This window comes from Ralstonia sp. TCR112, assembly GCF_007997035.1.
Lineage (GTDB): Bacteria > Pseudomonadota > Gammaproteobacteria > Burkholderiales > Burkholderiaceae > Ralstonia > Ralstonia edaphi.
Window position 1 is genome coordinate 1 of the sequence record NZ_VOSS01000034.1, and the last position, 57,150, is coordinate 57,150.

49 protein-coding genes and 3 pseudogenes (1 of these 52 only partly in view) are annotated in these 57,150 nt (G+C 65.7%); 19 read left to right on the plus strand and 33 right to left on the minus strand.

Annotated features, from left to right (window positions below; genetic code table 11):
* Positions 1-503, plus strand: a 503-nt coding sequence (locus FUT88_RS11800) for a DEAD/DEAH box helicase (protein WP_261797120.1), incomplete at its 5' end; no start/stop codon positions are given.
* 44 nt (positions 504-547) lie between these two features.
* Here FUT88_RS11800 and FUT88_RS11805 read toward each other — a convergent pair.
* The 4 genes from FUT88_RS11805 to FUT88_RS11815 form a co-directional block, all read right to left on the minus strand.
* On the minus strand, positions 548-1,717 hold the full coding sequence (locus FUT88_RS11805) for a zinc-dependent alcohol dehydrogenase (protein WP_147215282.1): 1,170 nt from the start codon (positions 1,715-1,717) through the stop codon (positions 548-550).
* 79 nt (positions 1,718-1,796) lie between these two features.
* Positions 1,797-2,039, minus strand: coding sequence for a DUF6566 family protein (locus FUT88_RS11810; protein ID WP_147215284.1), 243 nt, complete (start codon positions 2,037-2,039; stop codon positions 1,797-1,799).
* Positions 2,039-2,209 (minus strand): hypothetical protein, encoded by a 171-nt coding sequence (locus FUT88_RS26175; RefSeq protein ID WP_186829290.1) that lies wholly within the window; start codon positions 2,207-2,209, stop codon positions 2,039-2,041. Before FUT88_RS26175 ends, FUT88_RS11810 begins: the two co-directional genes overlap by 1 nt.
* A 99-nt stretch (positions 2,210-2,308) precedes the next feature.
* The gene (locus FUT88_RS11815) at positions 2,309-3,178 is read right to left on the minus strand and encodes a manganese catalase family protein (RefSeq protein WP_147215286.1); all 870 of its coding nucleotides are present in this window, start codon (positions 3,176-3,178) and stop codon (positions 2,309-2,311) included.
* A gap of 144 nt (positions 3,179-3,322) precedes the next feature.
* On the opposite strand from FUT88_RS11815, the pseudogene FUT88_RS11820 reads away from it, so the two are divergent.
* A pseudogene (locus tag FUT88_RS11820) lies at positions 3,323-4,617 on the plus strand (Nramp family divalent metal transporter).
* A 34-nt stretch (positions 4,618-4,651) separates the two neighbouring features.
* On the opposite strand, the gene FUT88_RS11825 reads toward FUT88_RS11820, so the two are convergent.
* Together FUT88_RS11825 and FUT88_RS11830 are read right to left on the minus strand one after the other, a co-directional pair.
* Positions 4,652-5,521, minus strand: a complete 870-nt coding sequence (locus tag FUT88_RS11825; protein ID WP_147215288.1) for an NmrA family NAD(P)-binding protein — start codon at positions 5,519-5,521, stop codon at positions 4,652-4,654.
* Positions 5,522-5,659: 138 nt separating this feature from the next.
* Positions 5,660-6,862, minus strand: a complete 1,203-nt coding sequence (locus tag FUT88_RS11830) for a DUF2252 family protein (RefSeq protein WP_147215290.1) — start codon at positions 6,860-6,862, stop codon at positions 5,660-5,662.
* 192 nt (positions 6,863-7,054) lie between these two features.
* Here FUT88_RS11830 and FUT88_RS11835 point away from each other — a divergent pair, with 192 nt between their 5' ends.
* A complete protein-coding gene (locus FUT88_RS11835; protein ID WP_027680018.1) occupies positions 7,055-7,480 on the plus strand; it encodes an HU family DNA-binding protein in 426 nt (141 codons plus the stop codon).
* Between the two features lie 114 nt (positions 7,481-7,594).
* Here FUT88_RS11835 and FUT88_RS11840 read toward each other — a convergent pair whose 3' ends face one another.
* From FUT88_RS11840 to FUT88_RS11855, 4 genes and pseudogenes are all read right to left on the minus strand, one after another.
* Positions 7,595-8,227 carry a DUF2894 domain-containing protein gene (locus FUT88_RS11840; RefSeq protein WP_186829291.1) on the minus strand — a complete coding sequence of 211 codons (633 nt, stop codon included), beginning with the start codon at positions 8,225-8,227 and terminating at the stop codon, positions 7,595-7,597.
* A complete protein-coding gene (locus FUT88_RS11845) occupies positions 8,214-8,867 on the minus strand; it encodes an OmpA family protein (protein WP_147215294.1) in 654 nt (217 codons plus the stop codon). Before FUT88_RS11845 ends, FUT88_RS11840 begins: the two co-directional genes overlap by 14 nt.
* Positions 8,864-11,169, minus strand: a pseudogene (locus FUT88_RS11850) (DUF802 domain-containing protein). Before FUT88_RS11850 ends, FUT88_RS11845 begins: the two are co-directional and overlap by 4 nt.
* Before the next feature lie 18 nt (positions 11,170-11,187).
* Positions 11,188-11,922, minus strand: a complete 735-nt coding sequence (locus FUT88_RS11855; protein ID WP_147215296.1) for a DUF3348 domain-containing protein — start codon at positions 11,920-11,922, stop codon at positions 11,188-11,190.
* Positions 11,923-12,221: 299 nt separating this feature from the next.
* On the opposite strand from FUT88_RS11855, the gene FUT88_RS11860 reads away from it, so the two are divergent.
* Positions 12,222-13,376: a methyltransferase gene (locus FUT88_RS11860; protein WP_147215298.1), complete on the plus strand. Its 1,155-nt coding sequence runs from the start codon at positions 12,222-12,224 to the stop codon at positions 13,374-13,376.
* A gap of 9 nt (positions 13,377-13,385) precedes the next feature.
* On the opposite strand, the gene FUT88_RS11865 is transcribed toward FUT88_RS11860, so the two are convergent.
* A complete protein-coding gene (locus FUT88_RS11865) occupies positions 13,386-14,648 on the minus strand; it encodes an NAD(P)/FAD-dependent oxidoreductase (RefSeq protein WP_147215300.1) in 1,263 nt (420 codons plus the stop codon).
* Between the two features lie 219 nt (positions 14,649-14,867).
* On the opposite strand from FUT88_RS11865, the gene FUT88_RS11870 reads away from it, so the two are divergent.
* Positions 14,868-15,710 carry a class I SAM-dependent methyltransferase gene (locus tag FUT88_RS11870; RefSeq protein ID WP_147215302.1) on the plus strand — a complete coding sequence of 281 codons (843 nt, stop codon included), beginning with the start codon at positions 14,868-14,870 and terminating at the stop codon, positions 15,708-15,710.
* 44 nt (positions 15,711-15,754) lie between these two features.
* Here FUT88_RS11870 and FUT88_RS11875 read toward each other — a convergent pair whose 3' ends face one another.
* The gene (locus FUT88_RS11875; RefSeq protein ID WP_147215304.1) at positions 15,755-17,227 is read right to left on the minus strand and encodes a sensor domain-containing diguanylate cyclase; all 1,473 of its coding nucleotides are present in this window, start codon (positions 17,225-17,227) and stop codon (positions 15,755-15,757) included.
* A 566-nt stretch (positions 17,228-17,793) separates the two neighbouring features.
* Between FUT88_RS11875 and FUT88_RS11880 the strand changes: the two genes are divergently transcribed.
* Entirely contained in the window at positions 17,794-20,034 is a 2,241-nt protein-coding gene (locus FUT88_RS11880) for a M1 family metallopeptidase (protein WP_147215306.1), read from the plus strand.
* Between the two features lie 106 nt (positions 20,035-20,140).
* On the opposite strand, the gene FUT88_RS11885 is transcribed toward FUT88_RS11880, so the two are convergent.
* From FUT88_RS11885 to FUT88_RS11955, 15 genes are all read right to left on the minus strand, one after another.
* On the minus strand, positions 20,141-20,464 hold the full coding sequence (locus tag FUT88_RS11885) for a P-II family nitrogen regulator (protein ID WP_147215307.1): 324 nt from the start codon (positions 20,462-20,464) through the stop codon (positions 20,141-20,143).
* Positions 20,461-23,610, minus strand: coding sequence for an efflux RND transporter permease subunit (locus FUT88_RS11890; protein WP_147215309.1), 3,150 nt, complete (start codon positions 23,608-23,610; stop codon positions 20,461-20,463). The genes FUT88_RS11885 and FUT88_RS11890 overlap by 4 nt, the downstream gene beginning before the upstream one ends.
* Positions 23,607-24,827, minus strand: a complete 1,221-nt coding sequence (locus FUT88_RS11895) for an efflux RND transporter periplasmic adaptor subunit (protein ID WP_147215311.1) — start codon at positions 24,825-24,827, stop codon at positions 23,607-23,609. The genes FUT88_RS11890 and FUT88_RS11895 overlap by 4 nt, the downstream gene beginning before the upstream one ends.
* Positions 24,824-26,170, minus strand: a complete 1,347-nt coding sequence (locus FUT88_RS11900; RefSeq protein ID WP_147215313.1) for a TolC family protein — start codon at positions 26,168-26,170, stop codon at positions 24,824-24,826. The genes FUT88_RS11895 and FUT88_RS11900 overlap by 4 nt, the downstream gene beginning before the upstream one ends.
* A 113-nt stretch (positions 26,171-26,283) precedes the next feature.
* Positions 26,284-26,811: a hypothetical protein gene (locus FUT88_RS11905; protein ID WP_147215315.1), complete on the minus strand. Its 528-nt coding sequence runs from the start codon at positions 26,809-26,811 to the stop codon at positions 26,284-26,286.
* 64 nt (positions 26,812-26,875) lie between these two features.
* Positions 26,876-27,277, minus strand: a complete 402-nt coding sequence (locus tag FUT88_RS11910; protein ID WP_147215317.1) for a winged helix-turn-helix transcriptional regulator — start codon at positions 27,275-27,277, stop codon at positions 26,876-26,878.
* Positions 27,278-27,347: 70 nt separating this feature from the next.
* Entirely contained in the window at positions 27,348-28,817 is a 1,470-nt protein-coding gene (locus tag FUT88_RS11915; protein WP_147215319.1) for an NAD-dependent succinate-semialdehyde dehydrogenase, read from the minus strand.
* A gap of 27 nt (positions 28,818-28,844) precedes the next feature.
* A complete protein-coding gene (locus tag FUT88_RS11920; RefSeq protein WP_147215321.1) occupies positions 28,845-29,933 on the minus strand; it encodes a tartrate dehydrogenase in 1,089 nt (362 codons plus the stop codon).
* Positions 29,934-29,953: 20 nt separating this feature from the next.
* Positions 29,954-31,591 carry an ABC transporter ATP-binding protein gene (locus tag FUT88_RS11925; protein WP_147215323.1) on the minus strand — a complete coding sequence of 546 codons (1,638 nt, stop codon included), beginning with the start codon at positions 31,589-31,591 and terminating at the stop codon, positions 29,954-29,956.
* Between the two features lie 2 nt (positions 31,592-31,593).
* A complete protein-coding gene (locus tag FUT88_RS11930) occupies positions 31,594-32,508 on the minus strand; it encodes an ABC transporter permease (protein WP_147215510.1) in 915 nt (304 codons plus the stop codon).
* 28 nt (positions 32,509-32,536) lie between these two features.
* Positions 32,537-33,493 carry an ABC transporter permease gene (locus FUT88_RS11935; protein ID WP_027679997.1) on the minus strand — a complete coding sequence of 319 codons (957 nt, stop codon included), beginning with the start codon at positions 33,491-33,493 and terminating at the stop codon, positions 32,537-32,539.
* 45 nt (positions 33,494-33,538) lie between these two features.
* Positions 33,539-35,158, minus strand: coding sequence for an ABC transporter substrate-binding protein (locus tag FUT88_RS11940; RefSeq protein ID WP_147215325.1), 1,620 nt, complete (start codon positions 35,156-35,158; stop codon positions 33,539-33,541).
* 81 nt (positions 35,159-35,239) lie between these two features.
* Positions 35,240-36,529, minus strand: coding sequence for an NAD(P)/FAD-dependent oxidoreductase (locus FUT88_RS11945; RefSeq protein ID WP_147215327.1), 1,290 nt, complete (start codon positions 36,527-36,529; stop codon positions 35,240-35,242).
* A gap of 33 nt (positions 36,530-36,562) precedes the next feature.
* Positions 36,563-37,228, minus strand: a complete 666-nt coding sequence (locus tag FUT88_RS11950) for a haloacid dehalogenase type II (protein ID WP_147215329.1) — start codon at positions 37,226-37,228, stop codon at positions 36,563-36,565.
* Between the two features lie 204 nt (positions 37,229-37,432).
* Positions 37,433-38,914, minus strand: a complete 1,482-nt coding sequence (locus tag FUT88_RS11955) for an aldehyde dehydrogenase family protein (RefSeq protein WP_147215331.1) — start codon at positions 38,912-38,914, stop codon at positions 37,433-37,435.
* A gap of 243 nt (positions 38,915-39,157) precedes the next feature.
* Here FUT88_RS11955 and FUT88_RS11960 point away from each other — a divergent pair, with 243 nt between their 5' ends.
* From FUT88_RS11960 to FUT88_RS11985, 6 genes are all read left to right on the plus strand, one after another.
* Entirely contained in the window at positions 39,158-40,045 is an 888-nt protein-coding gene (locus FUT88_RS11960) for a GNAT family N-acetyltransferase (protein ID WP_147215333.1), read from the plus strand.
* A gap of 28 nt (positions 40,046-40,073) precedes the next feature.
* Positions 40,074-41,006, plus strand: coding sequence for a 2-hydroxyacid dehydrogenase (locus FUT88_RS11965; protein WP_147215335.1), 933 nt, complete (start codon positions 40,074-40,076; stop codon positions 41,004-41,006).
* A 156-nt stretch (positions 41,007-41,162) separates the two neighbouring features.
* On the plus strand, positions 41,163-42,563 hold the full coding sequence (locus FUT88_RS11970) for an aspartate aminotransferase family protein (protein ID WP_147215336.1): 1,401 nt from the start codon (positions 41,163-41,165) through the stop codon (positions 42,561-42,563).
* A gap of 91 nt (positions 42,564-42,654) precedes the next feature.
* Positions 42,655-43,149 carry an Lrp/AsnC family transcriptional regulator gene (locus tag FUT88_RS11975; protein ID WP_147215338.1) on the plus strand — a complete coding sequence of 165 codons (495 nt, stop codon included), beginning with the start codon at positions 42,655-42,657 and terminating at the stop codon, positions 43,147-43,149.
* Positions 43,150-43,197: 48 nt separating this feature from the next.
* Positions 43,198-43,917 (plus strand): cupin domain-containing protein, encoded by a 720-nt coding sequence (locus FUT88_RS11980; RefSeq protein ID WP_147215340.1) that lies wholly within the window; start codon positions 43,198-43,200, stop codon positions 43,915-43,917.
* Positions 43,918-43,937: 20 nt separating this feature from the next.
* Entirely contained in the window at positions 43,938-45,263 is a 1,326-nt protein-coding gene (locus tag FUT88_RS11985) for an NAD(P)/FAD-dependent oxidoreductase (protein ID WP_102065311.1), read from the plus strand.
* Positions 45,264-45,301: 38 nt separating this feature from the next.
* On the opposite strand, the gene FUT88_RS11990 is transcribed toward FUT88_RS11985, so the two are convergent.
* The gene (locus FUT88_RS11990; RefSeq protein ID WP_147215342.1) at positions 45,302-46,495 is read right to left on the minus strand and encodes an amidohydrolase; all 1,194 of its coding nucleotides are present in this window, start codon (positions 46,493-46,495) and stop codon (positions 45,302-45,304) included.
* Complete coding sequence (locus tag FUT88_RS11995) at positions 46,492-47,190, minus strand: HAD-IA family hydrolase (RefSeq protein WP_147215344.1); 699 nt, start codon at positions 47,188-47,190, stop codon at positions 46,492-46,494. The genes FUT88_RS11990 and FUT88_RS11995 overlap by 4 nt, the downstream gene beginning before the upstream one ends.
* 332 nt (positions 47,191-47,522) lie before the next feature.
* Between FUT88_RS11995 and FUT88_RS12000 the strand changes: the two genes are divergently transcribed.
* From FUT88_RS12000 to FUT88_RS12015, 4 genes are all read left to right on the plus strand, one after another.
* Positions 47,523-47,852: a DMT family transporter gene (locus tag FUT88_RS12000; protein ID WP_024541774.1), complete on the plus strand. Its 330-nt coding sequence runs from the start codon at positions 47,523-47,525 to the stop codon at positions 47,850-47,852.
* Between the two features lie 19 nt (positions 47,853-47,871).
* The gene (locus FUT88_RS12005) at positions 47,872-48,516 is read left to right on the plus strand and encodes an FMN-dependent NADH-azoreductase (RefSeq protein ID WP_147215346.1); all 645 of its coding nucleotides are present in this window, start codon (positions 47,872-47,874) and stop codon (positions 48,514-48,516) included.
* A 74-nt stretch (positions 48,517-48,590) separates the two neighbouring features.
* On the plus strand, positions 48,591-49,028 hold the full coding sequence (locus FUT88_RS12010) for an Rrf2 family transcriptional regulator (RefSeq protein ID WP_102065315.1): 438 nt from the start codon (positions 48,591-48,593) through the stop codon (positions 49,026-49,028).
* 97 nt (positions 49,029-49,125) lie between these two features.
* Positions 49,126-49,737 (plus strand): NAD(P)-dependent oxidoreductase, encoded by a 612-nt coding sequence (locus FUT88_RS12015; RefSeq protein WP_147215348.1) that lies wholly within the window; start codon positions 49,126-49,128, stop codon positions 49,735-49,737.
* Positions 49,738-49,773: 36 nt separating this feature from the next.
* On the opposite strand, the pseudogene FUT88_RS12020 reads toward FUT88_RS12015, so the two are convergent.
* Both FUT88_RS12020 and FUT88_RS12025 read right to left on the minus strand, forming a co-directional pair.
* Positions 49,774-51,260: pseudogene (locus tag FUT88_RS12020) on the minus strand (ATP-binding protein).
* Positions 51,257-51,934 (minus strand): response regulator, encoded by a 678-nt coding sequence (locus FUT88_RS12025; protein ID WP_004631528.1) that lies wholly within the window; start codon positions 51,932-51,934, stop codon positions 51,257-51,259. Before FUT88_RS12025 ends, FUT88_RS12020 begins: the two are co-directional and overlap by 4 nt.
* 234 nt (positions 51,935-52,168) lie before the next feature.
* Between FUT88_RS12025 and FUT88_RS12030 the strand changes: the two genes are divergently transcribed.
* From FUT88_RS12030 to FUT88_RS12040, 3 genes are all read left to right on the plus strand, one after another.
* Positions 52,169-53,488 (plus strand): Nramp family divalent metal transporter, encoded by a 1,320-nt coding sequence (locus FUT88_RS12030; protein ID WP_147215350.1) that lies wholly within the window; start codon positions 52,169-52,171, stop codon positions 53,486-53,488.
* 141 nt (positions 53,489-53,629) lie between these two features.
* Entirely contained in the window at positions 53,630-54,730 is a 1,101-nt protein-coding gene (locus FUT88_RS12035; RefSeq protein WP_186829292.1) for a GGDEF domain-containing protein, read from the plus strand.
* A gap of 53 nt (positions 54,731-54,783) precedes the next feature.
* Entirely contained in the window at positions 54,784-55,917 is a 1,134-nt protein-coding gene (locus FUT88_RS12040; RefSeq protein WP_147215352.1) for a mechanosensitive ion channel family protein, read from the plus strand.
* On the opposite strand, the gene FUT88_RS12045 is transcribed toward FUT88_RS12040, so the two are convergent.
* Both FUT88_RS12045 and FUT88_RS12050 read right to left on the minus strand, forming a co-directional pair.
* Positions 55,907-56,794 (minus strand): hypothetical protein, encoded by an 888-nt coding sequence (locus FUT88_RS12045; RefSeq protein ID WP_147215354.1) that lies wholly within the window; start codon positions 56,792-56,794, stop codon positions 55,907-55,909. The two genes, FUT88_RS12040 and FUT88_RS12045, sit on opposite strands and share 11 nt — an antisense overlap.
* 2 nt (positions 56,795-56,796) lie before the next feature.
* A protein-coding gene (locus FUT88_RS12050; protein WP_147215356.1) for a DUF2334 domain-containing protein crosses the window boundary here: on the minus strand, positions 56,797-57,150 show its 3' portion. Its footprint extends 1,362 nt past the window's final position; only the last 354 of its 1,716 coding nucleotides appear in the window; its start codon lies off the right edge, out of view; it ends in the stop codon at positions 56,797-56,799.

Here is a 57,150-nt window from a genome sequence, read left to right on the forward strand (position 1 = left end):
GCCGGCCGCAGCACCAGCCAGGCGGTCGCGCGCCTGGACGCCATGCTCGCCCGATTGCCGTCGCGCATATCGCGTGGCTGGGCGACCTCCTGCACGGGCGCGAGGCGCACGCGGCCATCGATGCACTCGCCGCCTGGCGCGCACGCCACGCCGATGTCGCGTGCACGCTGGTCCGCGGCAACCACGACCGCCACGCGGGCGACCCATCTGCGGACCTGCGCTTCAACGTGGTCGAAGAGCCTTGGGGGATTGGCCCCTTCGCGCTATGCCATGAGCCGCAGGTGGTGCCCGGTCGCTACGTCATTGCCGGTCACGTGCACCCGGGCGTCGTCATCAGCGGACCGGCTCGGGACCGCCTCCGGCTGCCGTGTTTCCGGTTTGGAACAAGCGGCGCCCTCCTCCCCGCATTCGGTGAGTTCACCGGCTTGTGGACCGCGCCGGCTGCGCCGGGAGAAGCGCTCTTTGCTGTCGCCGATAACTGCGTCTGGCCGCTGCGCAGCTAGGGCGCATCCTTCCTGCAAATGTAAATGTGCCCGCCCCGCCTTCGTCAGGGTTTCAGCACCACCTTCACGCATCCGTCCTGCTTGTCGCGGAAGGTCTTGTACAGGTCGGGCCCATCCGCAAGCGTGCCGCGATGCGTCACCACGAACGACGGGTCGATCTCCCCGCGCTCGATCCGCTCGAGCAGCATCGGCAGATACCGCTGAACCGGTGTTTGCGCCATCCGGAACGTCAGCCCGCGATTGATGGCTGACCCAAACGGCACCTTGTCCAGCAACCCGCCATACACGCCGACGATCGAGACCGTTCCGAAGTTGCGGCAGCACTGAATGGCCTGCCGCAACACGTGCGGCCGATCCGTACCGAGCGCGGTGGCGACTTTGATGCGGTCGAGCACGGAGTCGAAGCTGGCGGTCGTCTCGGGCTCCGTGCCCACTGCATCGATGCAGGCATCGGGGCCGCGGCCCTGCGTCATTTCGTTGAGCGCCTCGTGCACATCGCTGGCTTTGAAATCGAGCGTCTGCGCGCCGGCCGCGCGGGCCATGGCCAAGCGCTCGGGCACCGTATCGATGGCAATCACGCGTTCCGCCCCGAGGAGGAAGGCGCTTCGGATCGCGAATTGCCCGACGGGCCCGCAGCCCCACACGGCGATGGTGTCGCCGGGCTGGATATTGCAGTTCTCGGCGGCCATGTAGCCGGTCGGAAAGATGTCGGACAGGAACAACAGGGTCTCGTCGTCCACACCCTCCGGCACGCGAATGGGCCCGACGTCTGCATACGGCACGCGCAGATATTCCGCCTGGCCGCCGGCATATCCGCCCAGCAGGTGCGAGTAGCCGAACAAACCCGCCGGCGAATGACCCCACAACTTGGCGGCCTTGGCGTGGTCAGGGTTGGTTCGCTCGCATCCGGAATAGAACCCGCGCTTGCAGAAAAAGCACTCGCCGCAGGAAATGGTGAACGGCACGACAACGCGGTCGCCCACCTTCAGCTTGGTGTTTTCGGGCCCCACTTCCACGACTTCGCCCATGGTTTCGTGGCCGACCACATCGCCGCTTTCCATGCCGGGCATGACACCGTCGAAGAGGTGCAAGTCCGAACCGCAGATGGCGCACGCCGTGACCTTGATGATGGCGTCACGGCCGTGTTGGATCGTCGGGTCCGGAACGGTATCGCAGCGGATGTCGTGTTTGCCGTGCCAGCAGAGCGCCTTCATCGCCATCTCCTTGTGGATTCAGTAGTGGCCCGACGCGCCGCCGAAGCCATGCCGAGCGCCGTCGCGCCGGTCTTCAGAATCAGGGCCGCTCACGCGTGAGCAGCAAGCGCGCCTGTTCCATCCCATCTCGAATGGCCTCGCCTTCGGTATGCCAGCCGCGCCACGTCTGGGATATTTCGCGAATTTCGAAGTGCCGCTCGCCGTTGGCCACAGAGATGCGCGGCACCCAGACGCCCTGCGCATCCTGTTCTGCGATCACCGTAACGGTATGGCCCGCGCACTCGAACCGCGCCGGGCCTTCGTGCGTTGTGTCGTCTGCCATCACCGCCTTCCGTTCAGGAAAGGATGCGGCGGTGTGACCCCTGAATACATCGGCGCAACTTGTTGTGCGCCCGCCCCGAACACGCCGGCAGGTACGCCGCGGGCGAGCGAATACATGGCAATCACGGCAAGGGTGAGCGCCGCGATTGCAAGCAGTTCTTGCATATGCATGAGCGTCTCCATCTTTGTTCGAGCTTGAAACGGCCGGTGCCTGGCGCAGACGCAATGTCCAGGCCCGAGCAGCGCAGCACCCGGGCCTGGAGGCGGTGGTCACGCCTTCGTTTCACCAAGCTCCGCGCCCGTGGTCGGATCGACAGCCGGATCCGAAGCCAGACGCGCCTTCATGGCCTCGAGCGTTTCCAGTTCGGCGTCGGTCAGGTTGACCGACGCGTTGCCGTCACCGCCGTCAACGGGCATCGGCGGGTCCGAGACAAGCTCAAGGCCGGTGCCGCTATTCCAGGGTGCCTGCACGATCGGACCACCGCGCGACATCTTGAAATACGCATCGCTGAACTCAGGCACCGGCGGCAGTTTGCCCGGGGGGAAGTTGCCGTTAATGGCATAAAGCGCCTTCTCGAACGACTTCTGGTGCGCGACTTCGCGCGTCATGAGAAATCCCAGCGCATCGCGCACACCGGGGTCGTCGCTCACGTTGATCAATCGTTCGTAGATGATCTTGGCGCGTGCTTCGGCCGCGATGTTCGAGCGCAGGTCCGCCGTCGGCTCGCCGATCGAATCGATGTAGGCCGCGGTCCACGGCACGCCCCCCGAGTTCGTCAATGACGGCCCACCGCCATAGAGCACCTGCGTCACATGGCTGTCGTTGCCGGCGCCATTGAGCTTGCGATACAGCTCCGCCTGCTCATCCACCGCTTCCGCCAATTCCCCCTTGGCACCGCGATTGAGCATGGCGACGATGGTGCCGATGATCTCCAGGTGGCTCAGCTCTTCGGTCGCGATGTCGTAGAGCATGTCCTTGCGGCCTGCATCTTCTTCTGCCACAGCCTGCGTGAAGTAACGCATGGCGGCAGCAAGCTCGCCCTGCGGGCCACCGAACTGCTCCAGCAGCAGGTTGGCCAGGCCAGGATCGGTTTCGCTGACCCGAACGGTGTACTGCAATCGCTTGTTGTGCATGAACATGGGTGTTCTCCGGGAATGAGTGTGTGCCGTCATGGCGCATCCCTCTCCGCAACACCCATTCCATCGCGCGCCGCACGCTTGTCCCGCAAGCCATCAGGTACGAGGGTTGCGGAGGGCCCCACCGCCACCTCTCCCGGAGATTTCATGGACGACAGTCTCGCGCTTGACCGCGACAGCTCCTCTGCTTCGAACGGCGTCGTTGCCCACGCGCGTGAAGCGCTGGAAGGCCGGCGACGTGGCTGGCGCACGTTCCTCCCGTTTGTCGGGCCGGCCGTGGTGGTTTCAGTGGCGTATACCGACCCGGGGAACATCGCCACCGGCATTGAAGCCGGCGCGCGGTACGGATATCAGCTGCTCTGGGTCGTGCTTGCATCGAGCCTGGTGGCGATGTTGTTCCAGATGCTCTCCGCACGGGTGGGCATTGTGACGGGCCAGAATCTCGCGCAACTCTGTCGCACGCAGTTGCCCGCACCGGCCGGCCTTGGCATGTGGCTGATCAGCGAGCTTGCCGCCATGGCTACCGACCTTGCGGAGTTCGTCGGTGCCGCCGTCGGCATCGCACTGCTGACCGGCATGCCCTTGCTGTACGCCATGGTCGTCGCGGGTGTACTGACCTATCTGCTGCTGATGCTGCAGGCGCGCGGGTTCCGCCATATCGAACTGATGATTGGCGCGCTGGTCGCCGTTATCGGTATCTCTTACATCATCCAAGTGTGGATCTTGCCCGTCTCGTGGGGGGCCGCGCTGCGGCAAACCTTCATTCCCACGGCGTTGCCGCCCGATGCGTTCATGCTGGCGGCCGGTATTGTCGGGGCCACGGTGATGCCTCATGCGCTCTTTCTGCACTCGGGGCTGGTCAATGGGCGTGTGCGCCCGCGCAGTGCGTCGGAGACGTCGCAACTGCTCCGGTATTCCAACCGAGAGGTGGTGGCTGCGCTGGCCGCCGCAGGCTGCATCAACCTCGCCATGGTGGTGGTATCTGCGGGCGCGTTTCACGGCACACATGCGGAGGTGGCCGGCATTGAGGATGCCTATGTCACGTTGCGCCGTTGTTCGGCGCATCTGCCGGGCTGGTGTTTCTGGTTGGGTTGATCGCGTCGGGGTTGTCCAGCTCCGTGGTCGGCACACTGGCGGGGCAGATGGTGCTCCAGGGCTTCCTGCGCGTGCGCTTGCCGGTGTGGGTGCGCCGGCTGATCACCATGGTGCCGGCGTTCGTCGTCATCGGGGCGGGCATGGATGTCACGCGCGCACTCGTGCTCAGCCAGGTGATTCTGAGCATGGTGGTGCCGTTTCCCATGGCGGCATTGATCTGGTTGGCACGCCGGCCCGACCTGATGGGACAGCATGCCGCCGGTCACCGCCTGGTTCTACTGGCGACGGTGAGCGCCGTGCTGGTGGCAGGATTGAACGGCGCGCTGCTCGTCCATCTCATTGCATAGCGCGGCGCGCCGGGCACGCATGCCGGCGCGTCAATCACGCGTAGGCCGCCTGTACCGCCGCCGCTGCAATGAAATCTGCCAGAGAGACATGGCCGCGCACAACGTCGCCCGGCTTGTCGAAATCCTCGTCCAGGGTCACGGCCGTCATCCGCACATAGGCGCGGGCCGCTTCGTCGGAGAAGCCGAGACCTTTGTAGACCGCCTCCCAGCGGTCTCGCGGCACAACGTCCACCGTCACGCCACGGCCAAGCGTGCGCGACATGGCCTGCGCAACATCCTGCGGCGTGTAGCGCTGCGGGCCCTCCACGTAGCGCACGCCCACATCGTCGAGCGGCGCGAGAAGCCGTGCGGCGGCCGCCTCGCCGAGGTCTGCGGGGGCCACCATCGGCATCGGCATGTCGGCGGGAAACATGCTCGGCAGCTTGCCGGTCTGCGCAACTGTTTCCAGCAGGCCTGCCCAGTTGGTCATGTAGTAGGCACCCCGGTTGATGGCTGCCGGGATGGGCTGGCGCCGCAACCCCTCCTCAAGCTCCCACAGCGTGGAAAGGTCGCCGATGCCCTGTCCCGGGCGCGCCCCATAGGTGGATGCGGCCACCACTTTCTCTAGGCCGGAGTCCTCCAGCGCAGCCAGAATGTTGGCGATCGTCCGGCGCTCCGTCGCGTCGGTGTCACCGGCAGTATCGGCAGGCGGGTTGAGGAGGAATGCACGTCGGCCGCGTCGGAACGCCGCCCTCAGCGAGTCGACGTCCTCCGCATCGGCCATCGCCACCGATGCGCCTTTGTCCCGCCAGCGACCTGCTCGCTCGGGCCGCCGCGTCAGGATCGTTACGTCCTCACCGGTCGCCAGCAGCGTCTGCGCAACGGCAGCCCCCACATGTCCGGTTGCACCCATCACCACGTACATCGCGCCTCCTGTTGATGTCTGGACCGCGGCTGGACTGCGCCCCTGGGCAGCCGGGCGCCGTCCGCCATCATCGCCTCACGATGGCCCGGAAGCCTCGCCAGCAGCGTTTGTGCCCGTCGATGCAAGCGACGCGGCGGATCAGCCGGCCCACGCGCGGCAGTGTTCGAGATACTGCCGCTCGTGCAGCCCAAGCAGATCGACGATCGACGACCAGAGCCAGAATGGCGCATCGATGGAACGTCCATGACGCGCCCTCAGCTCACGGTGCCATGCCCTGGCGACATCCCGCGGCATCTGGCTGCCATGGGCCAGGCCGACGATATTGCCGAGGTAGGCAGCCAGGACCGTGGCGTCTTTCTGCTCCAGCTTGTCGACCGACAGCTTCAGGTCTTGCGGTTGCAGCTCACGCATGAAAAAGCTGCTGCCCAGCATGCGGCCCCACGCCATTCGGTCTCCAAGGTCGGGAGACAGACGGCGCGCGCCAGTGACCACGCGCTCGGCGTTGATCCTCGGCATCTGGCCGGCAGACGCACTGGGCGCTGCGGCCTTTCCTGCCTCCTTGATGTCAATCAGACGATACCGCGGCCCGCGATCCTGCTCGACTGCCAGCAAGACGGCATAGCGCCGCTGCCCGAGCGAGCTGCAGCCTTTGACCCAGTACGCCGCATCCACGATGCTGACAGACGCTTCGCCGGGCATCTCGTAAAGGCGTGCGATCAGGTCCAGCACCTCATGCTCGCTCACCAGCAGTTTCAGTTCGCGCCGTTCCTCTCTTGAGAGCGGCCAGAAATGGCGCCCCAGCGGAATGGTGGGAGACGTGTCGTCAAGCCGCTCCCTGGCCAGTTGTTTCCACGTACGCGCGGTCGCCGCCTTCATGGCGGTGCGCACCGATGCGGGGCGCGGAGGTAAGTGCACGGCGGCATCCGGGTCGACGCCGTGGAGGTAGCCCGCCATCAGCGCTTCCACCATTCTTGCCGTCACGATGCCCGGCAGGTCGGACCCCCGCGCGGCCGTGGCCAGCGACACACCAAGCCGAATGAGGTCGAGCGCCGGATTGCCCAGCACCGTCTGGTCCAGATCCCGGATTTGTATGCGCGTGGCGCCAGAAGCATCGCCGATCGGGCCGAGGTTGCCGACATGGCAATCGCCGCAAATCCAGATGGTGGGCCCCTCGGGAAACGTGTGCGACTGCACCTCGCTCAGCCACTCGTAGAACTTCACGGTGCTGCCGCGAACGTACGCATGGGTGGAGCGCGTCATCTTGGATTGGCGCAGCCGGGCGAGCACGGGCGCGCGGTCTTTGGGGCGCACCGCGCTCTGCGACGATTTTTGTTGGGGCATGTCGGTGCTGAACCTGGGATGCTCAGCGGGGGGATACACGCCCCAAACCGCATGCAATAAGCGTTCCGCGGCCTCAAAACAGCGTAGATAACGCTTCCACGGCGCTCAACCTTTGCTATGCTTGCTCGAAGCGCGCTGCACAGGCGTCGCTTCCATTGAATGGTCAACTTTACCCAACCATCTATTTTCACTATGGCCACCAAAACCAAGACCGCTGCCAAGACCGCTGCAAAGAAGGCCTCGCCGGCAAAGAAGGCCGCGCCAGCAAAGAAGCCTGCTGCAACGACGCCGACTCTCAAGCCCTTGAAGGACACGTTCACCAAGGCGAGCCTGGTGAGCCATCTGGCTGAACAGGCTGCCGTCGACGCCAAGGCGGTGAAGGCGGTGCTGCTCCATCTGGAGAACACCATCGTGGCTTCGCTGCACAAGAAGGGCGTCGGCGAATTCACGCTGCCGGGCCTGTTCAAGGTGACGTCGGTCAAGGTGCCGGCAACGAAGCGCCGCTTCGGCAAGAACCCCTTCACCGGCCTGGAGCAGTGGTTCGAAGCCAAACCGGCAACCGTGCGCGTCAAGGTCCGCGCCCTGAAAAAGGTCAAGGACGCAGCCCTCAACGGCTGATCGCCAGCGCAAAGAAAAAGGGAGCCTCGGCTCCCTTTTTTGCGTGCTTGCCGGTCGGAAGACGCAGCAGGCGCAGACCAATCGGCGTGGCCGAATGGCGCTGTGTTGTGATGTTTAGCGCGCCTTGCGCGCCGTCTTTCCGCCGCCGCGTGCCGCTTCCTGGCCACCGGCGGCGCCGTCTCCGCTCATGCGTTCGAGCCACGAAAGCGCGTCCACATACGACAGAAACTGCCGCAGATAATCGGGCGACACCTCGCGCATCAACAGCAATGACCGATGCACGAGACTGCTCGAATTCAGCGGACCGGCATTTACGGGCACCTTGTCCAGGGCGTCCCGCAACTGTTTCTCGGCGCTGACGCGAGACCAGGTATCCCGCACGTCTTCAAGAATCTTCAGCTCCGGCAATGCCCGCGGATGAGGCGCAGACCCGCCATCCGCAGCCTTGCCGACATCCGTGCGTTGCCGGCCGGCAATGTCACGCAGCAGCGCCGCCAACGCGCTGTCGGCGGGCGCTTTTGCGTCGCTCGCGTCGGACGTTGCCGTCGTGCGATCGACGTCTTCCGCGTAGGCCGCGATCAGTTCGCCCAGCCGTGCGTCGAGAATGCGCCGCGTCTCGCCGGTCTGTCCGGCCGCACGCCGATGCAATGCCTCGATGAAGCAAAAGCGCACGCGGTCAAGCTGGTCCGCGCCGCTGGCGCGCCAGCTGTCGAGCGTGTCCTGCGTGGACGCCTCAATGCGGCTCACGACGTCCACCGTTGGAAGCGGCCTGCCTCGGCACGGGCGCGATCTCCACACGCCGGTTCTTGGCGCGGCCGACGTCGTCTGCGTTGGAACTCACGGGCTGCTGCGATCCAAACGCTGCCGCAAACACGCTCGACGCCGGAATGCCCTCGTCGATCAGCGCACGCGTCACCGTCAAGGCGCGTTTGGCGGACAGCTCCCAGTTATCGGCAAACAGCCGGTTACCGGCACGCACCTGCTGGTCGTCGGAAAACCCGCTCACCATCAGGATCTCTTCACGCGACGTGAGATACGCCGCCAGCGGCGCCGCCAGGCTCTTCATCAGCGCGCGGCCTTCCGGCTGCAACTGATCGGAGTTGATTGCGAACAGCACATTGCCGTTGATGCCGATGCGCCCGTTGACGAGCGTCACGCGCCCGGCCGCCAGCGGGCCGGCCAGCGCCTGCTCCAGCGTCTTGCGGCGCTGTGCTTCGGCCTCGCGCTGCTTAACCTCGTTCTCCAGCTTGGACGACAGCTCCAGCTGCACGCCGATCACACCGACCAGAATCAGCACAAACGCGCCCAGCAGCACCGACATCAGGTCGCCAAACGCGGCCCAGACAGGCGCTGTGGCGTCGATGCCACCGTCAATCTCCTCGTTCATGCCGCTTCGGCCCCGGCCAGCGCGCGCTGGTCACCCAGGCGCTGCAGGTCTTCCAGGATCTGCTTTTGGGACAGCATGCTCAGGTCGATCACCTCACGCGCCTGGGCCACGTAGTAGGCAAGCTGTTCGTCGCTGCGGGTGAGCGACTTGTCGAGCGCGGCTTCGATGCGCTGCAACTGGGCTGCAAGCTTGTCGTTCGACTCGCCAAACAGCTGCACGGCCGCGCCAAACGCCTCGCCCAGGCTCGCCACCTCCACCGCGCTGCCGGTCACCTGCGCGGCCACCGCACCCAGCTTGCCGGTCTCGGCTTCCACCCGATCGGTGAACCGCACGCCAACACGCTCCAGGAGATCCGCCGACGTCGCCACCAGCGCATCCACCGCCGTGCGCTGCTCGGTCGACGCATGGTTGACGGCGTCGAGCAGTGTTTCCAGCGTGCCCAGCAGGCGCGCACGCTCGTCCAGCATCGCGGTATCGCGGACCATGCTGTCGGACAATTTCTGGCGCAGCTCTGCCACCACTTCGGCCGCTGCCTTGGGCGCTTCCGAGGCGGCTTGGACGAGGCGCGAAATCTCGCCGATCGTGTCGTTGGCGTGCGCCTGCGTTTGCACGGAAATGTCGCGCGCGGTCTGCGCCAGTGCGTCGCAAATCTGCTGCTGGCGGCTCGCCGTATCGGCGCCGGCCTTTTCCCATGCCTGGGTCAGCTTCTCGCCCATGGCGCCGAGGGCATCGGTCCAGGCGGCCAGACGTTGTGCGTCTCGTGCTTCCAGTGCCGCTTGCAACGCGGCTTGCGACTGACGCGATGCGTCCTGCTGCGCGGCGATATCGCGCGCGGTCTGCGCCAACGCATCGCAGATGTCTTGTTGACGGTTCGCCGTATCGGAGCCGGCCTTCTCCCACGCCTGGCTCAGCTTTTCGCCCGTTGCGCTGAGCGCCCCGGTCCAGGCCGCCAGACGTTGCGCGTCTCGTGCTTCCAGTGCGGCTTGCAGCGCCGTATGCGACTGGCGCGACGCTTCTTGCAACGACACGGCGTGCTGCTCGAACGTGGCGGCAGCCGCTTCCAGCGCGCGCTGGTTCTGGGTGGCCAGCTCGGCGTGGGCGTGCTCCTGGCGGGCCAGCGCATCGCGCCAAGCGGTGGACAGGCCGCCTGCGGTGGCATCCAGGCGCTCGGCAACACCATCGAGCAATCGCGCCGAGCGTTGCTCGAATGTCTCGGCAAACCGGTCCAGCGACGTGCCGACCTGCCCCACCAGCGCCTCACTCGAGCGTTGATGCGCCGACAAGGCGTTGTTCCAGATGCCGGAGACCGCCTCCGCCGTCGCCTCAAAGCGTGACGACAAGCCATCCAATTGACGCTGCACGGCATGCGTGACCGTCTCCTGCAGCGCGGCCGATTCACGCGCGAGGCCGGCCATCGTCGTTTCCACCACAGGCTGCAGCGCCGCGCTGGCAACGCGCGCGCTTTCCGCTGCGCTGTCCTTCAACGACTGGCGACCGACGACGCGAGCTGGTCGTAGACCACTTCCGTCTTGTCGAGAAACGCTTGCTGCGCGGCCATCTGCCGCTCGCTGCTGGCTGCGCCCTGCTGCTCCAGCGACACCATCATCGCCTGCAGGCGGTCCACCAATGCGGGCATCACATCAGCTTGCCGCTGCAGAAGCTTGAACGTCTCTTCACGCTGATGCGCGTGCGAATAGATGCGCAGCGTGGTGGCGACCTTCGCGTCGAGCGCCTGGACTGCCTGCAAGCGCTCGCGCCGGCACAGCGCCGACAGCAGCCCGAGCATGGCCGACGTTGCCACACCGGCAATCGAGGTCCCGAACGAGAATCCCAAACCCTTGATCGGGGCGGCCAGCGAAGCGCGGATCGCCTGCAGATCCGTCGCGCTTTCCAGCGCCGCGCCCGTGCCTTTGAGCGTCACCACCATGCCGAGCAGCGTGCCGAGCATGCCAAGCAGCACCAGCAGGCCCACCAGATACGGTGTCAGTGCGGGCGCCGGCAGCGCAACGCGCTCGCCCTCCACACGCAGGCGCACGGCATTGCGCACGCTGGGGTGCAGTGGTTCCAGCCACGCCGCCAGATTGGGCGGTGGTTCGGTCAGCCCCGCCACGGCCTGCGTGACCGTGCCCGTGGCCTGACGATAGCGGCGCAACTCCAGCGCGCCTGCCACATAGGCGGCACCGATCACGAGCGTGACGGCCAGCGCCAGCAGGTTTCCGCCAACGACGTAGCCGACGGCAATCCACCCCAAGGCCGCCAGCCCGACAGAAAAAACGATGAGATTCAGGTGATGTCTGGACATGAATGGTGTCTGTCCCGCTTAGCGGGGGCGAAGGGCTGCGAGCAACCCGTCGATCGGTTGAAAACGAACATCAAGCTCGGCCAGGAGCACGCTCTGCATATCCTTGCGGAACGCGTCCAGCCAGGCGCGGGATGTGGATGGGGTGGCCTGGCCCTCTGCGGATACCTCGGCCTGCCGCTGCTGCTCGGCCGCGCGCAGGCGCTCGAAGTACGGCCCCAGCATCGACGGAATGGCCCCCAGCAACGAACGTTCGCGGCCGGCGAGCGCCTGCTCCATGCTGGCATCCAGCACCGCAAGCCGCGCGAGGTCGGGCGTCCTGGCAGCCAGCAGGCGTCGCAGGCGGCCACGCAGGTCGCCGATCTCCAGCTCCATCGTCTGCTGCATCAACACATAGCGCTGCCGGAAATCGGCATAGTCGACCACCACCGGCACCGCCGGGTTCTGGATCGGTGCGCGTGGCCCGGGCCTTGTCTCTGGCGCGCAGCTGGACGCGATGGATTTCGTCAACGCTGCGCGGACACGGCTACCAATTGTCTCGGCGTCCGGCCGGACGGGCCGCGTGCTGGAGGCACCGGCGGGCGGTGCCGCGCTCAATGCCGACGAAAGCGTGATGGCATCCGTCCAGCTGAGCCATTGGCTCAACCGGTCAGAAAGGGGCTGCGCAGATGCGGAAACGTCGACGTCCGTCAGGCGAGCAAGAATGCGGATCAGCGCGGGGCCGCTGAGCGCCCTGCGTTGCTGGGCGTGCGCCATGCTACGAGTGCCGAAAAAAGGCTGGAGTTTACACTGCCTGCCGGCTCGGGCTGGCGTCTTTGGGTGGCAAAGAAATCACTTGCCCAGAAGAATCGCAGCGGGCAATCGGCTCGCGGGCGATACGGCGCGACGTCCTTCAGCACATTGCCTGGCATTAGGCCTTTTCTGACACGGGGCCCCACCGAAACGGCGTCAGTGCCGCGCCGCTCGGTGGCCCGCCAGCATTTGTGCGATCAGGCCGACAGCGGTATCGTGTCGCCCACTACCGCACCCTCCCCGCTTTCCCGCCCATTTCCCCCGTGACCGATCACCCCACCCTCACCTGGACCGACGACCGCCCTGAAGCCAGCAGCGACGCCGTCCATACCGCTGTCTGGCGCTCCGAGGCCGGCAACCCGCCGCCCAAGCGCGTGGTCATCGCAGATGATCGGACCCCCGCCGATACCGCCTACCGCCTCGCCTGCGAAGGCACGGCATTGCTCTGGCAAGGCGACTTCCAGAACGCGCGCCAACTGCTGCAGGCCATGTCCCGCCGCACGGATCGCAAACCCGCCAAGGCGCGCAAGGAACCCGCCTCGCCCATCGATGCGTTCAACCTGCATCGACAGGCGCAATCGCAGCGCGCCCGCACGCTTGGCATGCTGCTGATTCCGCTGGATGCGGATTACACGATCCCGCTGCGCCGCGCCCCCGACATGCGCGAGGCCTGCACGGAAGCCTATGGCACGAGCAACGCCACTTCCGTCGTCTCGCTGCGTGAACTGCTTGGTTTGATCGGCGCGCATGAGTGGCGCAAGAAGGGGGTCGAGATTCCCGCGCTCGGTGGTGAGCGCATTCACCCGCACTACGGCGTGTTCTCGCCGGTGCGCGGCGAATACATCGATCTGGTGGCGAATGCACCGTTGCCTTCGAAAACCCTGGCGTTCGATATCGGCACGGGCACGGGTGTGCTGGCAGCGGTGCTGGCCAAACGCGGTGTGAAGCACGTCATCGGCACCGATCAGGACCCGCGCGCGCTGGCCTGTGCGCGTGACAATCTCGCGCGTCTCGGTCTGCAAGGGCAGGTCGATATCGTGGAAGCGGATCTGTTTCCCGAAGGCCGTGCGCCGCTGATCGTGTGCAACCCGCCGTGGCTGCCGGCGCGGCCCAGCTCGCCCATCGAGCGCGCCGTCTACGACCCGGATAGCCGCATGCTGCGCGGCTTCCTGGACGGCCTGGCCGCCCATCTGGAGCCGAATGGCGAAGGCTGGTTGATCCTGTCGGACTTTGCCGAGCATCTTGGCCTGCGCACGCGCGATGCCCTGCTGGCGATGATCGACGCTGCCGGCCTGCAGGTGGTGGGCCGGGAAGACATCAAGCCGAAGCACCCGAAGGCGTCCGATGAAAACGACCCGCTCTATCGTGCGCGGGTTGCCGAGATCACGTCGCTGTGGCGCCTGAAGGCGCGCCAGTAAAGCAGTGAATCAGCGCGCCATCGTCGCCAGATAGTCGAGTGCGCCCTGCCCTGCAGCGGCGCCGCTCGCAAAACACGCCGTCAGCAGATAGCCGCCCGTGGGCGCTTCCCAGTCGAGCATCTCGCCGGCGCAGAACACGCCCGGCAGACGCTCGATCATCAGCTTTGCATCCAGCGCTTCAAATGCCACGCCGCCTGCGGTGCTGATCGCCTCGTCGATGGGCCGCGTGCGTGTAAGTCGCAACGGCAACGCCTTGATGGCCTTCGCGAGTTGGGCCAGATCGGCAAACGCTTCCTTGCTCAGGCACTCGCGCAGCAAGCCGAGCTTCACGCCCGTGATATTCAGCTTGCTTTGCAGATGGCTCGACATCGAACGCGCGCCGCGCGGGCGCATCAGTTCATCCGTCACACGTTGCGCGCTCCAGCCTGGCGCAAGGTCGAGCCAAATCGTGGTGCCGCCCTCTGCGGCCAGCGCATCACGAATCGGGGCTGACAACGCATAGACGAGGCTGCCTTCAATGCCGGTCTGCGTGACGACGAACTCGCCCTGGCGGAATTGCAGCGCACCGCCATCGCCCGACGGCAAACCGATGGCGACCGACTTGACAGGCCGCCCCGCAAAACGCTCCTGGAAATACGCGCTCCAATCGGCGTCGAACCCGCAGTTGGCAGGCCGCAATGGCTGCACCTGCACGCCGCGCGCCTCAAGCAACGGCACCCAGGCGCCGTCGGAGCCCAGGCGCGGCCAACTGCCGCCGCCCATGGCCAGCACCACCGCATCGGCTTGCACCAGCCGCTCAACATCGGCGGTTTCAAAGCGCAGCACCTGCGCGTGGTCTGACGGTTCCGCCCACCCCACCCAGCGATGCCGCATGTGCAGCTGCACGCCCGCCTCGCGCAGCCGGTGCAGCCATGCGCGCAGCAAGGGCGCGGCCTTCATCTCGGTCGGAAAGACACGCCCCGAACTGCCGACAAACGTATCGATGCCCAGCCCATGGATCCACGCACGCAGGTCGTCGGGGCTGAAGCGGCCAATGAACGGCGCCAGCGCCTCGCGCCGCGTGCGATAGCGACCGAGAAACGCGTCGATCGGCTCTGAATGCGTGATGTTCATCCCGCCAATGCCCGCCAGCAGGAACTTGCGCCCGGCCGACGGCATGGCGTCGAACACCTCCACACGCACGCCGCTGCGCGACAGGACTTCAGCAGCCATGAGCCCGGCGGGGCCGGCGCCGATGACGGCAACGAGAGGGGCGTTGGATGTTTCGGACATGCGGGGAGGAACGGATCGAATCATGTGGGGCAGGCAAGCGGGGCGCTATTGTCACATCCTCATCGGGCCCGGGCAAACGAGGGTACGCATGACGTGGCTTGGGGTGCGCTTGCCGTCGCCCACCCCGCTTTTCGGTAAACTGGCGCCCTCTTTCCGTTTTTCTCCGCGCCGCCGCACCGATCCCATTCCGTGCGACATGTCGCCCAGGCTGTCCTGACGATGTCCAACAAGACCCACGAAATCCGCCCCAACCAGTCGATCGAGCTGCTCAAGGAACTGCACATCCTGACGCGCGACGGCAAAATGAACCAGGACAGCCGCCGCAAGCTCAAGCAGGTCTATCACCTGTTCCAGTTCATCGAACCGCTGATGGCCGACGTGCAGCAAGCCAAGGGGCATGTCACGCTGGTCGACCACGGCGCAGGCAAGTCGTACCTCGGCTTCATCCTGTACGACCTGTTCTGCAAGGAGCAGCCGGGCGATGGAACCTCGCACATTTACGGCATCGAAACGCGCGAAGAACTGGTCACCAAGTCGACCGAACTTGCCGCCCGGCTCGGCTTCAAGGGGATGTCGTTCCTGAACCTGTCGGTTGCGGAGTCGATTACCTCTGACCGACTGCCCGCCACGATCGACATCGTGACCGCACTGCATGCCTGTAATACCGCCACGGACGATGCGATCCGCTTCGCGCTGGAGAAAAAGGCGCAGTACATCGTGCTCGTTCCGTGCTGCCAGGCGGAGGTGGCCGGCGTGCTGCGCAAGAACAAGGGCAAGTCGCTCGGCAATGCGCTGACGGAAATCTGGCGCCACCCGCTGCACACGCGCGAATTCGGCAGTCAGGTCACCAACGTGCTGCGCTGCCTGCAGCTTGAAGCGCACGGCTATCAGGTCAGCGTGACGGAACTCGTCGGGTGGGAACACTCGATGAAGAACGAGCTGATCATCGCGCAGTACAAAGACCTGCCGCGCCGCCGCCCGACCGAGCGGTTGAACGAGGTGATCAGCACGCTCGGGCTGGAAGAACTGCACGAACGGTTCTTTGCACCGGCGGGCGCCTGAAGCGAGAAGAGGCAGCCGCGCACCGGATGCGCAGATGGCCGCCGTTATGCCGGGCGCCGGCCTTCGTGCTGCACCCGCTTGTCTTCGTACATCGCGACATCGGCTTCGCGCAACGCTTCTTCCAGACGCCCGCCTTCGTGGCAGGTGGCGCAGCCCATGGAAAACCCCAGCTCCGCGCCCGGATAGAACTGGTTGTTGAGTTCGACCAGCTTGCGCAGACTCTCCACCAGCGCCGCACCGGCCTGCGCGTCGGCGCCGGGCAGCAGCACGGCAAACTCGTCCCCGCCAATGCGGGCAGCGTGCGCAGGTTTGTCGATGGCCTTGCCGAGCACCTCGCCGGCGCGCCGCAGCAACGCATCGCCTGCGGCGTGGCCGAGCTGGTCATTCACGCTCTTCAGGTCGTTTAGGTCGATCATGATGACCGTCACGGGGAACGGGCCCTTGCGCTCCAGCCGGTTGATCTCGTCCACGTAGAACGAGCGGTTCTTGAGCTTGGTCAGCACGTCGTGCTTGCCGAGATATTCGAGGTACGACTCGGCCTTCTTGCGCGCGGTGATGTCGGTCAGCGCCAGCAGCACCATGTCCCAATCCTGCTCGCGCCCCGGGAAGACCGAGAACTGCAGGTGGATGTTCAGCGGGTTGCCATCGAGCCCATAGTTGACCACCTCGCGCTGCTGGAAGAGCCGGCCGTCCCACAGGTCGATCAGCTGCTCGCGAAAGTGCGAGCGCATGTCGTCGCGAAAGACTTCCGGCAAGCGGCCCAGCAAGTCGTTGCGGTTGCGCGCCTTGAACATCTCCAGCGTGAAGCCGTTGACATCGAGCACCTGGATCTCCTGCATGCAGCGTTCGACAAACTCCGGGTGCACGTCGGTAAAGGTGCGGAAGTCGGTAATGCCCTGCATGCGTACTTCGTCCAGCAGCATCTTGATGGTGCTGAAGTTCTCGACCCACAGCGACACCGGCGCGTGCTCGAACACGCCGCGCGCATAAAGCTGGCTGGCCGCTGCACGGCGGCGGGCGTCTTCGAGTTCGGTGATGTCGTCCACGGCCACCAGCACGCGGTCCCACGGCTGCTCGTGGTCGGGCAGAACAACGCCCTTGAGCAGGATGTCCAGACGGCGGCCGTTGAGCGTGTAATTGACGCTCCGGCTCTCGAACGACGGCTCGCCAGACCACAGCTGCACGAGTTCGCCCACGTGGGCTTCGAGCATGTCGTCGCGCAATACGTCAGCCAGGCGCGCGGTGAGCGTTTCGGCATTCGGTGCCGCGTACATCGACAACGTACGCCGGTTCACGCGCAGCACCTTGATGCAGGCCGAACACGCCGCCACGCGTGATACGTCCTCTTCCAAAAAGCGCTGCAGGTCGGTCACGCCGGCGGCGCGCCATTGAGCAAAGAGACGGTGCAGATCGCTGTAGTCCTCCAGCCACAATGACGTGGGGGTGACATCAAAAAAGTCGATCAGGTTGACACCCACAGCCGCTGGGCTGCTGACGCTATCGGACGCGGATTGCATGAATCGCTCTACGGAAGACAGAAAACACTTTGCAACCTTGCGAGCGTACCGGTTTTGTGTAAAACCGCGCGCAGCACAAGCCTCATCCGGAAGGATTACCCCCAGGCAGGTGATAACGGCTCTGCTGCTGCGGCGCAATACCCAGTTGAATACCCGGAAAGTTCCCGAGCGCGATTTTTGAATCCCGCGCCGTATTCAGTTTTGTTTTATCGGACGTTGTAAAAATATCCGCCGCGATTTTTAAGAGAGTTTCACGAAGCGCCCAACGAATTTCATTTTTTCAACGCGCTTTGCAGAAGTCACCCAGCATCCGCGGAGGCGCCCGCAGTCTAGCCACTGCGCATACCAAAAACTGCAAATTCGGCCGCCGATTCTCTCGCACGTGATTTAAAAAACTTCGTCTCGATTCGCGGGCCGTTTCCTCCAGAATCCGTGCATCCCGTGCGCGGGCTGTGATTTGCACCGCGCAAGAAGCGGGTAATTCCTTGTCCCGATTCTGCGGCCTACCCCCCACTTTTCTTTTGAGCCCTGGGCCGCCGATTCGTTTCCACCTCAGGAGAAATGCAATGCGGGATTCGACAACCTTCCGTCGTACGGCCACGACACGCACCGGACGCGCGCACAGCGCCCGGACACGTCGCTCGTTCAAGCTGGCACTCGTGGCGCAGGCCGCGGCAGCGCTGATTCTGGCCGCGTGCGGCGGCGGCGGAGATGACGCGCTCACCCCGTCCGGCGGCAAGCTGGACGCCAACGGCTCGCAGCAGCAGGGCAATACCAATACCGGCAACACCAATGCGCCGGCACCGGCGGTCGACGCATCTGTGCCCCCGGTTGAACTGCCGGACTACATCAAGCCCGTCAACTACAAGCTGTGGTTCCGCCCGAGCGCAGACCTGAACAGCTTCTCGGGCCGCGCCGACGTGGAGATCAAGGTCACCAAGCAGACCGGCGCCGTGACGCTGGCCGTGCGCGACCTGAAGCTCGACGCCTCGCGCCTGACGCTCACGCCCACCTCGGGCAACGGCGCATCGCGCGTGCTCGTGCCGATTCCGCAATCGCAAGGGGCCTTCTATGACCTGCGCGACCCGACCGGAGACATCAAGCCCGGCAACTACGTGCTCCACATGGAATGGACGGGTACGATCAACTTCACGAAGGCCGAGGGCATCTTCAAGCTGGGCCTGCAGGCCGCAACGGGTGAGAGCTCCGACGCCATCGTCACGCAGGGCGAATCGAACTTCGCGCGCGAGTGGTTCCCAAGCTGGGATGAGCCGGCCTTCCGCAACACCTTCGAAGTGACGGCGGAAATTCCGGGCGACTGGAAGGCCGTGGCCAACGGCAGGCAGACGAGCGCCACCAAGCTGCCGGACGGCTATCAGCAGGTGTCGTTTGCCAAGACACCGTCGATGCCGGCGTACCTGCTGTTCTTCGGCGGCGGCAAGTTCGACATCCTGGAAGACCAGTTCACCAACCCGCTCGATGGCAGCAGCATGCGCCTGCGCTGGTGGGTGCCGCCTGGCGAGGCGCACTCTGCGGTGGCCGGCATGCAGTTCACGAAGGAAGCGCTGAACCACTACTACAACTACTTCCAGATCCCGCTGCCGTTCGACAAGATGGACACCATCGTCGCCAACGACAGCTACGACAACAAGAATGCCGGCTTTGGCGGCATGGAGAACTGGGGCGCCATCTTCGAATTTGCCGACCAGGTGCTGGTGCCGCCCGATGGCGCACCGACCACCGTCCACTCGATGGGCAAGGCGCGCTCGTTCGTCGTGGTGTCGCACGAACTGGCACACCAATGGTTTGGCGATCTGGTCACGCTGGATTGGTGGGACGACATCTGGCTGAACGAATCTTTCGCCAACTGGTTCGAGAACGTCACCAAGATCGCGCTGCACCCCGAGTTCCAGGGCAACACGTGGGCCGACTATGCGGCCGTCAAGCAGCGCGTCTACACCTTGGACCTGCAGCCGACCGCCGTACCGGTGCAGCACAACCTGAGCGATGCCGGCTCGATGGACTTCCTCGACCGCTTTGCCTACAACAAGGGCGGCCATGTCCTGCAGATGCTCGAGAACTACGTCGGCAAGGACGCCATGCGCAAGGGGCTGCAGAGCTACCTGAACAAGTATAAGTTCGGCAATGGCACGCCACCGCGCCTGTGGGCAGAGCTGGAAGCCGCCAGCGGCAAGCCTGTCGGCAAGGTCGGCGACAGCTTTGTGCGCCAGACCGGCGTGCCGCTCGTCAGCATCGACGCGCAGTGCAACCCCGCCACCAACCAGAACGTGCTGACGATCACGCAGAAGGCGTTCCCGAACAAGAACGTCTATTCCGGCTATCAATGGAATATTCCGCTCACGATCGCCTACGGCGATGGGCTGGCGCAGACGCAGACGGTGGTGCTTGACCAGCAGACCGCGCAGGTCACGCTGCCCACCTGCTCGGCCGTGCTGGCGAACCCGACGGGCCTGGACTACTACGTGACCAACTACAGCCCGACGCTGTGGAGCGCACTGCTGGCGCAGGCCGGTTCCATCAGCAACAAGGCGACGACGACCAACATCGCCGGCGATGCGACGCAGCTGTACAACGCACAGATCATCGACAAGGCGCTGTATGACCAGATTGTCGGCATCCAGAACATGCAGCCGGCCGTCGCAACGCTGCGTGCCCAGGCTGTGACGCCGACGGGCTCGTTGCGTCCGCAAGCGGTGCAGCTGCAGCAGATGCAGAACATGGATCGCCCGATCCACAAGTTCCGCTACGAAGGCCTCATGAAGCATCTGACCGACATCAAGCGGTAAGCACCAAAGCAAGCGGCCGCGTCTCACGATGCGGCCCGCTGCAAGGGTGGCTCCTGATTTCCGGCGGACATGGTCCGCCGTTTTTCATGTGCGCATCACACGATGCTCAACCGGTGCGATGCAGGAACGTCGCCTGAACCACCTCGGTCATCCAGATGGCGCTGTCTCCGGTCTGGCCATGCTCCAGCACCTTGACGGCGCTTTCGAACAGCACGCCGGCCAGCGCATCGGAAGCGACGATCTCGATGCGCACGCGCGGCACAAACTCCGTCAGGTCTTCCTTGATGGAATGCGCGCCACTCTGTGAGGCCGTTGGCGGATAGGCATTCACCTCGCCCACCGTCATGCCGGGAAAACCTGGGCAACTGCGCAGCGCTTCATGCATGCGTTCCAGCAGTTGCGGGCGCACTACGATGCGGATTTCCTTCATGCCTTCGACTCCTCATCAAACCATTTGTACAGCGTGGGCAGCATCACCAGCGTCAGCAGCGTGCAGGTCAGCAGACCGCCGATCACAACGATGGCCAGCGGCCGTTGCACTTCCGACCCCGGGCCCGTGGCAAACAGGAACGGAATCAACCCCAGCATGGCCACTGTGGCCGTCATCATCACGGGGCGGAAGCGCATGCGCGCACCCAGCCGCACGGATTCTTCCACCGACATGCCTTGCTCGCGCAGACTGCGGATCGTGCTGACCAGCACCACGCCGTTGAGCACGGCGATGCCCCATAGCGCCACGAAGCCGACCGATGCCGGCACGGAAAGGTACTCACCCGTGACGAACAGGCCGATGATCCCGCCCACCGAGGCAAACGGCAGCACCAGGATGATCAGCGTGGCATAGCGCACAGAGTTGAACAGCAGGAAGAGCAGGAAGAAGATGGCCGCCACCGTGATGGGCACGATCACCTTCAGGTGGCCCATGGCGCGTTCCATGTTCTGGAACTGGCCGCCCCACTCCAGGTAGTAGCCCTCGGGCAGCTTGACCTTCTGCGCGACGGCCGCCTGCAGCTCAGCCACGAAGCCGCCCAAGTCGCGGTCGCGCACGTTCACGCCCACCACTACGCGTCGCTTGCCCAGCTCGCGGCTGATCTGCGCGGGGCCGTCCGTCACATCGATGCGGGCGATGCTTTCCATCGGCACCTGTGCGCCATTGGGGGCAGCCACGATGAGGTTGCGGATGGCCTCCACGCTGCCGCGATATGCGTCCGGCAGGCGCACCACCGCGCTGAAGCGGCGCTCGCCCTCGAAGATCTCCGTGGCTTCCTTGCCGCCGATGGCGGTCTCGATCACGTTGTGCACATCGGCCGCGTTCAGCCCATGACGCGCGATGGCCTGGCGGTCGATCGCGATCTGCAGATACTGCTGACCGGTGATCCGCTCCACGCGCATGTCCTGCGCACCCTGGATGCCCTGCGCCACCTTGGCAATCGCCTCGGCCTTCTCGCGCAGCGTGCTCAGGTCGTCGCCGAACACCTTGATGGCCACGTCGGAACGCACGCCGGTCACCATCTCGTCCACGCGATCGGAAATCGGCTGCGCCATGACGATCTGCACGCCGGGCAGTACCTGCAGCGCCTTGCGCATCGCTTCGGCAATGTCGTCCTGGTTCCAGCCCTTGGGCCACTCATCGCGCGGTTTCAGCGATACGATCGGCGTCGATTCGTTCTGGCCCTGTGGGTCGGCCGGAGACTCACCTCGGCCCACGCCGGAGACGGCCGACTTCACGCCCGGCACCTGCATCACCAGGCGCATGGCTTCCATCTCCATGCGGATCGACTCTTCCAGCGAGATGTTCGGCGCGCGGTTGATGCCGGGCACCACCGAGCCTTCCTTCATCTCGGGGATGAACGCCGTGCCGAGGAACGGCATCAGCGCGCCCGTGGCCAGAAACACCGCCACGGCCACGATCACAGTCTTGCGGCCGTTGTTCAGGCTCAACTCCAGCAAGCGCAGATACGGCTTCTTCATCTTGCGGATCAGCCACGTGTCATGCGCGTCGTGCTCCGCGTGGGGGTCGTCGCTGTGCTCACCTTCCACGTGCTTGTGTACCTTGGGCTTGAGCAGATACGACGACAACACCGGCGTGAGCGTGAGCGACAGCACCAGCGAGAAGAACAGCGCAATCGCAATCGTGAAGGCCAGCGGAGCAAACATCTTGCCTTCCATGCCCTCCAGCGTCATCAGCGGCAGGAACACCAGGATGATGATGCCCACGCCGAAGATCACAGGCGTCGCCACTTCCGTCACGGCATGCAGGATGACGCGCGCGCGGCTCTCGTTCGGATCGCGCGGCTTTGCGAGGTGCGCAAAGGCGTTTTCCACCACGACCACGGAGCCATCGACCATCAAGCCGATGGCGATGGCCAACCCGCCCAATGACATCAAATTGGCCGAGATGCCGAGCTTGTTCATCGCCATGAACGTCAGCAACGGCGTGAGGATCAGCGTGCCGACCACGATGAGCGATGAACGTATGTCACCCAGGAACAGCAGCAGCACGATCACCACCAGCACCACGCCTTCAGCCAGCACCTTGATGACGGTCTGCAGGGCCGAATCCACCAGCTCTGAACGCTCGTAGTACGGCACGATCTTCAGGCCGTCGGGCAGCATGCCGTCGTTGTTGATGGCCTTGACGCGATCCTGGATGCGGGCGACGACTTCCTTGGCATTGCCGCCGCGCATCATCATCACCACACCGCCAACGGATTCCGTCACGCCGTTCTTGACCACCGCCCCCGCGCGCACCGCCGTGCCGATCTTCACCTCAGCCACGTCGCGGATCGTGAGCGGCGTACCGTTGACCTCCTTGAGCACGATGGCGCCAATGTCATTGGTGTCGCGCACCAGGCCCACGCCGCGGATCAGGTACTGCTCTGCGAAGTGCGGCAGCACACCGCCACCCGAGTTGGCGTTGTTGGCCGCCAGCGCCTCGAACACCTGCTTGACCGTCACGTTGTGGTGGCGCAGGCGCTCCGGGTTGACGAGCACCTGGTACTGCTTCTCGTAACCGCCTTGCGAGTTGATCTCGGCCACGCCCGGAATGGAGCGCAGCAGCGGCCGCACCACCCAGTCCTGCGCAATGCGACGCTGGGTGAGCTCTTCCACAGAAAGCTCCTTGTCGCCGTCATCCGGTTTGTCGAGCGTGTACTGATACACCTCGCCCAGGCCCGTCGATACGGGGCCGAGCACCGGCGTCACGCCCGTCGGCATGCGCGACTGCACCTCGATCAGCCGCTCCATCACAAGCTGGCGCGCGAAGTACACATCGGTCTCGTCGGTAAAGACGAGCGTGATAAGCGACAGGCCCGGCTTGTTGAGCGAGCGCATCTCGGTCAGCGCCGGCAGGCCGGTCATCGCCATTTCCACCGGCACCGTCACGAAGCGCTCGACCTCTTCCGGCGAGCGCCCAGGCGCCTCAGTGGCGATCTGCACCTGCACGTTCGTCACGTCGGGAAACGCGTCGAGCGACAGCTTGCGTGCGGCATCCAACCCGAAGAACAGCAGCACGGCGGCGATCACGGCCACCACGAGCCGTTGCTTGAGCGCGCCGCGAATCAATGCGTCGATCATGCGCCCTCCATCTCGGCGCGCTTGCGCTCGTTGTTCAGATGGAAACCGCCTTCGACGACGATCGGCTGCCCGGCCTGCACGCCGGAGATGACCGGGCGCACACCGTTCGATTCATCGCCGAGCTTGACTGGCGTGAGCCGGTAGTTCGTCTCGCTGGCACGCACGAACACGTAGTCGCGGTTGTCTTCACGTACCACGGCGGAGGTCGGCACCACCACACGTTCTTCCGGCCGCGACTGGATGAGCAGCGTGGCCAGCATCGACGGCTTGAGCGCGCGCTCTGCGTTGTCCACTTCGGTGCGCACCGTGACCGTCCGCGTTTGCGGGTCGACAATGTCCGACACCCAGATCAGCTTGCCGACAATGCGGTCACCCGCGCCGGTGTCGATCTCCACGGCCTGACCTGCGCGCACGCCGGCAGCGGCGTTTTCCGGCACTTCACCCACTACCCACACGCGCGAAAGATCGGCCACGGTGAACAGCTCATCGGCCGGCTGCACGACCTGGCCGCGCGTCACCTTGCGCTCCACCACCGTGCCGCTGATGCTCGCCACCACGGGCGAGATCGACGACATGCCGCCCGTGCGCATCTTCGCCAACGTGCCGGGCGACACGCCCATCACGCGCAGTTGGTCGACGGCCGCGCGCACTTCGGCATCGGCCATCGCCAGTTCGCTCTGACGCTTCTGGAGTTCGGCCGAGCCGATCACGTCGGCAGCCAGCAGCAGCTTGGCCCGTTCCAGCGCGCGCGCCTGCAGGTCGCGCTGCGCGGCGGCCTTCTGGTAGGCGAGCTGCGCGGCGCCAAGCTCGGTGCTGTGCAGCTGCGCGAGGATGTCGCCTGCCTTGACGCTCTGCCCCGGCGTGGCGACCAGCTCCGTCACGCGCCCCGTAACGGTGGCGCCGATGCGCGCCACGCGCTGCTCGTCAAACGCAATCTGCCCCGGCACGCGCAGGCGCTCGGCAATCGGCTGCTTGCCCACCGGCGCCACTTTCAGACGCTGCACCAGCGTGGGCTGTGCAACGACGAGGTTCGGGTCAACGGCCTGTTGCGCGGCCTTGGCATCGTTGGCGGCATCTTTGCCGCATGCGCCCAGCAACAACATCGCCGCCAGGGCGACGCCGGCCAGCCGGATCGAAGAAGAGAAAGAAGAACGTGCGGTCATGGTCTGGCTGGATTCGTAAGTTCGGGAGGCAACGCGATGGCTGGGGCGTTTCATGGGGCCTCCGGGCGCAGGCGGTCGAGTTCAACCGCGGCGGTGCGCAGGTCCGCGCGTGCGGCAATCAGGTCATTGCGTGCCTGGCGGAAGACGCGCTGGGCATCGAGGTAGTCGAGAATCCCGCGCTCGCCGTGGCGGTATGCGGCTTCGGCCACGCGCAGCGCCGATTCGGCCTGCTTGATGACACCGGATTCGAGCGCACTGACTTGCGACTCCGCAATCTCGTATTGCCGATAGGCCGATTCCACTGCCTGGCGCGTGCGCAACTCGCGGTCGCGCAACAGAGCGCGGGCGCGTTCGCGGGCGGCCACGGCTTCACCGACGGGACCATCGCGGCGGTCGAACAGCGGAATCGACATCACCAGGCCCACGCGGCTGTCCTGCAGATCGGGCTGGCGGTCGACCGACCCGCGCAACGCCAGCGACGGCCAACGCTGGCTGCGCTCGTGCGCGAGACGCGCTTCGGCCTCGCGCACGGCGGCGCGATCGGCTTCCAGCTCCGGATGCGTGGCGAGCACCGTATTGACCAGATCCGCCAGCGGCGGCAGATGCGCGACGGACGGCGTCTCCGCACCGGCATCGACGTCGAACGTGAGCGGCAGATCGGCGCCCACGGCACGGCGCAGTTCAGCCAGCGCCTGCTGCACACGCAGTGCGGCGGCCTGCTCGTTGCGCTGCGCGTTGAGCAGTTCCGCGTCGCCACGAATGAGTTCGTAGCGCGGGGCCTCGCCGGTTTCCACGCGCACGGCCACGCCACGGCGGATCTGCTCGACCAGCGTCACGTCTTCGCGCGCGTTGCGCTGCTCGGCCTCGCGGCGCACCACGTCGTAAAAGCGCAGCTTGAGATCGGCTTCCACATCGCGTGCCTGCGATCGGGCGGTCGCCTGCGACGCTTCGTACGCGGCATCGGCTGCCTGCGTACGCGCGGCGCGCTGCCACGGCAAATCGAGCTTTTGCGTGATCGACACGCTATTGGTGCGGCCTTCCGCCGCACCCGGCATGCGGGCACGTTGGCGGCCGGCCATGGCTTCCACCTCGGGGTTGGGCCACGCGCGCGCGGTGGTGATGCCCGCCTGCGCCGCCTGCACCTGCGCCTGTGAAGCGGCGAGCGCCGGGTGGTTGGCGCGGGCCAGTTCCAGCAACTGCTGCAAGGTGTAGCGCGGCTGCGGGAGCGCCTCGTCGGCGCGGGCGGTGGCGGTCTGGGCACCACGCGGTGAGGGCACCGGCGGCGCTGCATTGGCATGGACGGCCATCGCGGTCAGCACAGCGGAAAGAACAGCACGCCGCGACACGCGCGCGCCTGCTGCGGGGCGCGGGGTGGCCGCATCCTGATTGGACAACATCCGAAATCATCCTGAAAAAGAAGAACAGGCAAGCGCGAACGCCCAGCCGGTCAACGGGCCGGTTGGCGGAGCACTAGCAACTCAAGGGGATGGTTTCCGGCAAATGCCGGAGATCAGGCGCGTGCGGGCGGACGCAGCATGGGGGCCGGCGTGGGGCCAGCCTGGAACGGAGGAAGGGACACACGGACGCGCGCGACACGCAGGCCGGGCGTCAACACCATGGGAGGCGGCGGCAGCCAGAGTTCCGGCGCGTCGCTGGGGTGATCGGGGGCGGCGGCGCTGGTCGTGGGCGCATCAGGCGCATCGGGAGCGTGCGCAACCCAATGTTCGACGCCGAAGCACTGGCCGGGCTGCTTGACCGCCTTGCCGAGCGCGATCTTGATGGCGCGCTCAAAACCCTTGCTGGGCTTGGCAACCGGCGGAGCATCGCCGGGGGCGTCGTCGACAACGGCCTCGATGGCTTCCAGCGCGTCGTCCGCAGCCTGACCATCGGGAAAATGCGTGGCCGAGAACACTGAAACGGTGAACAACAGGCACCAGATCGTGACGATCCACCGCACGCCGCGCACGCGCGACAGCACGCCCCGCGCGGTGGCGCGAGACAACGTCGGCAAGGCGGAGGAAAGATTCGTCACAAACATGGGCCCCGAATACTATCGGAAAAATGCTGCATCTGCACAAAGCGTCCGGCAGATCGCGCGGATGTCAATCGGAATCGACCTGATTTTTCCGAATCCGTTCCATTTCGGGCCAATGCGCGCGCACCCAGTCGTCCAGGCCGACGAGCGTGCGGTTGAGCGATTCACCGAGTGGGCTGAGGCGGTATTCGACGTGCGGCGGCACGCTGTCGTAAATGGTGCGCAGGATGAGGCCGTTGGCTTCCAGCTCACGCAGCGTCTGCGTGAGCATTTTTTGCGAGATGCCGTCGCCCACGCGGCGCAGGAGTTCGTTGTTGCGCACGGGGCCGTTTTCCAGCGCAGGGAAGATGCGCAGCGCCCATTTGCCGGCGACCAGTTCGAGCGCGCGCGTGGACGGGCAGGCTTCCACGGTGCCTTCAGCCGGACTTTCCGGCGTAGACGAAGAGGACGGAGCCAGGTTGTCGGCCATGGGGCCTCCGGAACACGATTGGGATACGCGTGACCGTACCGCCAATCGTGCCGCCCTGCAACGCGCCCCGTCAGTCGAGCTGGCCCTGGCAGACGTACTTGGTGTGGAGATAGTCGTCCAGCCCGTGAACAGAGCCTTCCCGGCCGTAGCCGGATTCCTTCACGCCGCCAAACGGCGCAGCCTCGGCGGCCAGCGCGCCCTCATTGATGCCGACAATGCCGGTCTCCAGCGCTTCGGCCACGCGCCAGATGCGACGCACGTTCTGGCTGTAGAAGTAGGCAGCCAGCCCAAACGGCGTGTCGTTTGCAGCGGCAATCACCTCCTCTTCGGTGGTGAAACGCGTGAGCGGCGCGACGGGGCCGAAGGTTTCTTCGCAGGCGCAGGCCATGGTGGCATCAGCATTGATCAGCACCGTGGGCGCGTAGTAGTTGGCGCCGAGCTGGGTCAGGCGCGCACCGCCGGTCAACACCTTGGCGCCCTTGGCGATGGCGTCCTGCACGTGCCGGTCGATCTTCTCAACCGCACGCGCGTTGATCATCGGGCCGATCTGCGAAGCCAGGTCGGTGGCCGGCCCGACCTTGAGTGCAGCCACGCGTGCGGCCAACTTGGCGGCAAACGCATCGTGCACCGCGTCGTGCACGAACACGCGGTTCGGGCTCACGCAGGTCTGCCCGCCGTTGCGGAACTTCGCTGCCATGAAGCCATCGACGGCGGCGTCGATGTCCGCATCGTCGAACACGACAAACGGGGCATTGCCGCCGAGTTCGAGCGACAGCTTCTTCAGCGTGTCGGCGCTGCGGCGCGCCAGATGCTTACCGACCGGCGTCGAGCCCGTGAACGTGATCTTGCGCACGCGGCCATCGTCCAGCCAAACGTCCACCACCTCCGGCGTCCGCTCGCGCGAGGCGGTGACGATATTGAGCACGCCTGGCGGCACGCCGGCTTCCTGTGCCAGGCGCACGAGGGCGAGCGATGTCAGCGGCGTGTCTTCGGCGGGCTTGCAGACAACGGTGCAGCCCACCGCGAGCGCCGGGGCGATCTTGCGCGCGATCATCGCCGCCGGGAAGTTCCACGGCGTGATGGCCGCCACCACGCCCACCGGCTCCTTGAGTGCAAACATGCGCCGGCCCGGCACGGGCGCAGGAATGACCTCGCCGTTCATGCGCGTGGCTTGTTCGCCAAACCATTCGATGTAGCTCGCGGCGTAGGCCACCTCGCCCTTGCCTTCGGCCAGCGGCTTGCCCTGCTCCAGCGAGATCAGCTTGCCAAGGTCGTCCTGATGCGCCAGCACGAGATCGTTCCAGCGTTTGATGATCTGCGCGCGCTGTTTGGCGGGCACCTTGCGCCACGTCGGGAAGGCGGCATGCGCGGCGTCCAGCGCGGCGCGTGCCTCGTCCGCGCCGGAATCGGGCACGCGCGTGATGAGGTTGCCGGTGGCCGGGTCTGTAACGTCAAGCAGCGGGCCGGCTGCGCTCAGCCATTCGCCGGAAATGTAGTTTGCGCTGCGGATCAGGTCCGCACGATTGAGTGAGAGAGACATGGTGTTCTGTTCCACAGCAAATGAAATTCAGGCACCCGCAACGTGCGCGGCAATCGCCTCGCCCACCTGCGTGGTGTTGGCAGTGCCGCCCAGGTCCGGCGTGCGCGGGCCATCTTTGAGCACGGCTTCGATGGCCGCGACGATGGCGTCGTGCGCCGCACGCCCCGCGCCCTGCCCTTGCGTCAGGAAATCCAGCATCAACGCGCCCGACCAGATCATCGCAATCGGGTTAGCGATGTTCTTGCCGTAGATGTCCGGCGCCGAGCCGTGCACCGGCTCGAACAGCGAAGGGAACGTACGATCGGGGTTCAGGTTGGCGGAAGGCGCCAGGCCAATCGTGCCCGTCGTCGCGGGCCCAAGATCGGACAGGATGTCGCCGAACAAATTGGTAGCGGCCACCACATCGAAGCGACCCGGCTGCAGCACGAAGCGCGCGGTCAGGATGTCGATGTGCTGCTTGTCGAGCGTGACGTCGGGGTATTGCTGCGCGACTTCATCTGCACGCTTGTCCCACCACGGCATGCTGATGGCGATGCCGTTGCTCTTGGTGGCGAGCGTCACGTGCTTGCGCGGGCGGCTTTGTGCAAGGTCAAAGGCAAATTTGAGCAGCCGCTCTGCACCCTTGCGCGAGTAAACCGATTCCTGGATGACGATCTCGCGGTCGGTGCCTTCATACATGATGCCGCCGAGCGATGTGTATTCGCCTTCGGTGTTCTCGCGCACGACGTAGTAATCGATGTCGCCGGGCTTGCGGTTGGCGAGCGGGCACGGCACGCCCTCAAACAAACGCACGGGGCGAAGGTTGATGTATTGATCGAACTCGCGGCGGAACTTGAGCAGCGAGCCCCACAGCGAGACGTGATCGGGCACCGTGGCTGGCCAGCCGACCGCGCCAAAGAAAATCGCGTCCATGCCCTTGAGCTGCGCCTTCCAGTCGTCGGGCATCATCTGGCCGTGCTGCTCGTAGTAGTCGCAGCTGGCCCAATCGATGGTGTGGCACTCAAGCTCGAAGCCAAAGCGCTCGGCCGCCGCCTGGATGACTCGCAGGCCTTCTGGCATCACCTCCTTGCCGATGCCGTCTCCTGGAATGATCGCGATGCGGAATGCGGGAATCATGTCGTTCCTTTTTTTCTCTGTTAGATGGAGACCGCCGCGGAATGGGTCACCGTGCGGTCCCGCTCGTCAAGCCAGCCCTGACGCAATTCAGGCACCGAGTTGGCAAGTTGTTCGTAGTACGGATGGTGCGGGCCGCGATCGAAATCGGCACGCGCCACCTGCGTGAGCTTGCGGCCGTGCTGCATGACGACAATCTCGTCGCACACCGCCCGCACCGTATGCAGATCGTGGCTGATGAAGAGGTACGACACGCCCAGATCGCGCCGCAGGTCGGCCATGAGGTTGAGCACCGCTGCGCCTACCACCGTGTCGAGCGCGGAAGTCACTTCGTCGCACAGGATCAGATCCGGCTCGGCGGCCAGGGCACGCGCCAGGTTCACGCGCTGCTTCTGTCCGCCCGAGAGACCGCCCGGCAGCCGTTGGGCCACGCTGTGCGGCAGGCGGACAAGATCCAGCAGCTCGCGAATCCGCCGCTGCAACGCTTCGCCCTTCAGCCCCTTATAGAACTGCAGCGGCCGCGCCAGAATGCGCTCGATGGTGTGCGACGGGTTGAGCGCCGTGTCGGCCATCTGGAAGACGATCTGGATGCGGCGCAACGCGTCGTGTGACCGTTTTGCCAGCAAGGGTTCGAGCGCCTTCCCGCGGAACGTCATGCTGCCCTCGCACGGCGCAATCAACCCCGCAATGGCACGCGCCAGCGTGGTCTTGCCCGAGCCCGATTCACCGATCACGCCAATGGCCTGCCCGCGATAGAGCTTGAAGCTGATGTCGTCGAGGATGCGCGTGGCGGGCTGGCCCTTGGCGTCCACCGCCCCGTAGCCGGCACCCAACCCCTGCACATCGAGCAGCAATTCGCCCTCGCCCAGGCAGTGCTCTGCCGGGCGCGCCTTTGGCCGTGCCGCGGCCAGCAGGCTCTTGGTGTAGTCGTGATCCGGCGTGGCGAGAATGTGCGCGGTGGGGTTGATCTCCTGCATCTGGCCGCCGCGCAGCACCAGGATGTGATCGGCCATCTGCGCCACCACGGCCAGGTCGTGGCTCACGTAGACGGCGGTGGCGCGGCGCTCGCGCACCACGCGGCGGAACGCACGCAGCACTTCGATCTGCGTGGTCACGTCCAGCGCGGTGGTGGGCTCGTCCAGGATCACCAGATCCGGGTCGATGATGAGCGCCATGGCGGCCATGAGCCGCTGCAGCTGCCCGCCCGACACCTGGTGCGGATACCGCTCGCCAATGGTTTCGGGATTGGGCAGCGCCAGTTCGCGGAACAGTTCGACGGCCTTGGCCTCGGCTTGCGCGCGCGACATCGTGCCGTGAATGCGCGCAGGCTCCACCACCTGATCCAGGATCGTGCGCGACGGGTTGAACGACGCGGCTGCACTCTGCGCGATGTACGCCACGGTGCGCCCGCGCAGCGCGCGTTGCTCTGCAGGCGGCAGATGCAGCACGTCGATATCACCAATGCGCACGCTGCCCGATGCGATCTCGCAGCCGCGGCGCGCATAGCCCATCAGCGCGAGCGCGGTGGTGGTCTTGCCGGAGCCCGACTCGCCAATCAGCGCCAGCACTTCGCCGGGTTGAATGGCAAAGCTCAGGTTGTCTACGAGGGTCTGTTCGCCTGCGGTAATGCGCAGGCCTTCTACGACGACGGACGCACCCATGTTCAACGCCCTCCGCGTTCGCGGGCCCCGGAACGACCCCGGCCCGGCAGGTTATCGATGACGATGTTGACGGCGATCGTCAGGCTTGCAATGGCCAGCGCCGGCACGATGACGGAGGCGCCTGCATCCGGCAGCGCGCCGATGTTCTCGCGCACCAGCGAGCCCCAGTCGGCCGACGGTGGCTGAATGCCGAGGCCCAGGAAGCTCAGGCTTGCCAACAGCAGCACGACGTACACAAAGCGCAGCCCCAGATCGGCCAGCATGGGCCCGAGGATGTTCGGCAGAATCTCGCGCAGCATGATGTACAGCGTGCCCTCGCCGCGCGTGCGCGCCACGGTCACGTAGTCGAGCGCGTTGATGTTGACCGCCAGCGAGCGTGCGATGCGATACGCCCCCGGCACGTAGATGATCGCTGCAGTCAGCACGAGCATCGTCACCGAAGAACCGAAGCCCGCCACCATCAGCAGCGCGAACATCTTGCTCGGGATGGCGGTGAGCGTATCGAGCACGCGGCTCAACGTGGCGTCGACGAGCCCGCCCATGGCAGCGGCGAACAGCGCCAGTACCGTGCCCGTGCCGCTGGCCAGTACGGTGGCAACAAGCGCTACGCCCACCGTGTAGCGCGCACCTTCCACCACGCGGACGAACATGTCGCGGCCCAGATAATCGGTGCCGAACCAGTGGGCCGCGCTCATGGGCCCGAAGACATCGCCGTTGCCGTCACCACTGGTGATCAGGTGCGCGGGCAGCAGCGCAGGGCCGACCAGCGCCGCGAGCAGCCAGAAAACCAGCACAGCCAGGCCGATGAGGCCCGTGACACCGAAGCTGCTCAGCAGGCGCCGTATGGGGTGGCGCGGTGCCGGTGGCGCGGGTGGCGTGCCGGCCGGCAACGTGGGAGAAGTTGGCGTGGTTTCCATCGTCAGGCTCTTGTTCATAGGATCAGCATCAACGGTGGCGCAGACGCGGGTTGGCGACAATGCCCAGCACATCGGCCGCGGTCACGAGCAGCAGATAGCCCGCGCAGAAGATCATGGCGCAGGCCTGCACGAGCGGCATGTCACGCTGCGATACGCCATCCACCATCAGCTTGGCAATCCCGGGGTAGTTGAAGATCGTCTCGATGATGATCACGCCGCCCAGCAGGTACGACAGCGACAGCGCCACCGCATTGGCGATCGGCCCCACCGCATTGGGCAAGGCATGCGCAAGCACCACGCGCATCGGCGAGGCGCCTTTCAGGCGCACCATTTCGATGTACGGCGCCTCGAGCTGGTCGATGACGGCAGCCCGGCTCATCCGCATCATCTGCGCGACGATCACGCAGCACAGGCTGAGCACCGGCATGGCAAAGGCCTGCAGCATCTGACCGAGCGATTCGATGTCGTTGACGTACGACAGCGCCGGCAGCCAGCGCAGCTTGACGGCAAACACCAGCACCGCCAGCGTTGCCACCAGAAACTCCGGCACCGACACCACGGCCACGGAGGCGGTGGAGGCCACCCGGTCGAACCATGAGCCGCGCCAGACAGCAGAGGCAACGCCAAGGCTGAGCGCAATCGGCACCGAGAACAGCGCCGTCACCGCCGCCAGCAGGAGCGAATTCGGCAAGCGGCTTGCCACGAGTTCGGCCACCGGCATCTGCGTGGTGGTCGACTGCCCGAGGTCACCGCGCGCAATGCCGGCAAGCCAGTGCGCATAGCGTTGCGGCGCCGGCACGTTCAGGCCCATCTGTGCGCGCAGGGCGGCCAGGGCTTCGGGCGTGGCGTCCTGCCCCAACTGCTCTTGCGCGGCGTCGCCGGGCAGTACAGCGGTGATGGAGAACACGATGACCGACACCGCCAGCAACGACAGCAGCGCCAGCGCCACGCGCCGCATCAGCAGCTTAAGGATGACTCGATTCATGACAGCCCCTTCATCACCTTCGGCAAGAACGCCACCACCGCGCCGTCAGGCATCAAGCCAGACGTTTTCGGCAAACGAATAGCCCATCAGGCCCCCCAGCGGGATGGGCGCCAGGCCCTTGAGCTTGGTCGTGTGCCCGTCGATGCTGGCCAGGAACAGCGGAATGCCGATGCCCGCTTCCCCATGGATCATCGTCTGCATGTCGGCATACATCTGCTTGCGCTTGGCGACGTCGGTTTCGGCGCGGGCGGCGGTGAGCAGCTGATCGAATTTCGGGCTCTTCCAGCGCGATTCATTCCACGCCGCATCGGACTTGAAGAACTGCGTGAGGATGGTGTCAGCACTCGGGCGCGGGTTGACGTTGCCGAAGCCGACCGGGCTGTTCAGCCAATGGTTGGACCAGTAACCGTCGGCCGGCATGCGCTTGATGTCGAGGTCCAGACCGATGCGCTGCCCCGTCTGTTGCAGCACCAGCGCGATCTCCACGGAGTACATGGCCGCCGGCGACGCCACCACGGGAATCTTGCCCGTCACGCCCGACTTCTGCAGGTGGAATTTCGCCTTGTCGATATCGAACGCGCGCTGCGGCAGCTCCTTGAAATAGAAGCGGTTGGTCGGATCGATCGGCTGGTCGTTGCCCAGCACCGCGTAGTCCAGCGCGATGGTCTTCTTCATTTGTTCGCGGTCGAACAGGTACTTCATCGCCATCACGAAATCGGGGTTCGCGCCCGGGCCCGTATCCTTGCGCATGATCAGGTCGGAGTACTGGCCCGATTGCGTCGCGAAGATCGCATAGCCGGGCGTGCTTTTAACACGCGCCACGGCGCGCGGGTTGACGGAGGCCACCAGGTCCATCCCGCCCGAGAGCAGCGCATTGACGCGCGCGCTTTCGTCGCCGATGCCGACGAACTCGATCTCGTCCAGATATGGCTTGCCCGGTTTCCAGTAGCCGTCGTTGCGCACGACGACGGTACGCACGCCGGGCTTGAATTCCTTGATCTTGTACGGGCCGGTGCCGATGCCACCGTTGAAATCGGTCGTGCCGTCCTTGACGATATGGAAATGGAAGGTGCCCAGGATCACCGGCAAGTCGGCATTCGGCGCGGTCAGCACCACCGTCACTTCGTTCGGCCCGGTCGCCTTGACGCTCTCGATCTGGTCGGCCAGCACCTTGGCCTTTGACGCAGTGGCCGGATCCTTGTGGCGCATGACGGAATACACCACATCTGCCGGGGACAGGGCCTTGCCATCGTGGAACGTCACGCCCTTGCGCAACGTCAGCACCCAGGTCTTGGCATCGGCCGTGTGGTACGACTCAGCCAGCGCGGGGCGCGGCGTCAGGCTCCCGTCCAGCACAAACAGGCCGTTGTAGACCATGTTGCAGCGCACGTAGTCGTTCTGGTTCGACTGCTTGGCCGGGTCGAGCGTGTCGGTCGCTGCTGCGGTGGCTGCCGCCACGCGAATGCGCCCGCCACGGCGCGGCGTCTGTGCATACGCGCTGACGGCCGTGCCGGCCAGGCTGCCGGCGAGCGTGGCCTGCATGCCGCCCGCCATCAGCATCTTCAACACATCGCGTCGCGAGGCACCCCGCTTGAGCGACGCCATCACGCGCTGGCTTTCGGCGGGACCGACAAGGTTCTCGAACTCGTTATGGCTGTCGCTCATGGTGGGGCTCCTGATGGATCTGGTCTGAATGAATGCGTTGTGATCGTGCGGAACTGCGGAAGACGGCGCTTGCGGCACAGCTTAGGCAAATCGGTCCTTGAGCCGGTAGTACATGCCCACCGCCGGCAAGAACCACGGCGGGCCAAAGTGACCGGGGATGGCGCTCCACGCGCGATCGCGCCACGGGTTGGCAGCAGCGTCGCCGGCCATGACTTCGGCCATGCGCTCGCCCATGTGCACGGACATCTGCGTGCCATGCCCGCTGTACCCCATGGAATAGAACAAGCCGTCACGCTCACCCGCATGCGGCAGGCGGTCTTGCGTCATGTCGACGAGCCCGCCCCAGCAGTAATCGAGACGCACGTCGCGTAACTGCGGGAAGGTTTCCGTCAGGCCGGTGCGGAGGATTTCGCCGCTCACCGCGTCCTGCTGCGGGCTCGACACCGCAAAGCGAGCGCGGCCGCCAAACACCAGCCGGTGGTCTGGCGTGAGGCGGAAGTAATGGTGAATATTCGCCACCGTCACATACGTGCGGCGCGCTGCCAGCAACGCGTGCGCACGTTCCGCTCCGAGCGGTTCGGTGGTAACGATGAAGCTGCCGATGGGAACGATGCGCCGACGCAGCCAGCCGAACGTGCCGTAACCGCCATGACGCGACGCGCCGGTCGCCAGCAGCACCTGCTTGGCCAGCACCGTGCCGCGCGTGGTGTGGATGCGATGCACTTGTCCCTGCACACGCTCGACGCGTTGCACGCAGGTGCGCGTATGAATCTGGGCGCCCTGGCGTTGAGCCGCCATGGCCAAGCCCTGCGCGAAACGGCCCATGTGCATCTGGCCGCTGCGCTTGTAGAGCAAGCCGCCTTGGAAGCGCTCGCTCTGCACCTCCGCGCGCACGCGGGCAGCATCGAGTATCTCGACATCCCGATCCACACCATCCGCAATCAGCCGGTCCGCGCTGCGTTGCAGGGCGTCCATCTGATACAGCTTGGTGGCGAGCTTGAGCTTGCCGTTGCGCTGGAAGTCGCAGGCGATGCCCTCGTCGCGCACGATGCGCTCCACCGTATCCACGGCGGCGTCGTAGGCGTGATACCAGGCGCGGGCGCGGTCCACGCCAACCTTGGCGGCCAGGTCGGCGTAATCGACGGCCAGGCCGTTGTTCACGTGGCCGCCGTTACGCCCCGACGCCTCGGGCGCCACCCTGTCGCCCGCTTCCAGCACAACCACGCTGGCGCCGCGCCGGGCCAGCGCCAGCGCCGCCGACAACCCCGTGAAACCGCCACCGACGATCACCACGTCTGCCTGCGCCGGCAGATCGTGCGCGTCCAGCGCCAGCGCGGGCACCGAGTCGTTCCAGTAGGAGTCGAGTTTCATGGAGGTCATGTGGGGCGACGATGGAGACGCGGCTTAGAGACCGACAACACCGGGCAGGCCGCCGATGTCCTGGATCTCGGTGTAACGGTACGCCGGATTGCCCGGGCCGTGGCCGCGGTTGACGAACACCTTGTTGACGATGCCAAGGTCATCGGCCGACATCAGGTCGTAGCGCAGGCTGGACGACACGTGCAGCACGTCTTCCGGGTTGCAGCCGAGCGAATCGAGCATGTATTCGAAGGCCTTCAGGCGCGGCTTGTAGGCCTGGGCCTGCTGCGCGGTGTACACGCGGTAGAACGGCGCACCGAGCATCGCCACGTTCTTCTGGATCTGCGAGTCGTCGGCGTTGGACAGGATCACCAGCGGGATTTCCTTGGCCACCTTGGCCAGACCTGCCGGCACGTCGGCATGCGGGTCCCACGTCGGCACGGCGTCGTAGTAGGCCTGGCCGTCGGTGTCGAAGTACTGGATCTTCCATTTCTTGCACAGGCGGCGCACGGCGTTCTTCAGGACCACCTCGTACGGTTTCCAGTCGCCCAGCACCTCGTCGAAGCGGTAGGCAGTGAAGTCGGCAATGAACTGCTCCATCTGCTCGGCCGGAATGCGATCGGCAAACAGCTCGCGCGTCATCTCGCCCATGCGAAAGCGCGTGAGCGTGCCATAGCAGTCAAAGGTGATGTACTTGGGGCGGAAGGTCATGGTTTGAGGTCCTCAGGTCCTGAAGGCGGCTGCTGTTATGCAGTCTTTGCAGCACGGTTATGACGAAATCATTGAAGCACGCAGCGTCGTAACGGTTGTAGGGAAATGCGCGGTCTTACGTGAGAAAGCTGCTGTTTCGAATGGCACTCGCGGCATGCCATGCGGTCTGCACCGCTGGCGTGCCGCACGCACCGCCAAGGCACGCTAGTGCGTCGCAGCAAAATCGATCAGCACACTTTTGAAGCGCAGGTTGGCCTCCACCGCTTGCCGGCCCAGATCCTTGCCGATGCCCGATTGGTGATAGCCGCCGGTGGGGATGACGAAATCCGCGCTGCGCCCATAGCGGTTGATCCAGACCGTGCCCGCCGCAATGCCGCGCATGGCGCGCAGCGCGCGTCCGATGTCTGCGGTGTGCACGCCGGCGGCCAGGCCGTAGTGTTCGTGCGCGGCGAGTGCCAGGCCTTCCTCTTCGTCATCGAAGGTCTGCACCGTCAGCACCGGGCCGAAGATTTCTTCCTGCACCGCAGGGTTGTCTGCGCGTACGCCTTCGAGCACCGTGGGTTGGAAATACGCCCCGCCGGGGCCATCGCCAAACAGGCCGCCGCCGCAGCGGACTTGCGCACCGGCGTCGCGCGACCGCTCCACGATGTCGAGAATGCGCCCGGCCTGCGCCTCCGAAATGATCGGCGGCAGCGTGGCGGTGTCGTCCCAGGTGGCGCCGGGCCGCAGCGCGGCAAAGCGTGCGGTGATGCGTTCGATCAATGCCTGGGCAATCTGCCGTTGCACGATCAGACGCGAGCCGGCCACGCACACCTGCCCCGCGTTGCCGGCGATGGCGCCCGCGACTATGCCCGCCAGCCGGTCAATGTCCGGCGCGTCGGCAAAGACGAGCTGCGGACTCTTGCCGCCCAGCTCCAGCGTGACGGGCTTTGGACCATGCGAGGCGCAGGTCGCCATGATGGCGGCGCCGGTGCGTGTCGAGCCGGTAAAGGTCATCTTGGAAATCAACGGATGCCGCGTCAGTGCGTCGCCCGTGGTGCGGCCGTCGCCCTGCACCACGTTGAAGAGACCCGGCGGCACGCCCGCTTCGATGGCCAGCTCAGCCAGGCGGATGGCGGAATACGGCGTCAATTCGGAAGGCTTGAGCACGACCGCGTTGCCGGCAGCCAGCGCCGCACCAACTTTCCACGAGACCATCACCAGCGGGAAGTTCCACGGCGTGATCGCGCCCACCACGCCATACGGCTCGGCCACCACCATGCCGAGGTTGTCGTGCCGCGTGGCCGCCACGTCGCCGCCAAGCTTGTCGGCATATTCGGCAAAGAAGCGCAGGCCTTCGGCGGTGAATGGCACGTCCCAGGCAGCAGCGTCGCGCAGCGGGCGCGTGGAACACACGGCTTCGAGCGGCGCCATGTTGGCCACGTCGGCGTCGATCAGGTCGGCCCAGCGGCGCAGCACGCGCGCCCGGTCACGCGGGGCGCGGCGCGCCCAGTCCGTCGTGCGCCAGGCCTGCCAGGCGTCCTGCACGGCGGCGTCGACGATGGAAGCGTCCGCCAGCGGCAATTCCGCATGCACGGCGTTGTCGGACGGTCGCCGCACCGTGATGCGGCCCGTATCGGGTACAAGCCTGCCGCCGATGAAATGGCCGGCGGATACGCGGATGGTCTGGGGGTCGAATTTGGCCACGAAATTGGGGGGGCGCCGAAGCCCGGCACCCATATCGAAATGAGGTCATTGATGCTAGGCAGGAAGGCTCGGCATTTGGTTTCGTAACCGGGCGCGCGACCGCATCGAATTGCGAAACCCACACCCTGCGCAGACGATGCTTGCAAATTGCGGGCAAACCCGAATTCGATCTGGCTCCCGGCGGCGATGTCGTCCAAGATGAGTGCCGGTGCCACCTTCATCCTTCGCCGGAAGGAACCTCCCATGTCTTCCTCGTCCGTACCCGCCCAGAACCTGCCCGCCGACGACGGCGTGGTGCTGCGCCCCATGACCGCCGACGATCTGGCCCAGACGCATGCCCTGTCGGAAGAGCAGCGCTGGCCGCACCGCCCGGCCGACTGGGCGCAGAGTTTTGCGCACGCCGAGGGCATCGTCGCCGAGCGCGACGGCCAGATCATCGCCACCGCGCAACGTTGGCGCTGGGGCCCGCGCCACGCCACCATCGGGCTGGTGATCGTGACGCCCGCCTGCCAGGGCAGGCGCATCGGCCATCGCCTGATGAGCGCGCTGCTCGATGGCCTGGACAACCACACCGTGCTGCTGCATGCCACCGCAGAAGGACGCGGCCTCTATGAGCGACTGGGCTTCGTGCGCACCGGCGAGATCCGCCAGCACCAGGGCATTGCGCAACCCACGCCGCTGATCGCCCTGCCCACAGGCTGGCGATTGCGCCCCGCCGGGCTCAATGAGGCTGCGGACTTGCGCCGGCTCGACGCCCAGGCACGGGGTATGCCGCGCGATGCACTGATCGACGATCTGCTCGCCAGCGCAGACGCCTGCGTCGTGCTGGATGACGACGGCGAGGCGCGCGGCTTCGCAATGCTGCGCCGATTCGGGCGCGGCCACGTCATCGGCCCCGTGGTCGCCCCGGACCCCGAGAGCGCCAAGGCGCTGATCGCGCATCTGGCGGGCATCAACGCCGGCCACTTCACCCGCATCGACATCGATTTCGACAGCGGCCTGGCCGAGTGGCTGGAGAGCATCGGCCTGCTGCGCGTGGACGCCCCCACCACCATGGTGCGCGGCGCGCCGCTGACCACGCCGCCCGGCGGGCCTACGCTGTTTGCCATCGTGACGCAGGCGATGGGCTGAACCTCGAACACCGCGCCAACACCGTATCGTGACGACCACTTTCCTCTACAAGTCCGACCCTGTCCGCGGCCGGCAATGGGCCGAGGTGTTCCGCCAGCATGCGCCCGACATCGACTTCCGCATCTGGCCCGACATCGGCGATCCGCTGCGGGTGCGCTTTCTTGCGGCCTGGGAGCCGCCCGCCGATATCGCGACCCAGTTTCCGCACCTGGAGGTGCTGTTCTCTTCAGGCGCCGGGGTCGATCAATTCAACTTTGCAGCGCTGCCGCCCACGCTGCCCGTGGTGCGCATGGTCGAGCCCGGCATCGTGCGCGGCATGGTCGAGTACGTCACGCATGCCGTGCTGAGCCTGCACCGCGATATTCCTGCCTACCGCCGCCAGCAGCAGGCCGAGCAATGGCGGCCGCTGCCGGTGCGGCCGGCCAATGAACGCCGCATTGGCGTGCTGGGACTCGGCTCGCTCGGGCAGGCCGTGCTGGCGCGGTTGCAGGATTTCGGTTTCGACTGCGCGGGCTGGAGCCGATCCCGCCATGCCATCGACGGCGTGCAGTGCTTTGCCGGGCAAGACGAACAGGCAGCCTTCCTGGCGCGCACCGACATCCTGGTCTGCCTGATGCCGTTGACCGATGCCACGCGCGGCGCGCTGAACGCAGCATTGTTTGCGCAGTTGCCGCAAGGCGCCGCGCTGGTGCACGTGGGCCGCGGCCCGCAACTGGTGAACGACGACCTGCTTGCAGCGCTCGACAGTGGGCAGCTCAGCGAAGCCATGCTCGACGTGACCGACCCGGAGCCGCTGCCTGCGGGCCATGCGTTGTGGCGCCATCCGCGCGTCCACATCACACCGCACATTGCCAGCATGACGCAGCCGCTTTCCGCAGCAGCGGTGGTCATCGACAACCTGCGCCGCTTCACCGCCGGCGAACCCATGGTCGGGCTGGTGGACCGCTCGCGCGGCTACTGAAACCATGCATCAAACGGCGCGCCGCACGATCTGCTGCTGCGCGCCGAACAACAGCAGCACGCTGCGTTCTTCCCGCGCAAAGCAGCACCAAGCCTCAGGCCGCACAGCCTACTCTTGAGTCCATTGATTGCCTTCACTGCACGAACGGACTCTGCCATGACCCAGCTCACCGATCTGCCCCAACTTGCCTCGCTTGACGCCATCGACCGCGCGCACCTGATTCACCCGGTCGCGGCCTGGCGCACCCACGAGCAACGCGGGCCGACCGTGCTGACATCCGGACGCGGTGCGTGGCTGACTGACGCGCACGGCAACGAACTGCTCGACGCCTTTGCGGGCCTCTGGTGCGTCAACGTCGGCTACGGCCAGGAGAGCGTGGTGCAGGCCGCCGCCGAGCAGATGCGCCGCCTGCCCTACGCCACCGGCTACTTTCACTTCAGCAGCGAGCCCGCCATCCGCTTGGCCGACAAGCTCGTGCAGATCACGCCGCGCTCGCTCAATCACGTCTATCTCACGCTGGGTGGGTCCGAGGCGGTGGACGCGGCGGTGCGTTTCATCGTCCAGTACTTCAATGCCATCGGCAAGCCGACGAAGAAGCATTTCATTTCGCTGGAGCGCGGGTATCACGGCTCGTCGTCTACCGGCGCGGGGCTGACGGCGCTGCCTGCGTTCCATCGCGGTTTCGACCTGCCGCTGCCGACGCAGCATTACATCCCCTCGCCCAACCCATACCGCGCGGCCAACCCGGCGGATGCGCAAGGCATCATCGCGGCATCGGTGGCGGCATTGCGGGCCAAGGTGGCGGAACTGGGCGCGGACAACGTCGCCGCGTTCTTCTGCGAGCCGATCCAGGGCTCCGGCGGCGTGATCGTCCCGCCCAAGGGCTGGCTCAAAGCCATGCGCGACGCCACGCGCGAACTGGGCATCCTGTTCGTCGTGGATGAAGTCATCACCGGTTTTGGCCGTACCGGCCCGATGTTTGCCTGCGATGCCGAAGGCGTCGACCCCGACATCATGACGATGGCCAAGGGGCTCACGGCAGGCTACGTGCCGATGGGCGCGACGCTGATTTCCGACCAGATCTACGCCGGCATTGCCGACGGCGCGCCGGCCGGTGTGCCGATCGGCCACGGCGCCACATACTCGGCGCACCCCGTGAGCGCGGCGGTGGCGCTCGAAGTGCTGCGTCTGTACGAAGAAGGCGGCATCCTCGCCAACGGCCAGCGCGGCGCGGCCAGTTTTGCGGCCGGGCTCGACGGGCTGCTTGCGCACCCGCTGGTGGGCGACTCGCGCCACCGCGGCCTGCTGGGCGCACTCGAACTTGTGAGCGACAAGGCCACCAAGCGCGGCTTCGATGCCGCACTTGGCCTGCCCAACCTGATTGCCGCGGCTGCCTACGGCAACGGTCTCGTGTTTCGGGCGTTTGGCGACAACATCCTCGGCTTCGCCCCCGCGCTGACCTACACAGAAGACGAATTCGCCCAACTGTTCGCGCGCCTGAAGAAGACGCTCGACGACGTTCTGACCATGCCGGCCGTACGTGCGGCGCTCGCCTGATGCAACCGGTAGCAACAGGCCCCAACAAGCTGACACAAAAGACACCGGCTGCCGCAGAATCGGATCTATCTTCCACGCCTTCGCCCCTGCCATGACCGAAGCTCTCAAGATCGATCGTCTGGACCTGCGCATCCTTGCCCAACTGCAGAAGAACGGGCGCATGACGAACGTGGACCTGGCCGACGCCGTGGGCCTGTCGCCCAGCCCATGCCTGATCCGCGTCAAGCGCCTGGAGCAGGCCGGCTACATCTCCGGCTACGGCGCGCACATCCGCCTGGAAAAATTGGGCGACACGCTGACCGTCTTCACCGAAGTCACGCTGTCGGACCACCACCGCGAAACCTTCGTGCGCTTCGAAGCGGCCATCCGGGAGGTGGACGAGGTGCTCGAGTGCCACCTGCTCTCCGGCGGCTACGACTACCTGCTGCGCTTCATCACGCGCGGCGTCAATCACTACCAGGAGGTGATTGAAGAGCTGCTGGAACGCAACATCGGCATTGCCAAATATTTCAGCTACATCGTCATCAAATCGCCGTTCGTCAAAACGCACTGTCCGATCGAACGGCTCTTTCCCAACCAACGCTGACGCCCTCGAAACCGAGTCCACTGCTGGATGCGGTGAGGAACAACCTGCATGACAACCGCCCTGATGCTGCATCGCGCCGATGGCGCCCCAATCTCAACCGCGTTCCGGCCTGCCGCCCTGAACCCCGACGACCCCTTCGCGCAAGAACGGGAGATTGCCTGGGAAGGACCCAACGCGATGAGCGCCGGCCGGGCGAGCTTTGTCGGCGAACGGGATGTCGCGAGCTTTCCCCATACCGAGACGCTCGCCGTCGTGGAGGGCGAGTTGACGCTCACCGCGCCGGGCTCGGCACCGCACGTGATCGGCCCGGGCGCGGGCGCGGTCATCGCATCCGGCACGGCCGTGCGCATCGAGGCTGCCACGGGCGTTCGATTCGTGTTCTGCGCTGCTGTCATCAACACACCGACCACGCCTGCGCTCATCCCGCTACACGCCGATGCGGACTTCAAACCCTCGGGCGGCCCGGCGCCGGAAGTCCTGATCGGGCCAGTTCCGCAGTGCCGCAGCGACAACGTCTTCACCGACGAGCCAACGCAATACCGCGCCGGCACCTGGGACTCGACGCCCTATCACCGCATCGTCCGCGCGCATCCGGTGAACGAGTTCATGTACGTGCTTGATGGCGGTGTGCAGTTCGCTGGCCCGGATGGCAGCGCGCTGTCCGTGAGTGCCGGCGATGCCATCTTCGTACCGCAGGGCACCGCCATCGGATGGCTCAGTACGGAGCGCGTCGCCAAGTTCTACGTGGTGCAAAACGCCCAGGCCTGAACGAACGAGGAAAGCGAGTCATGTCTCAACCGTTGCGCCTCATCGAGAGCGCCTCTCCCCTTCCAGCGCAGGCCGACGTCGTCGTGATCGGCGGCGGCATCATCGGCGTCTTTGCTGCCTACTACCTGGCCAGGCGCGGCGTGTCGGTGGCCGTGGTCGAAAAGGGCCGCATCGGGGCCGAACAGTCGAGCCGCAATTGGGGCTGGTGCCGACAGCAGAACCGCGATGCGCGTGAACTGCCGATGGCCACCAAGAGCCTCGAACTGTGGGAGCAGTTTGCCGCCGACACGGGCGAAGACACGGGCTTCCGCCGCTGCGGCCTGCTCTATCTCAGCAACGACGAAGAAGAACTTGCCCGCTGGACGAAGTGGCGCGATTTCGCAAAGACGGCCGGCGTGACCACGCACATGCTGAGCAGCCAGGAAGCCTCCGAGCGTGGCCGCCTGACCGGTCGCGCGTGGAAGGGCGGCGTGTTCTCACCGAGCGACGGCACGGCCGACCCGGCCAAGGCGGCACCGTCTGTGGCGGCTGCGCTCATGAAGCTCGGCGGCACCGTTCACCAGAATTGCGCCGCACGCGGCATTGAACTCGAGGGCGGCCGCGTGAGCGGCGTCGTCACCGAAGCCGGAACCATCAAGACCCGCACCGTGGTGTTTGCGGGCGGCGCGTGGGCCTCGTCGTTCTGTCGCCAATTGGGCATCCGTTTTCCGCAGGCGACCGTTCGCCAGTCCATCGTGCGTGTGACGGGGGTGACCGAGCCAGTGCCTGACGCCCTGCACACTGCACGCGTATCCATCACCCGCCGCAGCGATGGCAGCTACAACCTGGCCATCAGCGGCCGCGGACGCGTGGACCCGACGGCACAGCTGCTGCGCTTCGCGCCGCAGTTTCTGCCGATGTTCGCGAAGCGCTGGCGCAATGTGTTCCCCGGCGGGCTGGAGGGCATTCGCGCGGGGCACGAAACACTCGCGCGGTGGCGGCTCGATGCCCCGACGCCCATGGAGCGCATGCGCATTCTCGACCCGCGGCCCGATGCGGCGGCGGTCAAGCAAACCTACAACCGCGCCGTCGAACTGCTGCCGGTGCTGGGCCAAGCGGGCATCGCCAACGCCTGGGCCGGTTTCGTCGACAACACGCCGGACGGCGTGCCCGGTATCGGCGAGGTGCCGGAGATTCCCGGGTTCATTTTGGCCGCGGGCTTCTCGGGCCACGGCTTCGGTATCGGCCCCGGTGCCGGCCATCTGATCGCGGATCTGGTGACCGGCGAAAAGCCGATCTTCGACCCGGCCCCCTACGACCCCGCGCGCTTCAAGCACTCGGCCTGGGGCAAGGTCGCGGATTTCTAAGGCCGCAATATCGGAAGGGCGACGCGCATGGCCGCAGTTCAAGCAGCAGATGGAACGGCGGCCAACGCGCGGCGGGCGACCTCGCAGAACCAGCGCACGCCCAGCGGCAACGCGTCGTCGTTGAAGTCGTAACACGGGTGGTGCAGCGGGTATTCGCCATCGGGGCCGGCACCAGCACGACCTTGGCCGAGCCAGAGATAGGCGCCCGGCTTGCGCTGCAGCATGAAAGCAAAGTCTTCAGAGGTGAAGGCAGCGCGTGGCGCCTCTGCGGCCTCCAGGCCGATCGCCTGCGCCGCATCCAACGCGAGCAGCGCTTCGGCCCGCGTGTTGATGGTCGCCGGGTAATAGCGGCGGTAATCCACCTGCACCTGCGTGCCGCTGCCCAGCGCGATGCCGTTGGCCGTGTCGCGCAGCGCGGCCTCGATGCGATCCTGCGATACCGCATCGAAGCTGCGTACGGTGCCGGTGACGCGCACCTCGGCCGGCAGCACGTTGTGGCTGTGCCCACCTTCGATGCGCGTGACGGACAACACCGCCGATTCGTTTGGATCGATCCGGCGGGAGACGATGGTGTGCAGTTGCGCCACCAGCTGGCTGGCCGCGAGGATGGCATCCGGCGTGTGGTGAGGCTGGGCTGCATGCCCGCCACGGCCGCGCACGGTGATGTCGAACCGGTCTGCCGCCGCCATGATCGGGCCGGGCCGTGTCTGCGCGTGTCCGAGCGGCAAATCCGGCCAGTTGTGCAGTGCATAGACGCTGTCACACGGAAAACGCTCGAACAGGCCGTCTTCGATCATCCGGCGCGCGCCGGCCTGACCCTCTTCGGCCGGCTGGAAGATGAAGTGGACGGTGCCGTCGATGCCCGTTCGCGCAAGCTGGCGCGCCGCGCCGATCAGCATGCTGGTGTGGCCGTCATGCCCGCAGCCGTGGTGCTTGCCCTGCATGCGGCTCGCGTGCGCTGTGCGGCCCAGCTCCACCATCGGCAACGCGTCCATGTCGGCGCGCAGCGCAACGCTGCGCGTGCCCCGGCCGCCACGCAGCGTGCCCACCACGCCGGTGCCGCCGATGCCTTCTTGCACCGCCAGACCTAGCACACGCAGCGACTGCGCGACGATGCCCGCCGTGCGGTGTTCTTCGTAGGCGAGTTCCGGATTCGCATGCAGATCGCGGCGCAGGGCCACGAGGTCCGGCAGCAGATCGGCGATGGGGGCGGCAATGTCGTCGCGCTTCATTCTCCAGCCTCGACCGCATCGGCCAACTGGGCGAGCGTATGGAAGTGGTAATCCGGCACGGTGTGCTCGGATTCGATGGTGCCGCCGGAATCTTTCATTCCGTGCCGGCGCTCGATCCAGCAGGTGGTGATGCCGAGGCGTTTCGAGATGCCGATGTCGTGGTACTGGCTCTGCGCCACGTGCAGGTTGTCGGCCTGCTTGAAGCCCCACGCGCCTTCATAGCGGCCGCGTGCATAGGCGAAATACTGCGCATCGGGCTTTTCGCACAGGGCGTCGTCGCAGCTGAGCAGCAGGTCGAACGGGGCGCCCAGCGTCCGCTGGAAATGATCGAGCGCCCATGATTGCGCGTTGGTCATGGTGACGAGCTTGAAACGCTTGCCCAACCGCTGCAGCGCCTCCACCGAATCGGGAAACGCCGGCCATTCGGCTACCGAATCGCGAAAGCCGCGCGCCAGCGCATCGGTATCGGGCAAGCCAAGCTGCTGCGCGACGATGTGCCAGCACGGCACCAGGTCGTCGGGGTACCACTCGGTCTGGCCGCGTTTGCGCGCGGCCCGGTAGGCGCCAAGAAAATCCTCGTCGGCGACCTTGCTGCCGGGCACCGCACGGCGCAGGTAGGCGAGCATGCCGCCCTCGAAATCGATCAACGTTCCGACGACGTCGAAAGTCAGCACTTTGAAATCCCGAAGGGCCATGACAACGCTCCTGAATGGTTGAACGCCAGAATGAATCCAAGGGTGGCGGCAAGCCGCCTTGCATGGCGTCTAGCTTAGGAGCAGCGGTGCCGACGATGGTGCCGATCGGGCGCCGCGACACGGCAGCGAATTGCGTTTTTGCCGACGCGGCGTACAGATCGTTTGGTGGGCGCCCGGACGCCCGGACGCCCGGATGCCCTGACACCCATACCCGCGCCGCTGATGGTGGTTACCTCCAGGTGCGTACTTGTTGCCGCACCGCACCGTCCTTACTCTGGGTGCATCGCAACGCATCCGCTTGCCGGCCCGACAGCGGACACCTCGGAGGTTCCATGCTTCAAACCGCCTGGCTCTGGCTGCTGGCAGCCGGGGCTGTGGAGATCGCCATGGCGGTCTCGCTCAAATTTGCGCAAGGGTGGACGCGCCCCATCCCCAGCGTGCTCGGCATCGTGACGGCGCTTGCGAGCGTCTTCCTGCTCACGCATGCCATGCGCGGCCTGCCCGCAGGCACCGCCTACGCCATCTGGACGGGCATCGGCTCGGTGGGCGTGACGGTGCTGGGCATCGTGCTCTTTGGCGAGAGCATGCAGCCCGCGCGCCTGGCCTGCATCGGGCTGGTGATTGCCGGCACGGTGGGCCTCAACTTCTTCAACGCTGCGTAAAACGTATCAGGATCCCATCATGACCCGCCTGCTTTATATCGAAGCTTCACCCATGAAAACGCTGTCGCACTCCATCGACGTGGCCAAGCATTTTCTCGACGCGTACCGCACCGGGCATCCCGGCCACGAGATGGACACGATCGACCTGTGGAGCCGGGACATCGACCTGCCCGAGTTCGACGCCGACATGATCGGCGCCAAGTTTGCCGTTCTGCGCACCCAGACCGCCACGCCGCAGCAGCGTGCGCAATGGCAGCGCGCCGTGGCGTTAGCGCAGCGGTTCAACGCGGCCGACCATTACCTCTTTTCCGTACCGATGTGGAATTTCGGTGTGCCGTATCGGCTCAAGCACTTCATTGATGTGGTGACCCTGCCGGGGCAGAACTGGAACTGGTCGCCCGCCACGGGCTATCAGGCGCTGCTCTCGGGCAAGAAGGCGGCGCTCGTCTACGCCAGCGCTGGGGCGTACGCCGCACACACGGAGGGTGCCAGCGAATCGCCGGACGATTTCCAGAAGCCCTATCTGCGCCGCTGGCTCCGTTTTCTCGGCATTGAAGACGTGACCGAAATCAGTGCCGCCCCCACGCTCACGGCGCCCGATCTGCTGGCGGCGACCAAGGCCGATGCCAAAGCGCGGGCGGCGGCATTGGGCGCAGCCTTCTGAAATGCACGTCTGATTGCCGGGTTGACTGCGCGCCAAAGTGTATCTAACATGGTTACACTTTGGCGCCTAACTCCATGTCTACCAGCAGCCGCTTTGCCGTCGCCGTGCATATCCTCACCCTGCTTGCCAGCGCGGAGGGGCCGGTGCCGTCTTCGCTCATTGCTGGCAGCGTGGGCACGAACCCGGCGCTGATCCGGCGTCTGGTGGCGCAGTTGGCGGACGCTGGCTTTGTGACCTCGCAGATGGGCGCAACAGGCGGCGCCACGCTGGCGCGGCCGGCAGATCGCATCACGCTGCTCGACGTCTTTCGTGTGGTGGAATCTCCGGTGCTGATTGCGCTGCCGCCCAATGCACCCAACCCGGCGTGCGAGGTCGGTCGTGAAATCACCGGCGTGCTGGAGCGCGTGACGGAGCGCGCGCAGGCCGCATTGGAAGCCGAGCTGGCTGCGCAGACCATCGCCAGCATCCTCAGCGAGGTGGGGCACGCGCAGCGCCGCCGCCGTCGGGCCTAGCCGGGCCGCATGTCGGCCTATTTTTTTATCCCTATATGTAACTGCATTAATTACATATAACGTTTCAACCACCCAGACCAACCACAAGGAATTGACCATGAAGATCGCAATCATCGGCGCCACGGGGCGCGTGGGCACTCGCCTGATCGACGAAGCGCTGCGCCGCGGCCACCAGGTGACGGCCATTGCGCGCACCGCATCGAAGTTGCCCGCGCGCGCTGGCCTGACGACCAAGGATGTCGACGTGGCCGACCAGGCGGGCCTCGTGGCGGCGCTTGCCGGCAACGATGTGGTCCACAGCACCGTGCGTTTTCTGCAGGCGAATGCCGACCAGATTGTGGGTGCGGTGAAGAAAGCCGCCGTGCCGCGCCTGCTGGTCGTGGGGGGCGCCGGCAGCCTGGAAGTGGCACCGGGCGTCGCGCTGATCGACACGCCGCAGTTTCCCAAGGAGTACTTTGAAGAAGCCTCGGCCGGCCGCGATTTCCTCAACGCGCTGCGCAAGGAAACCGAGCTGAATTGGACGTTTGTGTCGCCGTCGGCCATCTTCGAGCCGGGCGAGCGCACGGGGCACTTCCGCGTCGGCAAGGATTCGCTGCTGGTGGATGCGAACGGCAAGCCCTGGATTTCGATGGAGGACTTCGCCATCGCCTTCCTCGACGAAACGGAAAAGCCGGCGCACCCGCGCCAGCGTTTCACAGTCGGTTACTGAGCCAAGGCAGGAGCGAAGGCACGGCCGGTACGCCGATCAATGGCCGGGCGTATCGGCCATGCCGGGAGGCGCATCATCGGGCTCGATCGGCTCGGGCGCGGAATCCAGCGCAGGCAGGCGGATCACGATCGCGCAGCCCCTGCCTTCTGCGTGGACCAGGCCGTCTTCGATGGCCACCGAGCCATTCCCCAATTCAACGATGCGGCGCACGATCGCCAGGCCCAGGCCACTGCCTTGCGACTGGCTGGTACGCGGGCGGTAAAAACGCTCGAACACGCGATCGCGCTCGTCGGGCGGGATACCGGGGCCGGAGTCTTCAATGCGCAGTTCGACCATCGGCGCGCCGGCTTGCTCGATGCGCTTGACGGCCACGCGCACCTCGCCACCGTTGGGCGTTTCGCGCACGGCGTTGTCGAGCACGTTTTCCACCAGCGTCGCGGCGTCTTCATGCGAGACCGAGACCCACGCCTGGTTGGCGCCGTCGTACGACAGCGTGATGTTGCGGCGCTCGGCGCGCGATGCCTGCTGGATCACCCCGCTGCGCGCGCAGCCTGCCAGGTCGGACAACGCGCCCTGCGCAAGTTGCGCCTCGACGCGACGCGCGTCCAGCCGGGCGATGGCGAGCAGCTTGGCGAGCGACTGTGTTGCGCGCGAAATGCCGCGATCAAACTCGCGCAGCGCGGTAGAACGATCGTCTTCGCTGTCGGAATGCGACACGACATACGCCTGCGCCTGAATGGCGGCGAGCGGCGTGCGCAGTTCGTGCGCGGCATCGGCAAAGAAACGGCGGTCCGCCTCGATGCCGCGACGCACGCGCGCGAACAACCCGTTCAAGGCTTCGACCAGCGGCTTCAGCTCGGCATGTTCCACGCTCTGCACGGGGTCGAGGTCGGCGGAGTCGCGCGCCTCCACCTGGCGCGTGAGCGTGCGCAGCGGCTTGAGCCCCTGGTGCGCGGCCCAACCCACCATCACCATCAGCGCGCTCGCCAGGATGGCCAGCGCGACCGCCACTTCCTGGAACAGATCGCGGATGGCGCGCTCGTAGGCCGTCAGCGGCTGCGCCACCGTGGCGGAAATCTTGCCGTCGACGCTGTCGACTGTGTAGCTGCGCCACGGTTTGCCTTCCAGCATGATCTCGACGACGGTGCGTGCGCCTTGCCGCATGGCATGGTGGGCGCACCGGGCAACGCGGTGATGACGTTGCCGGCGCGATCGCACAGCACGTAGCGGAATTCGCCCGGCAGGATGTTGGGCAGCGACAAGCCCAGTTTGATGTCGGTGAGGCGGCGCAGGAATTCTTCGCGGCGCGGCACGTCGTCCATGTTGAGCGTGGTGAGGTCCGCATAGGCCTGCGCCGACATGCGCAGATCGCTCACCACCTGGCGGCTGTTGGTGCGCGAGATTTCCAGATGCGCGATGACGAGCTGCACCAGCAGCATCAACACCAGCGCCAGGAGGATCAGCACATACAGGCGAAACGACAGCGAGCGAACCCGCAGGATGGCTGGAACCGCCAGCTTCATTGGGCGGCCCCGCGGTTGCCGCCGATCATGTAGCCGACACCGCGAATGGTCTGGATGGTTTCGTTGCCAAGCTTGCGGCGCAGGTGGTGGATGACGACTTCCAGCGCGTTGGCGCTGACGCTGTCGCCCTCACGATAGAGCGCGTCCATGAGCGTTTCGCGTGGCACCCAGCGGTGGGCGCGGCGCACAAGTTCAAGCAGCAGCTGATATTCGCGCGGCGTGAGTTCGATGACCTGGCCCTCTTGCGTCACGCGCTTCTGCGAGGGCTCCACCACCAGGTTGCCGACGTTCCACTGATTGGTGCTCTGCCCCGCATGGCGACGCAGCACGGCGCGCAGGCGGGCGATGAGTTCGTCCACGGGAAACGGCTTGACCAGAAAATCGTCCGCGCCGGAATCCAGCCCCTTCAGGCGTTCCGACAGCGCATCGCGCGCGCTCGCAATGATGACGGGCACGTCGCTGTGCGCGGCGCGCAGTTCTTCCAGGAACGTATGGCCCTCACCATCGGGCAACCCCAGGTCGAGCACGATGGCTTCGAAGGTGTTGGTGGTGATCCATTTCTGCGCGTCGACCAGGCGGCGCACCCAGGTCGCGTTGTAGCCGGCCTGACGCAGCGCGCGGGCCAGCGCAGTGCCCAGCGGCAAATCGTCTTCGATAAGGAGGATGGCGTTCATGCGCGGGAATCTCGGCGGCGGTAATGACGGTAAACGGACAACCGGCACCTGGAAAACAGGCGCCGGCGAAGGTCGAAATCTACCGCAACGGACTGAGCTTTGCCTTAAATGTGTGGAGACATGTGACGAGGAAGTCGCCCCACGAACACATCCCCGGCGCGGCTTCGGGCATGCAACGTGGCATTTAGCTATCATTCCGAAATTCCGATTGCATTTTCCTTAATCCACCCGCGCATGTTCCGCCTGCCCACCACCGCCACCGCGCCCTTCTGTCCTTCAGAGGTGCGCGGCACCGTTGCCGTCCCGCCCGGCCTGCCGCTGTGGAAGAAGCTGCTGCGCTTTGCGGGGCCGGGCCTGCTGGTGTCGGTCGGCTATATGGACCCGGGCAACTGGGCCACCGACATCGAAGCCGGTTCGCGCTACGGTTATGCGCTGCTATTCGCGGTGGTGCTCTCCAGCCTGGCGGCGATGGTGTTGCAGTGCCTGTCGGCCCGGCTGGGCATCGTCACCGGCATGGACCTGGCGCGCGCGTCGCGCAACCGCTATCGGCCCGGTGCGTTGCGCGTGCAGTGGCTGCTGGCGGAGCTGTCCATCATTGCCTGCGACCTGGCCGAGGTGCTCGGCTGCGCGCTGGCCTTCCACCTCCTGCTGGGTGTGCCGATCCTCTGGGGCGTGGCACTCACCGCGCTCGACACGCTGATCGTGCTGGGCCTGAAGGGCAAGAACTTTCGCCAGCTGGAAGCCATCGTGCTGGCGCTCATCCTCACGATCGGGCTCTGCTATTTCGTTGAACTGGTGCTCATCAAGCCGCACTGGCCTTCGGTGGCGGCCGGGCTGATGCCGTCGTGGCAGGCCGTGAGCCAGCGCGAGCCGCTGTACCTGGCGATCGGCATCCTGGGCGCGACGGTGATGCCGCACAACCTGTACCTGCATTCGTCCATCGTGCAGACGCGCATGACGGCCAGCACCGAAGCCGCCAAGCGCGAGGCCATCGGCCTGTCGCGGCTGGACACCATCGTGTCGCTGGGGCTGGCGCTGCTCGTGAACGGCGCGATCCTGATCCTGGCCGCAGCGGCATTCAACGCGCATGGCCATCACGACGTGACCGACATCCAGGATGCCTATCACCTGCTGGAGCCCATCGTCGGGACGGCTCTGGCAGGGTTGCTGTTCGGTATCGCGTTGCTGGCGGCGGGGCAAAGCTCAACCTTTACCGGCACCATCGCGGGGCAAATCCTCATGGAGGGCTTCCTCGATTTGCGCATTCCCTGCTGGCAGCGGCGGTTGATCACGCGGGCCCTGGCGTTGATTCCCGCGTTCATCGGCGTGGCGATGCTGGGCGACCACGCCATCGGCAAGCTGCTGGTCATCAGCCAGGTGGTGCTCGGCCTGCAGTTGCCGTTCGCGATGTTTCCGCTGATCAGCATGACGGGCGATCGCACCCTGATGGGTGTCTTTGTTAACAGCCGGTTAACGTCGTGGCTTGCGTGGGCGCTCTTCATCGTCATCAGCGTCGCCAATGTGTGGCTAGTGTGGCAAGTGCTCGCAGGCTAAGACGCCCGTTGCGGGATTCCCCCATAAAAAATCCGCGCACGGGGCTGCCTGCCGCCATTAGAATGCGCGCTTTGTTGCGCAATCCGGCCACGCCCGCGCCCGCATCATCCCGTCGCGCCAGAAGGCCTCTCTTGTCCTGCCTTGAGCGCGAACCTGCCTACCGCCTCCGACCTGCCCGACGCCCGCACGCCCTCGCGTGACTATCAGGCGCGCCATTTTGTGCCGATGATCCTCGCGCTGAGCAAATGCGGCGTGCTCGGTTACGGCTTCGCGATCATGCTGGGCTGGTCGGTCGGGCTGCTGCCCCGGCCGGAGCCGCTGCTTGCGCTGCTCGGGCTGCTGTTGGCCATCGTGGTGATCGCACAGCGGTATCGGCATACCGGCATGTGGGGGCCGCTGGCGCTGACGCACCTGCTGGCAGAGGAAATCGCGATCATCGCGTTCGGTCATCAGGCGGGGCTCCAATGGGTCCTGCCGGCGTTCTACCTGATGCCGCTTGCCACCAGCCCCGCGTGGCTCACCCGACGCGATTTCTGCATTGCCATGGCGCTGTGCACGGCCGGGCCCATCGTCGCGCTACTGATCGCGCCAGAACCCGCCGCGGCAATCCGCCACGGCTGGCTCGGTCTGGTGCTTTATCTGCCGATCTGCATTGCTGCAGCCGCGGTCATTCACCATTACCTGTTGCGCGCGATGGCCCGACACTTCGCGGCCGAACGCAGCCTTGCCGAGCGCGCCAACACCGACCACCTGACCGGCATGCTCGCGCGGCAGCGCTTCTTCGAACTCGGCAGCTTCGCGGTCGAGCGCGCGCAGCATCATGGCGAGCCGCTGTGCGCGCTGTACCTCGACGTCGATCACTTCAAATCCATCAACGACACGTGGGGACACGCCGCCGGTGACGAAGCGCTCGTCGCACTCTCTGATGCGCTGGCGGGCGTGCTGCGTCCGGGCGACCTGTTCGGCCGTCTGGGTGGCGACGAATTCGCCGTGCTGCTACCCGGCTGCGGACTGACCGGCGCGCTTGCCGTGGTGGACCGGCTCAAGACTGCGGTGGCTGTCACGCAAACGCCCGTGGGGCCGCTGACTGTAAGCGCAGGGGCCGCACCGCTGCGCCCCGGGCAAGACCTTGCGCGCCTGCTGGCCGATGCCGATCTCGGCCTGATGGAAGCCAAGCGTCAGGGTCGCAACCGCGTGTGTGTATCGACTGACGCCGACCCGGCGGCAGCGCTGCGGCCGTAGCGCAGGCACGCTATGTGCGGCGCAGCATCCGTGTTGTCTGCACGGAGAAACCCATGGAGTGGCTCAACGCCCACACCTTCCTGCGCGTGCCGGCCCGCGATTGGGCCGCCGCCACGTTGACTGTCATCGCGGCGTATGCAGTGCTGTCAAGCGTGTTGCGCCTGATCTGCAACCGGCTTGATGCGCGCGCCCGCCGTACCGGCCATCGCTTTGACATTCTCGTCACCGCGGTGCTGCGCGATACGCATCCGCTGTTCATCGCGCTGGCCGCCTTGCTTGCCGGGTCGTACTTCATCGATCTGCCCACGCGCATTGCCAATAAGCTGGACCACATCTGGTTCGTCATCATCGGCTTCCAGATTGCCCTGTGGCTCAATCGCGGCGTGAAGCTGTGGGCACGCGACCGGCTGTCGACACAGACCCATGCCACACGCAACCCGGTGATCACGTCGATGACTGCCTGGGTGCTGCGGTTTGCGTTGTGGTCGATGCTGGTGCTCGCCATCCTGGCCAACGTGGGCGTAAACATCACGGCCTTCGTTGCCAGCCTGGGCGTTGGCGGCGTGGCGGTGGCGCTGGCGGTGCAGAGCATCCTGAGCGACCTGTTTGCGTCGCTGGCGATCGGGCTGGACAAGCCCTTCGAGATCGGCGACTTCATCGTGTTCGAATCGATCGCCGGCACGGTCCAGAACGTGGGGCTCAAGACCACGCGCATCCGCAGCCTGTCGGGCGAAGAGATCATCGCTTCCAACACGGCGCTGCTCAAGAGCACGATTCACAATTACAAACGAATGTCGGAACGACGCATCGTCTTCACCTTTGGGGTGACCTACGATGCGCGCGCCGCGCAGCTGCAGAAGATTCCGGACATCGTGCGCCGTGCCGTGGAAGCCGCCGGCAACACGCGCTTCGATCGTGCGCACTTCAAGGAATTTGGCGAGAACGCGCTGAACTTCGAGGTCGTGTATTTCGTGACCGATCCGGACTTCAACCTGTACATGGATATCCAGCAGCGCATCAACCTGACGATCCTGGAAGGGCTGGAGAATCTCGGCACCTCGTTCGCCCTGCCCACGCGCACGATCCAGCTGGTGCGCCGTGACGGTGAGCCGGTCGGACCGGAAGACCTTGCCGACCGCAAATCAACAGGCAGCAGCCAGCGCGTCAATGCGCGGGCTAGCGGCTGACCGCTGCCGCCATGCCGAGAAACGCCGCGTCGAGGCTGCGCCACAGTGGCCTCGAGCGCGGCACCATGTCCTGCCGGAAGTACCACCAGAAATACCCGCCAACAAACCGCCGATGCGTGATCGCAAGCCCGTAGTAGTGCGCAACAAGCGCAGCCTTGCGTGCGGCATGCCGCGTACCGACTTCACCAAACCCGAGCGCGGCGTGCGGAAACAGTTCTCCCAGGCGGGTGAACACGGCGTTCCAATCGGGCGGCGTGATCTTGCAGTCGTCTTCATAGAAGCTGATGAAGACGTAGTCGAGCCCATCGCGCAGGCGTGGCGGCAGGTTCCGCTGCACCCAATCGAACATGGCGCGTGACGGCTGTTCGGCGCAGCCTTCGTTGTAGTAGAGCGTGAGCGCCGTGCGGCCGCCGCCCGCTTTGATGACCTCGTAAGCGGCCATCGTCTTGTCGACGACGTCGCGAGTGGTGCCGGTCCAGTCGCCGTTGATTTCGTTGCCGATCTCCCAGACGTCGACGTTGCTGCCGAGCGCGTGCAGGTAAGCGGCGGCGCGCTCGCGCAGTTGCCGCGTGGTGTATTGCTTGAGCGTGGAGGAATCCACGAGCTCGCCCATCACATATGCCACGTCGCGGATGGCGGCCACCGGTCCGACGTAATGCGGCGCATCCATGCCCTCATCGAAGACGACGCGCACGGTGGGCGTGCGCGACAGGTGCGACAGCGCATCCACCACAGCAGGCATGTTGTCCACCGCATCCACCGTCACGCCATACAAAGGCACAGGGCCGGGAGGCATGGCGCCCACCGGCCCAGCGGCTTCGGTGGATGCGCTCATGACCAGCATGGCTGCCGCCAGCAACAAGCGCATCCGGCACATCGTCACTTCACCGTGCTCGCATCCGCCCAGGTGTACCCCATGCTGGTGATACCCGTGATGATGGTCTGGAAGTCGGTATAGCCCGGTGTGCCCAGCTCCGGCTCCAGCCAGAACGGATGGAAGAAGAACGAGGCAAAGCCATCGCGCACCACCTGTGCATACGTCGCATTGGTGAGGATGTCCTGCGCGGTGTACGTCAGGCAGGAGGACGGATCGATATTGCAGATGTTGTATTCCACGTTGCCGAGGTTTTCCGGAATGATGCGTTGGTTGTAGTAGTCCTTCTGGATGATGTAGGGGAAGAACTGGCCGACCGAGAAATCATGCCCCGCGGTGCTCGAGTTCAAGGTCTGCGG

Excerpts from the sequence above, each read along its gene's own strand:
- FUT88_RS11805 (WP_147215282.1), bottom strand. The coding sequence starts at position 1,717 with ATGAAGGCGCTCTGCTGGCACGGCAAACACGACATCCGCTGCGATACC.
- FUT88_RS11895 (WP_147215311.1), bottom strand. The coding sequence starts at position 24,827 with ATGAAACGCCCCAGCCATCGCGTTGCCTCCCGAACTTACGAATCCAGC.
- FUT88_RS11855 (WP_147215296.1), bottom strand. The coding sequence starts at position 11,922 with ATGGCGCACGCCCAGCAACGCAGGGCGCTCAGCGGCCCCGCGCTGATC.
- FUT88_RS11880 (WP_147215306.1), top strand. The coding sequence starts at position 17,794 with ATGCGGGATTCGACAACCTTCCGTCGTACGGCCACGACACGCACCGGA.
- FUT88_RS11885 (WP_147215307.1), bottom strand. The coding sequence starts at position 20,464 with ATGAAGGAAATCCGCATCGTAGTGCGCCCGCAACTGCTGGAACGCATG.
- FUT88_RS11935 (WP_027679997.1), bottom strand. The coding sequence starts at position 33,493 with ATGAATCGAGTCATCCTTAAGCTGCTGATGCGGCGCGTGGCGCTGGCG.
- FUT88_RS11975 (WP_147215338.1), top strand. The coding sequence starts at position 42,655 with ATGACCGAAGCTCTCAAGATCGATCGTCTGGACCTGCGCATCCTTGCC.
- FUT88_RS11950 (WP_147215329.1), bottom strand. The coding sequence starts at position 37,228 with ATGACCTTCCGCCCCAAGTACATCACCTTTGACTGCTATGGCACGCTC.
- FUT88_RS11835 (WP_027680018.1), top strand. The coding sequence starts at position 7,055 with ATGGCCACCAAAACCAAGACCGCTGCCAAGACCGCTGCAAAGAAGGCC.
- FUT88_RS11845 (WP_147215294.1), bottom strand. The coding sequence starts at position 8,867 with ATGAACGAGGAGATTGACGGTGGCATCGACGCCACAGCGCCTGTCTGG.
- FUT88_RS11990 (WP_147215342.1), bottom strand. The coding sequence starts at position 46,495 with ATGAAGCGCGACGACATTGCCGCCCCCATCGCCGATCTGCTGCCGGAC.
- FUT88_RS12040 (WP_147215352.1), top strand. The coding sequence starts at position 54,784 with ATGGAGTGGCTCAACGCCCACACCTTCCTGCGCGTGCCGGCCCGCGAT.
- FUT88_RS11980 (WP_147215340.1), top strand. The coding sequence starts at position 43,198 with ATGACAACCGCCCTGATGCTGCATCGCGCCGATGGCGCCCCAATCTCA.
- FUT88_RS11830 (WP_147215290.1), bottom strand. The coding sequence starts at position 6,862 with ATGCCCCAACAAAAATCGTCGCAGAGCGCGGTGCGCCCCAAAGACCGC.
- FUT88_RS11920 (WP_147215321.1), bottom strand. The coding sequence starts at position 29,933 with ATGATTCCCGCATTCCGCATCGCGATCATTCCAGGAGACGGCATCGGC.
- FUT88_RS12010 (WP_102065315.1), top strand. The coding sequence starts at position 48,591 with ATGTCTACCAGCAGCCGCTTTGCCGTCGCCGTGCATATCCTCACCCTG.
- FUT88_RS11905 (WP_147215315.1), bottom strand. The coding sequence starts at position 26,811 with ATGTTTGTGACGAATCTTTCCTCCGCCTTGCCGACGTTGTCTCGCGCC.
- FUT88_RS11995 (WP_147215344.1), bottom strand. The coding sequence starts at position 47,190 with ATGGCCCTTCGGGATTTCAAAGTGCTGACTTTCGACGTCGTCGGAACG.
- FUT88_RS12015 (WP_147215348.1), top strand. The coding sequence starts at position 49,126 with ATGAAGATCGCAATCATCGGCGCCACGGGGCGCGTGGGCACTCGCCTG.
- FUT88_RS11865 (WP_147215300.1), bottom strand. The coding sequence starts at position 14,648 with ATGTCCGAAACATCCAACGCCCCTCTCGTTGCCGTCATCGGCGCCGGC.
- FUT88_RS12030 (WP_147215350.1), top strand. The coding sequence starts at position 52,169 with ATGTTCCGCCTGCCCACCACCGCCACCGCGCCCTTCTGTCCTTCAGAG.
- FUT88_RS11925 (WP_147215323.1), bottom strand. The coding sequence starts at position 31,591 with ATGGGTGCGTCCGTCGTCGTAGAAGGCCTGCGCATTACCGCAGGCGAA.
- FUT88_RS11910 (WP_147215317.1), bottom strand. The coding sequence starts at position 27,277 with ATGGCCGACAACCTGGCTCCGTCCTCTTCGTCTACGCCGGAAAGTCCG.
- FUT88_RS12005 (WP_147215346.1), top strand. The coding sequence starts at position 47,872 with ATGACCCGCCTGCTTTATATCGAAGCTTCACCCATGAAAACGCTGTCG.
- FUT88_RS11915 (WP_147215319.1), bottom strand. The coding sequence starts at position 28,817 with ATGTCTCTCTCACTCAATCGTGCGGACCTGATCCGCAGCGCAAACTAC.
- FUT88_RS11890 (WP_147215309.1), bottom strand. The coding sequence starts at position 23,610 with ATGATCGACGCATTGATTCGCGGCGCGCTCAAGCAACGGCTCGTGGTG.
- FUT88_RS11900 (WP_147215313.1), bottom strand. The coding sequence starts at position 26,170 with ATGTTGTCCAATCAGGATGCGGCCACCCCGCGCCCCGCAGCAGGCGCG.
- FUT88_RS11945 (WP_147215327.1), bottom strand. The coding sequence starts at position 36,529 with ATGAAACTCGACTCCTACTGGAACGACTCGGTGCCCGCGCTGGCGCTG.
- FUT88_RS11810 (WP_147215284.1), bottom strand. The coding sequence starts at position 2,039 with ATGGCAGACGACACAACGCACGAAGGCCCGGCGCGGTTCGAGTGCGCG.
- FUT88_RS12000 (WP_024541774.1), top strand. The coding sequence starts at position 47,523 with ATGCTTCAAACCGCCTGGCTCTGGCTGCTGGCAGCCGGGGCTGTGGAG.
- FUT88_RS11970 (WP_147215336.1), top strand. The coding sequence starts at position 41,163 with ATGACCCAGCTCACCGATCTGCCCCAACTTGCCTCGCTTGACGCCATC.
- FUT88_RS12025 (WP_004631528.1), bottom strand. The coding sequence starts at position 51,934 with ATGAACGCCATCCTCCTTATCGAAGACGATTTGCCGCTGGGCACTGCG.
- FUT88_RS11985 (WP_102065311.1), top strand. The coding sequence starts at position 43,938 with ATGTCTCAACCGTTGCGCCTCATCGAGAGCGCCTCTCCCCTTCCAGCG.
- FUT88_RS11815 (WP_147215286.1), bottom strand. The coding sequence starts at position 3,178 with ATGTTCATGCACAACAAGCGATTGCAGTACACCGTTCGGGTCAGCGAA.
- FUT88_RS11825 (WP_147215288.1), bottom strand. The coding sequence starts at position 5,521 with ATGTACGTGGTGATGGGTGCAACCGGACATGTGGGGGCTGCCGTTGCG.
- FUT88_RS11960 (WP_147215333.1), top strand. The coding sequence starts at position 39,158 with ATGTCTTCCTCGTCCGTACCCGCCCAGAACCTGCCCGCCGACGACGGC.
- FUT88_RS26175 (WP_186829290.1), bottom strand. The coding sequence starts at position 2,209 with ATGCATATGCAAGAACTGCTTGCAATCGCGGCGCTCACCCTTGCCGTG.
- FUT88_RS11930 (WP_147215510.1), bottom strand. The coding sequence starts at position 32,508 with ATGGAAACCACGCCAACTTCTCCCACGTTGCCGGCCGGCACGCCACCC.
- FUT88_RS11870 (WP_147215302.1), top strand. The coding sequence starts at position 14,868 with ATGTCCAACAAGACCCACGAAATCCGCCCCAACCAGTCGATCGAGCTG.
- FUT88_RS11940 (WP_147215325.1), bottom strand. The coding sequence starts at position 35,158 with ATGAGCGACAGCCATAACGAGTTCGAGAACCTTGTCGGTCCCGCCGAA.
- FUT88_RS11875 (WP_147215304.1), bottom strand. The coding sequence starts at position 17,227 with ATGCAATCCGCGTCCGATAGCGTCAGCAGCCCAGCGGCTGTGGGTGTC.
- FUT88_RS12045 (WP_147215354.1), bottom strand. The coding sequence starts at position 56,794 with ATGTGCCGGATGCGCTTGTTGCTGGCGGCAGCCATGCTGGTCATGAGC.